Origin of the sequence: Nonomuraea sp. NPDC049400 (assembly GCF_044466425.1) — a bacterium.
Classification (GTDB): Bacteria; Actinomycetota; Actinomycetes; order Streptosporangiales; family Streptosporangiaceae; genus Nonomuraea.
This window is the reverse complement of record NZ_JBITMP010000008.1, coordinates 55,519-113,189: the sequence shown is the minus strand read 5'-3', so window position 1 is coordinate 113,189 and position 57,671 is coordinate 55,519. Positions and strand designations below refer to the sequence as shown.

General features: G+C 70.7%; 50 protein-coding genes (1 of these 50 running past the window's edge). 32 read left to right on the top strand and 18 right to left on the bottom strand.

Annotated elements, in window-relative coordinates:
- The first annotated feature begins 34 nt into the window (after positions 1-34).
- A complete protein-coding gene (locus tag ACIBVN_RS14170; RefSeq protein ID WP_397136183.1) occupies positions 35-1,519 on the top strand; it encodes a cobyric acid synthase in 1,485 nt (494 codons plus the stop codon).
- Here ACIBVN_RS14170 and ACIBVN_RS14165 read toward each other — a convergent pair.
- From ACIBVN_RS14165 to ACIBVN_RS14145, 5 genes are all read right to left on the bottom strand, one after another.
- Positions 1,464-2,522: a 1-acyl-sn-glycerol-3-phosphate acyltransferase gene (locus ACIBVN_RS14165; protein ID WP_397136181.1), complete on the bottom strand. Its 1,059-nt coding sequence runs from the start codon at positions 2,520-2,522 to the stop codon at positions 1,464-1,466. The two genes, ACIBVN_RS14170 and ACIBVN_RS14165, sit on opposite strands and share 56 nt — an antisense overlap.
- A 27-nt stretch (positions 2,523-2,549) precedes the next feature.
- Positions 2,550-3,362: a patatin-like phospholipase family protein gene (locus tag ACIBVN_RS14160; protein ID WP_397136179.1), complete on the bottom strand. Its 813-nt coding sequence runs from the start codon at positions 3,360-3,362 to the stop codon at positions 2,550-2,552.
- A gap of 105 nt (positions 3,363-3,467) precedes the next feature.
- Positions 3,468-4,082: a LysE family translocator gene (locus tag ACIBVN_RS14155; RefSeq protein ID WP_397136177.1), complete on the bottom strand. Its 615-nt coding sequence runs from the start codon at positions 4,080-4,082 to the stop codon at positions 3,468-3,470.
- Positions 4,083-4,086: 4 nt separating this feature from the next.
- Positions 4,087-5,034 carry a quinone oxidoreductase family protein gene (locus ACIBVN_RS14150; protein WP_397136616.1) on the bottom strand — a complete coding sequence of 316 codons (948 nt, stop codon included), beginning with the start codon at positions 5,032-5,034 and terminating at the stop codon, positions 4,087-4,089.
- Between the two features lie 73 nt (positions 5,035-5,107).
- Entirely contained in the window at positions 5,108-6,490 is a 1,383-nt protein-coding gene (locus tag ACIBVN_RS14145) for an ATP-binding cassette domain-containing protein (RefSeq protein ID WP_397136175.1), read from the bottom strand.
- 119 nt (positions 6,491-6,609) lie between these two features.
- Between ACIBVN_RS14145 and ACIBVN_RS14140 the strand changes: the two genes are divergently transcribed.
- Positions 6,610-7,197 (top strand): TetR/AcrR family transcriptional regulator, encoded by a 588-nt coding sequence (locus tag ACIBVN_RS14140; protein ID WP_397136173.1) that lies wholly within the window; start codon positions 6,610-6,612, stop codon positions 7,195-7,197.
- On the opposite strand, the gene ACIBVN_RS14135 is transcribed toward ACIBVN_RS14140, so the two are convergent.
- On the bottom strand, positions 7,194-8,819 hold the full coding sequence (locus ACIBVN_RS14135; RefSeq protein ID WP_397136171.1) for a serine/threonine-protein kinase: 1,626 nt from the start codon (positions 8,817-8,819) through the stop codon (positions 7,194-7,196). The two genes, ACIBVN_RS14140 and ACIBVN_RS14135, sit on opposite strands and share 4 nt — an antisense overlap.
- A 195-nt stretch (positions 8,820-9,014) precedes the next feature.
- Here ACIBVN_RS14135 and ACIBVN_RS14130 point away from each other — a divergent pair, with 195 nt between their 5' ends.
- Both ACIBVN_RS14130 and ACIBVN_RS14125 read left to right on the top strand, forming a co-directional pair.
- Complete coding sequence (locus tag ACIBVN_RS14130; protein WP_357617581.1) at positions 9,015-9,281, top strand: DUF6504 family protein; 267 nt, start codon at positions 9,015-9,017, stop codon at positions 9,279-9,281.
- Positions 9,281-12,922 carry a DNA polymerase III subunit alpha gene (locus tag ACIBVN_RS14125; RefSeq protein ID WP_397136614.1) on the top strand — a complete coding sequence of 1,214 codons (3,642 nt, stop codon included), beginning with the start codon at positions 9,281-9,283 and terminating at the stop codon, positions 12,920-12,922. The genes ACIBVN_RS14130 and ACIBVN_RS14125 overlap by 1 nt, the downstream gene beginning before the upstream one ends.
- A 40-nt stretch (positions 12,923-12,962) precedes the next feature.
- Here ACIBVN_RS14125 and ACIBVN_RS14120 read toward each other — a convergent pair whose 3' ends face one another.
- Both ACIBVN_RS14120 and ACIBVN_RS14115 read right to left on the bottom strand, forming a co-directional pair.
- Entirely contained in the window at positions 12,963-14,909 is a 1,947-nt protein-coding gene (locus ACIBVN_RS14120; RefSeq protein WP_397136168.1) for an FtsX-like permease family protein, read from the bottom strand.
- On the bottom strand, positions 14,906-15,586 hold the full coding sequence (locus ACIBVN_RS14115) for an ABC transporter ATP-binding protein (protein WP_397136166.1): 681 nt from the start codon (positions 15,584-15,586) through the stop codon (positions 14,906-14,908). Before ACIBVN_RS14115 ends, ACIBVN_RS14120 begins: the two co-directional genes overlap by 4 nt.
- 92 nt (positions 15,587-15,678) lie before the next feature.
- Here ACIBVN_RS14115 and ACIBVN_RS14110 point away from each other — a divergent pair, with 92 nt between their 5' ends.
- On the top strand, positions 15,679-16,326 hold the full coding sequence (locus ACIBVN_RS14110) for a response regulator (protein WP_397136164.1): 648 nt from the start codon (positions 15,679-15,681) through the stop codon (positions 16,324-16,326).
- 46 nt (positions 16,327-16,372) lie between these two features.
- Positions 16,373-17,098, top strand: a complete 726-nt coding sequence (locus ACIBVN_RS14105) for a DUF4328 domain-containing protein (protein ID WP_397136162.1) — start codon at positions 16,373-16,375, stop codon at positions 17,096-17,098.
- Between the two features lie 53 nt (positions 17,099-17,151).
- Here ACIBVN_RS14105 and ACIBVN_RS14100 read toward each other — a convergent pair whose 3' ends face one another.
- Entirely contained in the window at positions 17,152-18,153 is a 1,002-nt protein-coding gene (locus ACIBVN_RS14100) for an LLM class F420-dependent oxidoreductase (RefSeq protein ID WP_397136160.1), read from the bottom strand.
- An 82-nt stretch (positions 18,154-18,235) separates the two neighbouring features.
- Between ACIBVN_RS14100 and ACIBVN_RS14095 the strand changes: the two genes are divergently transcribed.
- Positions 18,236-19,669 (top strand): sulfatase, encoded by a 1,434-nt coding sequence (locus ACIBVN_RS14095; RefSeq protein WP_397136158.1) that lies wholly within the window; start codon positions 18,236-18,238, stop codon positions 19,667-19,669.
- On the opposite strand, the gene ACIBVN_RS14090 is transcribed toward ACIBVN_RS14095, so the two are convergent.
- Positions 19,663-20,364: a FadR/GntR family transcriptional regulator gene (locus tag ACIBVN_RS14090; RefSeq protein ID WP_397136156.1), complete on the bottom strand. Its 702-nt coding sequence runs from the start codon at positions 20,362-20,364 to the stop codon at positions 19,663-19,665. The genes ACIBVN_RS14095 and ACIBVN_RS14090 overlap by 7 nt on opposite strands.
- An 86-nt stretch (positions 20,365-20,450) precedes the next feature.
- Between ACIBVN_RS14090 and ACIBVN_RS14085 the strand changes: the two genes are divergently transcribed.
- The 3 genes from ACIBVN_RS14085 to ACIBVN_RS14075 are packed head-to-tail and all read left to right on the top strand — an operon-like array spanning position 20,451 to position 23,114.
- The gene (locus ACIBVN_RS14085; protein WP_397136154.1) at positions 20,451-21,182 is read left to right on the top strand and encodes a (Fe-S)-binding protein; all 732 of its coding nucleotides are present in this window, start codon (positions 20,451-20,453) and stop codon (positions 21,180-21,182) included.
- Positions 21,179-22,570, top strand: coding sequence for a lactate utilization protein B (locus ACIBVN_RS14080; RefSeq protein ID WP_397136152.1), 1,392 nt, complete (start codon positions 21,179-21,181; stop codon positions 22,568-22,570). The genes ACIBVN_RS14085 and ACIBVN_RS14080 overlap by 4 nt, the downstream gene beginning before the upstream one ends.
- Positions 22,557-23,114, top strand: a complete 558-nt coding sequence (locus ACIBVN_RS14075; RefSeq protein ID WP_397136150.1) for a lactate utilization protein C — start codon at positions 22,557-22,559, stop codon at positions 23,112-23,114. The genes ACIBVN_RS14080 and ACIBVN_RS14075 overlap by 14 nt, the downstream gene beginning before the upstream one ends.
- Here the strand turns inward: ACIBVN_RS14075 and ACIBVN_RS14070 are convergent.
- Together ACIBVN_RS14070 and ACIBVN_RS14065 are read right to left on the bottom strand one after the other, a co-directional pair.
- Positions 23,104-24,117, bottom strand: coding sequence for a Vms1/Ankzf1 family peptidyl-tRNA hydrolase (locus tag ACIBVN_RS14070; RefSeq protein WP_397136148.1), 1,014 nt, complete (start codon positions 24,115-24,117; stop codon positions 23,104-23,106). The two genes, ACIBVN_RS14075 and ACIBVN_RS14070, sit on opposite strands and share 11 nt — an antisense overlap.
- Positions 24,118-24,120: 3 nt before the next feature.
- A complete protein-coding gene (locus ACIBVN_RS14065; protein WP_397136146.1) occupies positions 24,121-24,531 on the bottom strand; it encodes a DUF2795 domain-containing protein in 411 nt (136 codons plus the stop codon).
- A gap of 77 nt (positions 24,532-24,608) precedes the next feature.
- Here ACIBVN_RS14065 and ACIBVN_RS14060 point away from each other — a divergent pair, with 77 nt between their 5' ends.
- From ACIBVN_RS14060 to ACIBVN_RS13985, 16 genes are all read left to right on the top strand, one after another.
- Positions 24,609-25,688 carry a GNAT family N-acetyltransferase gene (locus tag ACIBVN_RS14060; protein WP_397136144.1) on the top strand — a complete coding sequence of 360 codons (1,080 nt, stop codon included), beginning with the start codon at positions 24,609-24,611 and terminating at the stop codon, positions 25,686-25,688.
- Between the two features lie 80 nt (positions 25,689-25,768).
- Positions 25,769-26,944 (top strand): precorrin-6y C5,15-methyltransferase (decarboxylating) subunit CbiE, encoded by a 1,176-nt coding sequence (cbiE, locus tag ACIBVN_RS14055; protein ID WP_397136142.1) that lies wholly within the window; start codon positions 25,769-25,771, stop codon positions 26,942-26,944.
- 70 nt (positions 26,945-27,014) lie between these two features.
- Entirely contained in the window at positions 27,015-27,860 is an 846-nt protein-coding gene (locus tag ACIBVN_RS14050) for a sirohydrochlorin chelatase (RefSeq protein ID WP_397136140.1), read from the top strand.
- A gap of 13 nt (positions 27,861-27,873) precedes the next feature.
- On the top strand, positions 27,874-28,944 hold the full coding sequence (gene cobT, locus ACIBVN_RS14045; RefSeq protein ID WP_397136138.1) for a nicotinate-nucleotide--dimethylbenzimidazole phosphoribosyltransferase: 1,071 nt from the start codon (positions 27,874-27,876) through the stop codon (positions 28,942-28,944).
- An 11-nt stretch (positions 28,945-28,955) separates the two neighbouring features.
- A complete protein-coding gene (speB, locus tag ACIBVN_RS14040; RefSeq protein WP_397136136.1) occupies positions 28,956-29,969 on the top strand; it encodes an agmatinase in 1,014 nt (337 codons plus the stop codon).
- A gap of 80 nt (positions 29,970-30,049) precedes the next feature.
- Positions 30,050-31,282, top strand: coding sequence for a uroporphyrinogen-III C-methyltransferase (gene cobA / locus ACIBVN_RS14035; protein WP_397136134.1), 1,233 nt, complete (start codon positions 30,050-30,052; stop codon positions 31,280-31,282).
- Positions 31,279-33,888: a dynamin family protein gene (locus ACIBVN_RS14030; RefSeq protein WP_397136132.1), complete on the top strand. Its 2,610-nt coding sequence runs from the start codon at positions 31,279-31,281 to the stop codon at positions 33,886-33,888. Before cobA ends, ACIBVN_RS14030 begins: the two co-directional genes overlap by 4 nt.
- The gene (locus tag ACIBVN_RS14025; RefSeq protein ID WP_397136130.1) at positions 33,885-35,507 is read left to right on the top strand and encodes a GTP-binding protein; all 1,623 of its coding nucleotides are present in this window, start codon (positions 33,885-33,887) and stop codon (positions 35,505-35,507) included. Before ACIBVN_RS14030 ends, ACIBVN_RS14025 begins: the two co-directional genes overlap by 4 nt.
- A gap of 339 nt (positions 35,508-35,846) precedes the next feature.
- Positions 35,847-36,659 (top strand): single-stranded DNA-binding protein, encoded by an 813-nt coding sequence (locus ACIBVN_RS14020; RefSeq protein WP_397136128.1) that lies wholly within the window; start codon positions 35,847-35,849, stop codon positions 36,657-36,659.
- A gap of 631 nt (positions 36,660-37,290) precedes the next feature.
- Positions 37,291-37,719, top strand: coding sequence for a MarR family winged helix-turn-helix transcriptional regulator (locus ACIBVN_RS14015; RefSeq protein WP_397136126.1), 429 nt, complete (start codon positions 37,291-37,293; stop codon positions 37,717-37,719).
- A complete protein-coding gene (locus ACIBVN_RS14010) occupies positions 37,709-38,245 on the top strand; it encodes a hypothetical protein (protein ID WP_397136124.1) in 537 nt (178 codons plus the stop codon). The genes ACIBVN_RS14015 and ACIBVN_RS14010 overlap by 11 nt, the downstream gene beginning before the upstream one ends.
- 144 nt (positions 38,246-38,389) lie before the next feature.
- Positions 38,390-39,496, top strand: a complete 1,107-nt coding sequence (locus ACIBVN_RS14005) for a threonine aldolase family protein (RefSeq protein ID WP_397136122.1) — start codon at positions 38,390-38,392, stop codon at positions 39,494-39,496.
- 1,111 nt (positions 39,497-40,607) lie between these two features.
- Positions 40,608-41,903 (top strand): GGDEF domain-containing protein, encoded by a 1,296-nt coding sequence (locus tag ACIBVN_RS14000; RefSeq protein WP_397136119.1) that lies wholly within the window; start codon positions 40,608-40,610, stop codon positions 41,901-41,903.
- Between the two features lie 391 nt (positions 41,904-42,294).
- On the top strand, positions 42,295-43,959 hold the full coding sequence (ettA, locus tag ACIBVN_RS13995) for an energy-dependent translational throttle protein EttA (RefSeq protein WP_397136115.1): 1,665 nt from the start codon (positions 42,295-42,297) through the stop codon (positions 43,957-43,959).
- A 565-nt stretch (positions 43,960-44,524) separates the two neighbouring features.
- Positions 44,525-44,782 (top strand): MOSC N-terminal beta barrel domain-containing protein, encoded by a 258-nt coding sequence (locus tag ACIBVN_RS13990; RefSeq protein ID WP_397136113.1) that lies wholly within the window; start codon positions 44,525-44,527, stop codon positions 44,780-44,782.
- Between the two features lie 30 nt (positions 44,783-44,812).
- Positions 44,813-45,424, top strand: a complete 612-nt coding sequence (locus tag ACIBVN_RS13985) for a TetR/AcrR family transcriptional regulator (protein ID WP_397136111.1) — start codon at positions 44,813-44,815, stop codon at positions 45,422-45,424.
- 2 nt (positions 45,425-45,426) lie between these two features.
- Here the strand turns inward: ACIBVN_RS13985 and ACIBVN_RS13980 are convergent, their stop codons facing one another.
- On the bottom strand, positions 45,427-45,921 hold the full coding sequence (locus ACIBVN_RS13980; protein ID WP_397136109.1) for a MaoC/PaaZ C-terminal domain-containing protein: 495 nt from the start codon (positions 45,919-45,921) through the stop codon (positions 45,427-45,429).
- Positions 45,922-45,983: 62 nt separating this feature from the next.
- Here ACIBVN_RS13980 and ACIBVN_RS13975 point away from each other — a divergent pair, with 62 nt between their 5' ends.
- Positions 45,984-46,400 carry an acyl-CoA thioesterase gene (locus ACIBVN_RS13975; RefSeq protein WP_397136107.1) on the top strand — a complete coding sequence of 139 codons (417 nt, stop codon included), beginning with the start codon at positions 45,984-45,986 and terminating at the stop codon, positions 46,398-46,400.
- A complete protein-coding gene (locus tag ACIBVN_RS13970; RefSeq protein ID WP_397136105.1) occupies positions 46,397-47,560 on the top strand; it encodes an MFS transporter in 1,164 nt (387 codons plus the stop codon). Before ACIBVN_RS13975 ends, ACIBVN_RS13970 begins: the two co-directional genes overlap by 4 nt.
- Here ACIBVN_RS13970 and ACIBVN_RS13965 read toward each other — a convergent pair.
- From ACIBVN_RS13965 to ACIBVN_RS13950, 4 genes are all read right to left on the bottom strand, one after another.
- Positions 47,555-49,063 (bottom strand): glycoside hydrolase family 13 protein, encoded by a 1,509-nt coding sequence (locus ACIBVN_RS13965; protein WP_397136103.1) that lies wholly within the window; start codon positions 49,061-49,063, stop codon positions 47,555-47,557. The two genes, ACIBVN_RS13970 and ACIBVN_RS13965, sit on opposite strands and share 6 nt — an antisense overlap.
- A 17-nt stretch (positions 49,064-49,080) precedes the next feature.
- Positions 49,081-49,461: a globin gene (locus ACIBVN_RS13960; RefSeq protein WP_397136101.1), complete on the bottom strand. Its 381-nt coding sequence runs from the start codon at positions 49,459-49,461 to the stop codon at positions 49,081-49,083.
- A gap of 9 nt (positions 49,462-49,470) precedes the next feature.
- Positions 49,471-50,334, bottom strand: a complete 864-nt coding sequence (locus ACIBVN_RS13955; RefSeq protein ID WP_397136099.1) for a mechanosensitive ion channel family protein — start codon at positions 50,332-50,334, stop codon at positions 49,471-49,473.
- 550 nt (positions 50,335-50,884) lie between these two features.
- On the bottom strand, positions 50,885-51,169 hold the full coding sequence (locus ACIBVN_RS13950) for a hypothetical protein (protein WP_349452213.1): 285 nt from the start codon (positions 51,167-51,169) through the stop codon (positions 50,885-50,887).
- A 279-nt stretch (positions 51,170-51,448) separates the two neighbouring features.
- Between ACIBVN_RS13950 and ACIBVN_RS13945 the strand changes: the two genes are divergently transcribed.
- The 4 genes from ACIBVN_RS13945 (at position 51,449) to ACIBVN_RS13930 (ending at position 56,939) form a co-directional block, all read left to right on the top strand.
- Positions 51,449-53,008 (top strand): XRE family transcriptional regulator, encoded by a 1,560-nt coding sequence (locus tag ACIBVN_RS13945; RefSeq protein ID WP_397136096.1) that lies wholly within the window; start codon positions 51,449-51,451, stop codon positions 53,006-53,008.
- Complete coding sequence (locus tag ACIBVN_RS13940; protein ID WP_397136094.1) at positions 53,005-53,493, top strand: GNAT family N-acetyltransferase; 489 nt, start codon at positions 53,005-53,007, stop codon at positions 53,491-53,493. The genes ACIBVN_RS13945 and ACIBVN_RS13940 overlap by 4 nt, the downstream gene beginning before the upstream one ends.
- A gap of 280 nt (positions 53,494-53,773) precedes the next feature.
- The gene (locus ACIBVN_RS13935; protein ID WP_397136092.1) at positions 53,774-55,036 is read left to right on the top strand and encodes a DMT family transporter; all 1,263 of its coding nucleotides are present in this window, start codon (positions 53,774-53,776) and stop codon (positions 55,034-55,036) included.
- Positions 55,037-55,301: 265 nt separating this feature from the next.
- Positions 55,302-56,939 carry a tetratricopeptide repeat protein gene (locus ACIBVN_RS13930; protein WP_397136090.1) on the top strand — a complete coding sequence of 546 codons (1,638 nt, stop codon included), beginning with the start codon at positions 55,302-55,304 and terminating at the stop codon, positions 56,937-56,939.
- Positions 56,940-56,990: 51 nt separating this feature from the next.
- On the opposite strand, the gene ACIBVN_RS13925 is transcribed toward ACIBVN_RS13930, so the two are convergent.
- Positions 56,991-57,671, bottom strand: partial view of a zinc-binding dehydrogenase gene (locus ACIBVN_RS13925; protein ID WP_397136088.1) — the 3' portion only. 246 nt of this gene lie beyond the right edge of the window; only the last 681 of its 927 coding nucleotides appear in the window; its start codon lies off the right edge, out of view; it ends in the stop codon at positions 56,991-56,993.

Sequence of the window (57,671 nt, the reverse complement as noted above, 5' to 3'; positions counted from 1 at the left end):
CATATGACCTTGAGCGCTCCGATACGGTGATCGCATGGTCAGAGGCGGGTTGCTGGTGGCGGGGACCACGTCCGACGCGGGCAAGAGCGTAGTGACCGCCGGCATCTGCCGGTGGCTGGCCCGCACAGGCGTGCGCGTCGCGCCCTTCAAGGCGCAGAACATGTCGCTCAACTCGTACGTCACCGCGGAGGGCGCCGAGATCGGCCGGGCGCAGGTCATGCAGGCGCAGGCCGCGTACCTGGAGCCGGTGGCGGACATGAACCCCGTCCTGCTCAAGCCGGGCAGCGACCGCCGCAGCCAGGTCGTCCTCATGGGCAGACCGGTGGCGGACGTGGACGCGATGGAGTACGGCGAGCTCAAGGACCTCCTCCGCGCCACGGCCCTGGAGGCGCTGGAGAGGCTCAGGAAGCGGTACGACGTGGTGGTGTGCGAGGGCGCGGGCAGCCCCGCCGAGATCAACCTGCGCCGCGGCGACATCGCCAACATGGGCCTGGCCAGGGCCGCCGGCCTGCCGGTGATCGTGGTCGGCGACATCGACAGGGGAGGGGTGTTCGCCGCGTTCTACGGGACGGTGGGCCTGCTGGACGCCGACGACCAATCGCATATTTCCGGATTTGTCGTCAACAAGTTCCGCGGCGCCCGTGAGCTGCTGGAGCCCGGGCTCGACATGCTCAGGCAGCTGACGGGGCGTGCGGTGTACGGCGTCCTGCCCTGGCTCGACGGGCTCTGGCTGGACGTCGAGGACTCGCTCGCCCTGGACAGCCGCAGGGTCGCGGTGCGCGCGCCGTACGGCAGGCAGACCCTGCGGGTGGCGGTCGTGCGTCTGCCGAGGATCTCGAACTTCACCGACCTCGACGCCCTGGCCGCCGAGCCGGGGGTCGTGGTGCGCTTCATCACCGATCCGGTCGAGCTGGACGACGCCGACCTGGTGGTGCTGCCCGGGTCGCGGGCCACGGTCAGCGACCTGGCGTGGCTGCGCGAGCGGGGTCTGGCGACGGCGATCACCGACCGGGCGGGGCCCGTGCTGGGGATCTGCGGCGGGTTCCAGATGCTCGGCCAGGAGATCGTGGACGAGGTCGAGTCGGGGGAGGGGAAGGTCGAGGGGCTCGGCAGGCTGCCGGTGCGCGTCGAGTTCGCGAAGGAGAAGCGGCTCGGGCGGCCGGAAGGCACGGCGTACGGGCAGCCGGTGCGCGCGTACGAGATCCACCACGGGGTGGCCTCGGTGGACGGCGGCGAGCCGTTCCTCGACGGCTGCCGGGCGGGGAACGTCTGGGGCACCGCCTGGCACGGCGCCCTGGAGAACGACGGATTCCGCCGGGCGTTCCTGGCCGACGTGGCCGAACGGGCCGGGCGCGACTTCGTGCCGGCTCCTGACACGGACTTCGCGGGGCTCAGGGAGGAGCGGCTCGACGCGCTCGGCGACCTCGTGGAGCGGCACCTCGACACGGACGCGCTGCTCCGCCTCATCGAGCACGGCCCTCCGGACGTCCCGTTCCTGCCCCCTGGCGCACTGCGTTGACGGCGCGGGCCTGGCGTTGGGCGTCGATCCAGGCGTCGATCTGCTCCCAGTGGTCGTACAACCACCGGATCCGCTCCGCCCGCTCCCGCGGCACCTCGGCGGCCGGCACCCGCCACCACTTCGCGGTGATGTGAGCGCTGACGGGCAGCTTGCGCCAGACGTCTCCCAAGGTGATGAGGTCGTCGAGGCCGGTGTGTGCGACGAAGATGATGTCCGCCGACGGGCACGCCTCGAGAGCCGTGATGGCGCCCTTCGACCTGGGCGGCAGCAGGTGGTCCATGCCGCGCGCCCGCTCCGCCTCCTCGGCCAGCCCCTTCTCCTCCAGCCGCCTGATCGCCAGCCCGCGGCGGCGCGGGGTGAAGTTGCCGCCCTCGGGGAAGATCACCAGGGCGTCCTGATCGCCCATCGTCGCGGCGAGGCGGCGGATCTCCTCGATGATCCGCTCCTGTCCGGACTCGCGGGGGACGAACGCGTTCGGCAGCCGGTTGATCACCACGTCCAGCGAGGGGTCGTACTGGAGCGCGGCCTTCATGACGATGCGCGGCCGCCGTTCATATATCGCTAGAAGGTGATAAATCAGCAAAAAGGAGTCGCCGGGGCCCGCATGCCGCGCCAGCACGATGACCGGCCGGGTCAGCCGGGCGGCCCGCTCCTCGGCCGTCAGCTCGGGCTCCTCGATCTCCAGGGTCAGCCGGAAGATCGACACCGCGTTCGCGTACACCCTGGACAGGAACCACCTGATCAGCGCGTAGTGCCGCTCCTGGCGCCGGGCCCCGCCCGCCACCCACAGCCACAGGCAGGCGATCAGCACGGCCGACTCCAGGGCCAGCCATGCCGTGCCGAACCAGACGAACCTCGGCCCCCGGCGCTGCGGCGGCGGCAGGCGCAGCGAGGCCGCCGCAGTGACGACGAGCCAGAACGGCAGCGTCACCAGCATGAACACGGCCATGACGATGACCAGAGGAGCCAGCACGAGCCGGCGCAGGATACGTGGTGGGAGCACGGCGGCCTCCCTGGAACGGTCTACCTCTCATCCTCCTCTGTTCCGCAGATAGTGCGAAGAGGCGGTGTAGGCCCGCTCGATGCAGGCGGAGATCTGCGAGATGTCGCGGTAGCGCAGCGTGGAGAGCGGCCGGGTCACGCCCGCGGGCAGCACGTGCACCTCCACCCCTGGCGGCAGGCTGGCCATGTCCTCGGCGAAGCGGTGCCTGCGCGCGATCTCGAACGCCACCATGCCCACCTCCCAGAACCGCCTGGGCGGCGACAGCGGCCGTTCGATCCGCCCGACGTGCAGGACGAAGACGCGCTTGGCCCCGAGCCGCACGGCCCGGCTGATGGGGATGCTGTGCACCAGCCCCCCGTCGTAGAAGTGCTCGCCGCCGATCACGACGGGCGGCAGCAGCCCCGGCACCGCGCACGACGCCAGCACCGCGTCCACCAGCGGCCCTTCCGCGAACCAGTGCGCCGCGGCCCGCTCGACCGAGGCCGCCACGCACTGGAAGGGCACCTCCAGGTCCTCGATCTGAGAGATCGGCACGGTCTCGCTCAGAACATCGCGCAACGGCCCGATCGGGTGCAGATGGGTGCCGGTCCTGGCCAGCGTGGACAACCTGGCCACCCATGAGCCGGCGAACGCCGTACGCACGGCATCGGAGCGCCACAAGGACACCAGCCGGGCGACCGCCTCGGAAGGGGCGGCGGCGATGACCGCCCCGTTCAGCGCGCCCACGGACGTGCCCACGACGAGGTCGGGGCTGATGCCCGCCTCGTCGAGGGCCTGCAGCATGCCCACCTCGTGCGCGCCGAGCACACCCCCGCCGCCGAGCACGTACGCCGTCTCCACGCAACCCACCCTCTCGTTGCCGCGCCCCGGAAGCAAAGCCATCCGCACGCTGCCTGACCTGCCCGGTGACGGACGGGGGCGGCCGGCCGGCGTGGGTCGCCGGCCTCAGTCCGTGACGGCGAGGCGGATGCCGAAGCCGACGATGACCACGCCGGTCAGGCGGTCGAGGGCGCGCCGTACGGTGGGCGAGCGCAGGAAGCCGCTCATCAACGACGCGAACCCGATCAGCACCACGCTCCACAGCAGCGCCTCGGCCACGTGCACGCCGGCCAGCAGCAGCCCCATGAGCGCGTGCGGCGCCCCGTCCGGGATGAACTGCGGCAGCATGGCCACGTAGAACGCCCCGACCTTGGGGTTGAGCAGGTTCGTGACCAGGCCTCGCGTGAAGCCGCTCATGAACCGCACGGCCTGCTCCGGCTCGTCGTGCGCCGCCTGCCTGGCCAGGATCATGCGCAGGCCCATCCACACCAGATACGCCACCCCGGCCCAGCGCAGGATCTCGTAGCCGAGCCGGGAGGCGGACAGGAGCGCCGACAGCCCCGCCGCGGTGAGCACGCCCCAGATGAGCGTGCCGGCCTGGATGCCGAGCGTCACGCCCCAGGCCGGCCGCCTGCCCGCCAGCACCGACGTTCGCAGGATGAGGGCCGTGTCGAGGCCGGGGGTGAGCGTGAGAAGGGCTACTACGGCGGCGAACGACCAGACTGATCCTGCGATGTCCATGCGGTCAGGGTATGAGGAGAAGTTTCCCTGTCGTGCGGCGGGCCGCCAGGTCCTCGTGCGCCTGCCGCGCCTCGGCGAGCGGGTAGCGGTGCGAGACGTTGATGGTGAGTTGTCCCGCCGCGATCCACCCGAACAGGTCGGCGGCGCGCTGGAGCAGCTCGGCCCGCTCGGCTATGTAGTGGACGAGCGAGGGCCTGGTGAGGAAGAGCGAGCCGTGCTTGTTGAGTATCTGCGGATCGATCGGGGGGACGGGGCCGCTGGCGGCGCCGTACAGGGCCATGAGGCCGCGCGGACGCAGCACCTCCAGCCCGCCCTCGAACGTGGCCTTCCCGACACCGTCGTACACGACGTCGATCTTGCCGCGCAGCGCCGCCACGAAGTCGTCGTAGCGCAGCACCTCGTCGGCCCCCGCCTCCCGGGCCAGCTTCTCCTTCTCGGCGGTGGAGACGGTGGTGTGGACCCTGGCGCCCCTGAGTTTGGCGAGCTGGATGAGCAGCTGTCCCATGCCGCCGGCTCCGGCGTGGACGAGCACCTCGTCCCCTTCCCGCACCTCGTAGGTGGAGTGGGTGAGGTAGTGGGCCGTCATCCCCTGGAGCATCGCCGCCGCCGCCACGTCGGCAGGGACGCCGCCGGGCACGGGCACCGCCCGATCGGCCGGGATCACGGCCTTCTCGGCGTAGCTCCCCAGGACGTTGGCCCAGGCCACGGTGTCGCCCACGGCCACCCCCTGCACCCCTGGCCCGACGGCGGAGACGGTGCCCGCGCCCTCGGAGCCGATGGGGGTGGGCACGTTGAGCGGGTACGCGCCGGAGCGGTGGTAGATGTCGATGAAGTTGACACCGCTCGCGGCGACGTCGACCACGATTTCCCCCTCGCCGGGGACCGGGTCGGGCCGCTCGACGTATTCGAGAACCTCTGGACCGCCCTGGGCGGAGACGATGATGGCATGCATACCCATAGTCAACTCCGCGGCTGCCGGATCATTCCACCCGGGGCGGGGTCGATCGCCCTGCAGCCGCGGCCGGTCAGCCGATCCTGGCCAGGGCGCCCGCCTCCAGGGCCACCCAGATCGCCCCGTCGGGCCCGACCGTCAGCCCATGAGGCTCCGCCTGCCGCGTGGCGCCGTCACCGAGCTCGGCCGGCAGCGGGTGCTCCTCGACGGCGCCGTCGGTGGTGATGCGGCCAAGGCGGCCGACGGCCCATTCGGTGAACCACAGGGCGCCGTCGGGACCGGTGATGATCGCATGCGGCCGTGCGGCCCGGTCAGGAAGGGGGTATTCGGTGATTTTTCCGGAAGTGTCGATCCGGCCCACCTGACCCGCGCCGATCTCCACGAACCAGAGCGCCCCGTCCGGCCCCAGCGTGATGCCCACCGGGGCGGCGCCCTCCGTGGGGAGCGGGTGGACGCTCACCTCTCCCGTCAGCGACACGCGCCCGATGGCGTTGCCCTGGTTGATCGTGAACCAGAGGGCGTCGTCCGGCCCGGCGGTGATGAAGGCGGGCATGCCGCCCTCCACCGGCACCTCGAACTCCGCCCGCTCCCCACCGGGCCCGATGCGCCCGATCCTGCCGGTCTGCATCTGGGTGAACCACATGACCCCGTCCGGCCCCGCGGCGATCCCGTACGGCGAGTCCGCCTCGTAGGAGGTCACCTGCCCGTCGGCGGTGATCCGGGAGACCCGGCCGCCCTTCCCCTCCGTGAACCACATCGCCCCGTCGGCTCCCGGGGTGATCACGGTGGGCTGCCCGTCCGCCGGATCGAGCTGATGGATCACGGGCTGCCGGCCGGGCGACATCCTGCCGACGCGCCCCTCGTGGACGAGCGTGAACCAGAGCGCCCCGTCCGGTCCGGTGGCGACGCCGTACGGAGATCCTCCGTCGATCATGGTCAACATCTGCGGTCCTTCGCTGGTCGGTCTGGTGCGGCTCAAAGTATGCGTCCCCCTGCCATCGTGATCTCGGTCCCCCGGAAGCGCCGGACGATCGCGCGGTCGTGCGACACCATGACCAGCGCGCCGCGACAGCCGCCGGTCGCGGCCCACGTGGGACAGCCCCAGGCCGCGGAACGCCTTGTCCACCCGCGCGTCCGCCTCGTAACCGCCCCGCAGCTCGTACGCGGTCAGCTCGCCGTATTCGTCCATGACGTCGTCGGTCAGCGCCGACTCCAGCTCGCGCATCCGGCGCTCCATGGCGCGCAGACCCGCCAGGGCGGCGTCGACGGCCTGCTGGACCGTGTGCTCGAGCGTCTGGCCGAGGTAGCCGAGGTCGTCGGCCACCGCGATCTCGCCGTCGTCGGGTGGCTCGACCCCGGCCAGCAGCCGGAGCAGCGTCGACTTGCCCGAGCCGTTCTCGCCGACGATGCCCGCGCGCTCGCCGGGCCGCACGGACATGGACACGTCGGCGAGCACGGCCCGCTCGCCGTACGACTTGGAAACCTTTCGAAGGTGGATCAGGATGGAACTCCAATCGCAACTGTTGTAGCGTTAGTGTGCCATAAGGATAGGCGCTAACGCAACTGGAGTAGTTTTTGTCATCGACGAAGCGCCCGGGAGGGCGAAGCGCGCGGGTTCGCGACGCCGTACGCCAGGCCACGCTCGCCGAGCTGGCCGAGCACGGATACCGGGGTCTGACCATGGAGAACGTGGCCGAGCGGTCAGGCGTGCACAAGACGACCGTCTACCGGCGCTGGGGCAGCGTCGCGGGGCTGATCTCCGACGCGCTCGAGCTGGCCAGGGACGAGCCGTGGCCCGTGCCCGACACCGGCTCCATCGAGGGCGACCTGCGGGGCATCGTCCAGCTCGTGCGGAGCGGGTTCGACGATCCGGAGCTGGGTCCTGTCTCGTCGGCGTTCGTGGCTGCCGCCGTGCAGGATCCCGACGCGGCACGGGCGCTGCACGACTTCTTCGTGGCCCGGCACGACCAGTCGGCGGAGGTCGTACGGCGGGCGATCGGGCGCGGCGAGCTCCCTGACGTCGTGGATGTCAGGGAGGTGATCAGGGTCGCCGTCGCGCCCGTCTACTACCGGTTGTTCGTGGCGCACGAGCCCGTGACCGAGCAGGACGCCGACCGCGCCGCCGACGCGGCGCTGGCCGCCGCCCGCGCGGGGGTCCTCTAGGGTTCCTTCTGGCCGCGTAGCTCGAAGTCGTCGAACGTCGTCTTCAGCATCGACCTCTCGTCCTTCGGCGTACGGGCGAAGAGCCCCACATACCCGTTCCCGAGCCCGTTCGGGTCCTCCACCTGGTGGACCTGCTGGTCGTTCACCCACATCGTCAGCCGCACGGCCGATCCGACCTGCTCGCACGACGCCACCAGCCGGGCCTTGCCGGGCAGCCCGTCCACCTGCACCGGCTGGGCCAGCGTGCCGCCGGCGCCGTCCACGATGCGCCGGATCCTGGCCTTCCCCGTCGTGTCGAGGGCGAACTCGTAGTACGTGTCGTCATCATCCACGTTGTGGCAGTACACGCCGTACTCGCCGGTGCCGGTGTGCCTCTTGACCTCGGCGGTGACGGCGACGACGACGGACGACGGCAACATCGGCGTGGGCGTGGCCGAGGGGTTGGGCGTGCCGGTCGGCTTGGCGATGAGGAAGGGGATGGGGGCCTTCGCCCACCGCTCTTCCGATCCCTTCTCGACATCCAGCCCGTATGTTCCGTCCGTCCGGTATCCGTAGCTGGCCGAGGCGTCGGGGTCGTATGTGCCGGTCCAGCCGCCGGAGGTCTGCGTGAAGTCCTCGCGGTAGAGAACGCCCAGGTCGTCGGGCGGCCCGCTGGGGGCCAACACCGCCCACGCGGCCACGGACCCGGCCACGAGCACCGCCGTGGCCGCGGCGATCCCGGCGATCAGCTTGGCGCGGCCGCCCTTGGACGGCTGCTGGACGGACGTGTACGCCGTCGTGGCCTGCTGCCAGGCCACCTGCACGGTCTGCGCCGCCTGCTCCGGCGCGGCCGACCGCCCGACGAGGTGGTCGAGCAGCTGCTGCGCGGTGGGCCGCATGGCCGGGTCCTTGTGCAGCGCCGCCCTGACCAGCTCGCGCAGGGCGGGATCGACGTCGTCGAGGTTCGGCTCGGCGTTGAGCACCTGATAGACGATCGCGGGCAGCGTGTCGCCGCCGAACGGCGCCCTCCCGCTGGCGGCGAACGCGATCAGGCTCCCCCACGAGAACACGTCGCAGGCGGGGGACACCGGCTCGCCCCGCAGCACCTCGGGAGCCATGTAGCGGGGCGTGCCGACCAGCTCGCCGGTGCCCGTGACGCCGCCCAGCGTGTCGAGCGCCCGCGCGATGCCGAAGTCGATCACGCGTGGCCCGACGGGCGACAGCAGCACGTTCGATGGCTTGAGGTCCCTGTGCACCACCCCGGCGCCGTGGATGGCGGTCAGGGCGGTGGCCACGCTGACGGCCAGCGCGTCGAGGCTGGAGCCGCGCAGGGGGCCTGACTGGCCCACGGCCGCTTCGAGGTTAGGCCCCGGCACGTACTCGGTGACGACGTAGAGCTGGTCGCCGTCGAGAGCGGCCTCGAGCACCGCTGCCGTGCAGAACCTGCGCACTCTCCGGGCGGCGTCGGCCTCCCTGCGAAAGCGCATGCGGAACTGCTCGTGCTGGGTCAGCTCCGGGTTGATCACTTTGACGGCGACCCGCTGCCCGGCGGGGTCCTCGGCGAGATGGACCGTGCCCATGCCGCCCCGCCCCAGCACGCTAAGTAACCTGTAGCGCCCAATGTGGGAGGTTTCACCGCTCACGCCGCGCAAGCTTACCGATACGTCGCGAGCCTCGCAGGTGGACGTGTACGCCCTCGTGTGAGGGAAGGAGCCGGGGTGACGGACCCAGCACATGACTTGCGCTGGAAGCCGTAAGAACATATGTTCGACTTATAAGCGCACCCGTCTTCCCCCGGGTGGCTCAGCATACGACCAGAGCCGCGGGGAGAAAGCGTCTTGAGCAGACTCTATGGCGATCCGATAGAGGTGTGGACCAGGGACGGGGAGCCGACCCAGTTCGTCTGGCGCGACCGGCTCTATCTCGTCCGCCGGGTCCTCGACCACTGGGTGGTCGCGCGCGAGTGGTGGAAGACCGGCGACGGCGATCCGGGTGAGCGCAAGTTCTGGCGGGTGGAGGCCAGCCCCGGGCGCGAGGTGGGCTCGTACGAGCTGCGTTACGACACCGCCGGCAACGGCTGGCTGCTCCTGAGGGCGTGGGACTGATGGCGCCGCCGTTCCCGCACCTCAGCGTGTGCTCCGCGTACTCCATGCGCTTCGGCACGGCCTTCCCGCAGGCGCTGGTGAGCCGGGCGGTCGAGCACGGGATGGACATCCTCGCCCTGACCGACCGCGACGGGCTCTACGGCGCGATCAAGCACGCCCAGGCGTGCGCGGAGGCCGGGATCTCCGCGGTCTTCGGCGTTAACCTGGCGCTCGACGCCCTGCCCCCGCTGCCGGGGCTCGGGGTGCCCGGCCTTGACATGTCCGGGCGCCGCGCGCCGCGTCCCAAGACCGGGCCGGACGCCGAGGACCGCGTCACGGTGCTGGCCCGCGCCAAGGGCTGGTCCCGCCTGTGCCGCCTGGTCACGGCCGCGCACTACGCGGCCGAGCGCGGCACGCCCAGGGTGAGCCGCGAGCTGATCGGTGAGTGGGCGGGAGGCCCGGGCGGGGATCACGGGTTCGGCGCAGAGGACGGGCTCGTGGTGCTGCTCGGCCCCAGGTCCGACGTGGGCCGCGCGGTGGCCGAGCGGCGCGACGAGCACGCCAGGACGCTGCTCGGCCTCTGGCGCGCCGCGGTGCCCGGCGTGTTGATCGAGCTGGTCGACCAGTACGGCTTCCGCGACGCCACCACGGCCGTGCGCATGCTCGGCCTGGCCGAGTCCACGGGCGTCCCCGCCGTGCTGACCAACGCGGTGCGCTACCTCGACCCGGCCGACCACCAGGTCGGCGACGTGCTCGACGCGGCCCGCCAGCTCGTCCCGCTGCACCCGCGCCACCTGGACCGCATGACCTCCCACGCCTACCTCAAGAGCACCAAGGAGATGCGGCAGGTGGCGACCAAGGTCTGCGGCGCGGACCAGGAGCGGGTCGCGCGGCTGCTGTTCACCACCAGGCGGCTGGCCGAGGCGTGCTCGGTGAACCCGGACGGGCTGCTCGCGCTCCGGAGCGACCCGCCCGACCTGCACCTGCCCGAGATCGGCCGCGACCCGGTGCCGCTGCTGCGCCACCGGGTGGAGGACGGGCTGATCAGACGCGGCCTCGACCGCTCCGGCGACGCCAGGCGACGCCTCAGGGAGGAGATGGCCATCATCGAGCGCAAGCGCCTGTCCGGATATTTCATCGCCGTCGCCGGCATCACGGACATGATCCGCGGCATGGGCGTCCGCTGCGCCATCCGCGGCTCGGGCGCGGGCAGCCTGGTCAACTACCTCATCGGCATCGGCGAGGTGAACCCCCTCGACCACGGCCTGCTCATGGAGCGCTTCCTGTCGGAGGGCCGCGTCGGGCTGCCCGACATCGACGTGGACGTGGAGTCGGCCCGCCGCCTCGACTGCTACAAGGCCATCTTCGAGCAGTACGGCGAGGCCCGCGTCGCCTGTGTGTCCATGATGGAGACCTACCGGGCGCGCAGCGCCATCCGCGACGTCGCGGGGGCCATGGGCCTGCCGCCGCACGAGATCGACGCCATCGCGAAGGCGTTCCCGCACATCAGGGCCAGGCAGATCACCGCGTCCCTGCACGACCTGCCCGAGTTGCGCGACAGCCGGCTCGGCGAGGCGGGGCTCGACCGGGTGTTCCGGCTGGCGGAGAGGCTCGACGGGCTGCCCAGGCACATCGCGATGCACCCGTGCGGCGTGCTGATCGGCAACGGGGGCCTGCGGGACAGGACTCCGGTGGAGCGGAGCATGCTGGACTTCCCGATGTCGCAGTTCGACAAGGACGACGTGGAGGAGGCCGGGCTGCTCAAGCTCGACGTGCTGGGCGTGCGGATGCAGTCCGCGATGGCGTACGCGCTGAGCGAGATCAAGCGGGTGGACGACGTGGTGGTCGAGCTGGACACCCAGAGCGGGGACGACCTCGGGGTCCAGTACGTGCCGCACGACGACGAGGACACCTACGACATGATCTGCGCCAGCCGCACCCTCGGCTGCTTCCAGATCGAGTCGCCGGGGCAGCGCGAGCTGGTCGCCAAGCTGGAGCCGCGCAAGATGCACGACCTGATCGTGGACATCTCGCTGTTCAGGCCGGGGCCGGTCAACTCCGACATGGTCACCCCCTACCTGGAGGCCAGGCACGGGTGGCGCAAGCCGTACTACCCGCATGAGAGGCTGCGGGGCGCGCTGAAGGAGACGCACGGCGTCGTGGTCTTCCACGAGCAGGTGCTCAGGGTCATCGAGGTGATGACGGGGCGGGACCTGTCGTTCGCCGAGATGTTGCGGCGCACGCTGGCCACGCCGGAGGGGCGGGAGCTGGTGCGCAAGACGTTCGTGCCCATGGCCAGGGCCAACGGCTTCGACGACGCGGCCGTCGAGCGCGCCTGGCAGGTGCTGGACGCGTTCGGGGCCTTCGGCTTCTGCAAGGCGCACGCGGCGGCGTTCGCGCTGCCCACGTACCAGTCGGCCTGGCTCAAGCGGCACCACGCGGCGGCGTTCTTCGCCGGGGTGCTCACGCACGAGCCGGGCATGTACCCGCCGCGCGTCATCATCGACGAGGCCAGGCAGTGCGGGATCAAGATCCTGCCGCTCGACATCAACAAGTCGGGCAAGGACTGGCGGGTGGAGCGGCTCGGGCTGCGCGTGCGGCCCTCCTCGCTGGCGGGCGCCTCCTCCCCGGTGCGCAGGGAGTTCAAGATCGGGGAGATCGGCAAGGGGTACGCGTTGCGGGTGCCGTTCTCGGCGGTCAAGGGGGTGAGCGAGGCCGAGGTCGAACGCATGATCGCGGGGCAGCCGTACACGTCGCTGGCCGACTTCTGGGACCGTGCCCGGCCCTCCCGGCCGACCATCGAGCGGATCGTCCAGGTCGGCGGGCTGGACGCGCTCCACGACCTGCACCCTGGCGGGCCCCGCTGGCGTCCGGGCGAGCTGACCCGCCGCGACCTGATCGCCCAGGTGGGCACGCTCGAACGGGGCTCGCCGATCGCCGTGCGGCCGGGCGCGTACGCCTCCAGGCGCTACACCTCGCGGCCTTCCAGCGTGGAGGAGCCGTCGGTGCAGCTCCCGCTGGGCTTCACCGAGCACCTGCCGCCGGGGGAGCTGCCCGAGATGACGGAGACGGAGATGGTCGAGGCCGAGCTGGAGATCCTGGGCATCGACATCAGCCGCCACGTCATCAGCTTCTACGACGAGCTGCTCGACGGGCTCGGAGTGGTACGTTCCAGGGATCTGCTGAAGCAGCGCAACGGAGCGTGGGTGCTGGTCGCGGGGGTCAAGGTGGCCACGCAGACGCCTGCCGTGCGCTCGGGGCAGCGGGTCATCTTCACCACGCTCGACGACTCGACGGGGCCGGTCGACCTGACGTTCTTCGAGTCGGTGCAGGGGCGGTGCGCGGCGACGGTGTTCGGCTCCTGGCTCATGGTGGCCAAGGGGGTGGTCAGGCGCACGGGGACGCGGGCGGTGTCGCTGCGGGCGGTGGACTGCTGGAGCCTGTCGGACCTGGCCACGCTCTGGCGGTCGGAGGGCATCGAGGCGGTCCGCTACCTGCTCGCCCAGCCGCCGGCCAAGGCCGCGGGGGTGACGGGCCGCAAGATCGAGTACGCCAACGGCTTCCGCCTCTCGCCCTACTCCGACCTCGGCCCCGCCATCACCACCCCGCCCGGGCGGCTCTGGCACGCCAGCCCGGGCAGCTCCGGCCCCACAGCGGCCTGACGCGCCGCCTCGCAGGCGGTCCGCAGGCGCGTCCGGGCGGTCAGTCCGGGCGCGGGGCCGGGTCGGCGGTCACCGAGCGGAGCAGGGGCCGGCTCAGCGCCCCTGCGGCGATCACGCCGGCGAAGCCCACGACGACGCAGCCCACCAGCGTGAGCACGCCCACCGCGTTGATCCCGCCGATCATGAACGGCACCGCGCAGAACACCCCCACCAGGATCGCCCCGCCCCCCATGACCGTCAGCGGAATGAGCGTCTCCGCCCGCCGGGCCCGGTCGAGCACCTCCAGCGGCGTGCCGGCCAGCCGCAGCAGCCCGTACGTCTGCCGCCGGTCCAGCACGGACGACGCGGCCGTGATCCCCGAGCTCGCGATGGCCACCAGGAACGACACCGACAGCACCACGACCGTGCCCACCCGGACGTCGGAAAGGAGCTGGTTGCCGAACCGCTGGTCGTCCGCCCCCGTCGTCGGAGTACGTCCGGGGACGAGCCCGGCGAGCGCGGTGCGTGCCCGGTCGACCGTGGCCGGGTCGGCGTGGCTGCCCAGGGCGGCGACCACGACGCGTTCGGAGGAGCGTCCGGTGACCTTCACCGTCGCGGTGACCCCCGCGGCCCGCAGCCGGTCGCGGGCCTGGTCCGCGACGGCCGTCGCCTGCGCGGCGGGCGCGGAGACCCGCAGCTGGGCAGGCTCCTGGTCGCCGTCGAACGCGGCCGGGCTGAGCAGGCCGAGGAAGCCCGCGACGAAGCCGGTCAGAGCGACGCCGCTCACCGTGCGCCAGGCGGAGCGCGGATCGTCGACCAGCCGGCGGCCGGCCAGCAGCCGCGCGGGCGCCCGGGCACTGCGGGCGGTGATCCGGCCGATCATGCCGATCACCCACGGACCGGCCAGATTGATGCACAGGAACGCCAGCCCGAGCGCCACCGACACGATCGCGACGCTGGTCCCCCTGGTCAGCATCGGGAACACCGCCAGCACGGCCACGAGCGCGAGGACCCGTACGAACCGCATGCCGGGCGGCGTCTCACGCTTGGCCACCCCGAGCGGGCTCACCACGACCCGCCGCAGCCCCACCACGGCGGACAGGCCCACCAGCAGCGGCACCGCCACCAGCACCGCGGCCAGGATCAGCGGGGAGGGGAACAGGTCGGAGACGAACCACCCACCGCCCCCGATCGCGATGCGGGCCAGCAGCGGCGCGGCGAGCGCGTAGCCGACGGTGCCGAGCAGCGCGCCCGCCAGCGCGACGATCACCGCCTCGGTCACGGTCATGCCGACGACCTGCCCCGGCGTCGCGCCCACCAGCCGGAGAGTCGCCAGCCGCTGGTCGCGCCTGGCGACCGTGAGCCGGGCCGCCGCGCCGCCGAACACCAGCAGCGGCACCACCATGAGCACGCTCGCGACGAGCGTGAGCGCGCGGTACGCCTCGGAGTCCTCCGACGGGGCGCCCGCGAGACTGGCCACCCGCGCCGGCCCCTTGCCGATGATCCAGTCGTCGCTGCGCGCGGCCGTCATCTCGGGCGCGTCCGGCTTGTGGCCGACGACCGCGACCAGCTCGCCCGGGTAGACCAGCGCCTCATCGCCCAGTACGCCCTTGGGAGCGGGGTAGCGCTTGGCGAGCTGGTCGGCCGGGAGCTGCCTGGCCAGCTCGGCCAGCGCCGGGGACAGCCACACCTCGCCAGGAGCGGGGAAGCGGGGCAGCCCGGGCGGCGGGGGCGCCCCGGCCTCGAGCGCGGCCAGGTCGACGACCGTGATCGCCTGCTCGCCGACGAAGTCGAAACGGGCCGCCTCGATCGCGACCGCGCCCTCCTTGGCAGGTACGGGGTTGCGCCAGGCGCCGCGCTCGCCCCTGGCCTCGAAGGCGTAGTTCGCGGCCACGGCGAACAGCAGCAGCGCCGTGGCCACGGCGACGGCGCCCAGCGTGAGCCAGGTGCCCAGCATTCCCTTGCGTCCGCCGCCCTTGAGCAGCCGCCAGGTCAGGTCGAGGTTCACGCGCGTGCCCCGCTCACCGCGAGGAGGTTGCCGTCGCGGACCTCGACCGTGCGGTCGCACCAGGCGGCCACGTTCGGGTCGTGGGTGACGACGATCAGGGACGCGCCGTTGTGCTTGGTCGCCTCCACGAGCAGGCGCATCGTGTCCTGCCCGGTCTGCTGGTCGAGCGCGCCCGTGGGCTCGTCGGCGAACACCACGGCGGGCTTGCTGACCAGCGCCCGCGCGATGGCCACCCGCTGGGCCTGCCCGCCGGACAGCTCGCCCGGCCGCCTGGCCTCCATGGAGTGCAGGCCGAGGGGCGCGAACCACTCGCGCGCCTCGTGTACCGCCTGGGCCCTCGGCACCCCGCCCAGCATGAGCGGGAGCGCCACGTTCTCCTCCGCGGGCAGCTCGGGCAGGAGCTGGCCGAACTGGAAGACGAAGCCGAAGCGGGTGCGGCGCAGCGCGCTGCGCTTGCGCTCACCCATCGCGTCGATGCGCTGCCCGAGCAGGTGCACCTCGCCCGCGTCCGGCTTCATGATCCCGGCCAGGCAGTGCAGCAGGGTCGACTTGCCGGAACCGCTCGGCCCCATGATCGCCACGGCTTCGCCGGCCCGTACCGTGATGTCCACGCCGCCCAGGGCGACCGTCTGCCCGAACCTCTTGGTCAGGGCCCTTCCAACAAGCACATCGTTCATGCCGTACAGACTTCCGGCCGGGCAGGGGGCGGCGGATCGGCCGTGCGACCATTTCCGCCTCGGCCGAACGGCTGATCCTTAAAGTAAGAGCCGTGACTATTCGGGTTCTCATCGCCGACGATCAGCAACTGGTACGAACCGGCTTCCAGATGATTTTGGACGCTCAACCGGACATGGAGGTCGTCGCCGCGGTGGCCGACGGCGCGGAGGCGGTGTCCGAGGCCAGGCGGCTCAGGCCGGACGTATGCCTGCTCGACATCAGGATGCCCAAGCTCGACGGGCTGGAGGTGACCCGGGCGCTGGCCGGTCCCGGGGTGGAGAACCCGCTGCGGGTGGTCATCGTCACCACGTTCGACCTGGACGAGTACGTGTACGGAGCCCTGCGCTCCGGCGCGACCGGCTTCCTGCTCAAGGACAGCGGGCCCACGCTGCTGATCGAGGCGGTCAGGGCAGCCGCGGCGGGCGACGCCCTGGTGTCGCCCTCGGTGACGGTACGGCTGCTGCAGCACCTGGCTCAGCCCAAGCGGGCCGCGCCTTCCATGAACGACCCGCTGACCGACCGCGAGCTGGACGTCGTGCGCCTGATAGCCAGGGGCCGCACCAACCAGGAGGTGGCCGCGGAGCTGTTCGTGTCGCTTTCCACCGTGAAGACGCACTTGGGGAGCATCTTCGCCAAGCTCGGTGTCCGCAATCGAGTTGAAATCGCAGCTTGGGCGTGGGAATCCGGCGTCGTGAGCTGATTAACAACGGGGCTCCCGGGATACAAGTGAATCAGAACCTCAGCGCATGGCCCGGGGGGAGAACAACGTGCGCTACGCCCAGGTACCACCGACGAGAGCCGCCTCTGCCGTATATGTGACGCTTGCCGCCCAGGTCCTCTCCCTCGGTGCCCTCGTGATCTTCGAACACACCCGCGGCCGTCACCTCGCCGCCCAGCTCGCCGCCTTCGGGGGCCGCCCGCAGGGGGCCGAAGCGGAGGCCGTGGTGGGGGCGGTGACGGTGTTCGCGGTGCTCCTGATGCTGGTGGCGGGCACCTCGATAGCGGCGGCCGCCGCCTACGTGACCTGGCTCGTGCGGGCCAGGCAGGCCAACGACCGCTCGGCCACCTCCGGTCCCGTGGCCGCCGCCTGGCTGATCCCCGGTGTCAACCTGCTGGCGCCCGTGGTGCTGGTGGACGAGCTGTGGCACGGCATCAGACCGCCCGCGGGACGCCGGGGGCGGTGGGTGGCGCTGCTGGCGGCGTGGTGGCTGAGCTGGCTCGGCACGCTCGCGCTGGTCACGATCCGGGTCCCGCTCGCCTCGTCCGGCGGCGGCCTGACGGGGGTGGGGGTTCTGGAACTGGCCTGCCTGTCGCTGGCCGCCCTGCTGTGCGCGGCCACGGTACGCGAGCTGACGCGGCTGCAGTGCACCGCCCGCGCTCCCCGGGCCGCCGAGCCCGGCACCGTGCACACCTTCTCGCCCCAGCAGCCCCACCCGGCGCCGGGCTCCACCCCGATCGGCCGCACCGGCTAGACCGGCGCCGAAGAGCGACCGCCTCCCCCTGGCGCGGGCCGGACTCGCGGGGCTCAGCCGAGGACCAGGTCGCGGATGAGCCTCAGCGAGGGCTCGTCGCGCGGGCCCATGACCAGGAGGCTCGTGACGGGGCTCTTGTGCCAGAGCTCAAGACGTTCCTTGATCCGCCCCGGCGGGCCGACCAGCGAGATGCCGTCGGCCAACTCGTCCGGGATCGCCCGGAACGCCTCGTCCTTCCGGCCGGAAAGGTACAACGATTGGATGTGTTCCGCGGCCTCGGCGTAGCCCATCCGGCCGATGATGTCGGCATGGAAGTTGCGGTGCCTGGCCCCCATGCCACCGATGTACAGCGTGAGCATCATCTTCACGCCGTCCAGCGCGGCCCGCACGTCGTCGGAGATCACCACCATCACCATGGCCGCCACGTCGAAGCCCTCGGGAGCGTCCGCGAGCGCCTCGCCGTACATCTCCTCGATCTTGGAGGGGAACGCGAACAGCGGCAGCCAGCCCTGTGCCAGCTCGGCGGCCAGGGCGACGTTCTTGGGCCCTTCCGCGCCGAGATAGAGAGGGATGTCCGGGCGGAGCGGATGCGTGATGAGCTTGAGTGGTTTGCCCAGGCCGCCCGCGAGCGGGAGCGGGTAGTGCGGGCCGTCGCTGGTGACCGGCTCTTCGCGGCGCCAGACCTTGCGCATGATCTCGATGTACTCGCGGGTCCTGGCCAGGGGCTTGGCGAACGGCTGGCCGTACCAGCCCTCCACGACCTGCGGGCCCGAGGCGCCCACGCCGAGCAGCAGGCGGCCGCCCGTGAGGTGGTCGAGGGTCATCGCGGTCATCGCCGTCGTGACGGGCGGTCTGGCCGACATCTGGGCGATCGAGGTGCCCAGCTTGATCCGGCTCGTACGCGCTCCGTACCAGGCCAGGGGTGTGAACACGTCGCTGCCGTACGCCTCGGCCGTCCACACCGAGTCGTAGCCGAGCCGCTCCGCCGCCAGCACCGACTCGGTCGCGTCGTCAGCGTGGCGCTGCCAGTAGCCAAGGTTCAGGCCGAGTTTCATGTGACACCTCCGGAATTAAGTTCTATTACCGCTGCGGCAGCTCAACGTGTCAATGGTTGATCTTCCGGGGAAGTGACAGTCTGTGATCAAAGGTCTGTGTCGTCTCGCCTGCCTTCTGCTCCTCCTCCAGCTGGCAGCCGGGACCACGACGGCCGAGGGCAAGCCCCGGCCGAACATCGTGCTTGTGCTGGCCGACGACCTCGAAGCGGGGACTCTGCCGTACTTCCCGAACATCACCGAGCACCTCGTACGCGAGGGCGCCTCGTTCGACCGGTTCTTCGTGACGAACTCCTGGTGCTGCCCGTCCAGGTCGTCGATCCTGCGCTCCCAGTACGTCCACAGCCATGGCGTTCTGACCAACACCGCGCCAGAAGGGGGCTTTGATCGCTTTCACGAGCTTGGTCTGGAACGTTCCACCGTTGGGGCTTGGATGCAGCAGGCCGGATATCGCACGGCGCTGATGGGCAAATACCTCAATCACTACCCCGGGGCGACGGCCGAGGAGGCTTTCGTGCCGCCCGGGTGGGACGAATGGGACGTGCCGGTCCGTGACCTCTACGAGGAGTACGGCTACCGGCTCAACGAGAACGGGGCCCTGTTCGACTACGGCTGGACCGAGCAGGACTACCTGTCGGACGTGCTGGCCCGCAAGGCCGCCGACTTCATCGCGGGCTCGACGGGGGAGCCGTTCTTCCTGTACCTGGCGCCGATCGGCCCGCACAACCCGGCCAACCCCGCCGTCCGGCACGCGAACGCGTTCGCCGGGGCCACGGCACCGCGGACGCCCTCGTTCAACCAGGCGGACGTGAGCGCCGAGCCGCTCTGGTTGCGCGAGAGGCCCGCGATCCCGCAGGAGGGCATCGACGAGATCGACGAGCGCTACCGCGCCAGGATGCGGGCCATGCTCGGCGTGGACGACCTCGTCGGCGCCGTGGTGTCGGCGCTCCAGCGGGCCGGCCAGCTGGACAACACCTACATCTTCTTCACCTCGGACAACGGCTTCCATCTCGGTACGCATCGGCTCAGGCAGGGCAAGACCACCCCGTTCGAGGAGGCGATCAGGATCCCGCTGGTCGTCCGCGGACCCGGCATCAAGGCGAACTCCATGATCAGCCGGCTGGGCTCGACCGTGGACCTGGCGACGACCTTCGCCGAGCTGGGCGGGGCCACCGCGCCGCCGTTCGCGGAGGGGCGGTCGCTGGTGCCCCTGCTGATGGGCCGGCCGCCGTCGGAGTGGCGCAGGAACGTGCTGGTCGAGTTCACCAGGCCGGCCAACCAGGCCTCGGCCGCCCAGACCCCGGTGCCCAACTATCAGGCATTGCGTACGGATCAGTACGCCTATGTTCGGTACGAGACGGGCGAGAAGCAGCTCTACGACCTGCATGCCGATCCGGACGAGCTGCACAATCTGGCCGCGAGCGCCGATCCCGCCCTCCTGGCCAACCTCGAGGGGCGGCTGACCGCGATGACGACCTGCTCGGGCGCCGCCTGCCGGCAGGCCGACATGCGTCAGTGATCGAACAGCGAGGGGTAGGCGTGTGCCAGGTGCTCGGAGACCGCCTCGGCGGCCTCGTCCGCCTCGCCGCGGTCGATGGCCTCGAGGATGCGTACGTGGTCGGCGCGCAGGATCGACGTGTCGCCCAGGCGCTGCACCGCTTCGACCGAGTATCTCCGCATCGAGTCCCGGAGCGAGCGCATGATGGCGGCGATGAGCCGGTTGCCCGACGCGTCCGCTATCGCGCAGTGAAAGGCCGTGTCGTGCTCCACGAACTCCTCCGCGGACTTCGCCGCGTCCATCCCGGAAAGAGCGGCGGCGAGCGCGGATGTGTCGGCTTGTGCGGAGGCGGCGTGGGCGGCGGCCCACTGCTCGATCATGTGGCGGGTGTCGATGACCTCGCGCATCTCCAGGCTGGCCAGGCCGAGGTGCAGCCTGAGCAGGTCCGACAGTGCCGTGTCGGGGCGCGAGGTGAGCACGGCTCCCGCGTCAGGCCCCCTCCCCACCTGCGAGGACACCACGCCGAGGGTCTCCAGCACGCGCATGGCCTCGCGGACCGACGAGCGGCTGACGCCGAGCTGCTCGGCGAGCTGGCGTTCGGCGGGCAGCCGGTCGCCCACCGTGAGGCCGTCCTCGGTGATGCGCCGCTCGATCTGTGAGAGGACGTCCTCGAACGTCCGCGTTCGCTTGACCGGACGCCAGCCGCTGTCGTCCAACAGAGCCCCCTCATGGTGGCCGGGAAGGATGTGGTTCGGTATGGTCTGACCATACTGTGGTCGGACCATAGAGTGGAAGGAGAGCCGTGCGAGTCGCCCTGTTCATCACGTGCGTGAACGACACGCTCTTCCCCGGCACCGGCAAGGCCGTCGTGTCGCTCCTGCGCAGGCTCGGTTGCGACGTGGACTTCCCCGCCGCCCAGACGTGCTGTGGCCAGATGCACGTCAACACCGGTTACCGGGAGGAGGGCGTGCGGCTGGCCCGCCACTTCACCGAGGTGTTCGCCGGGCATGACGCCGTCGTGGCGCCGTCGGGGTCGTGCGCGGCCATGGTTCGCGAGCAGTATCCGAAGCTGGCCAAGCCGGGCAGCAGGGGAGCGGCGGCCATCGCGGAGGTCGCGCCGAAGGTGTACGAGCTGTCGGAGTTCCTGATCGACGTGCTGAAGGTCGACGACGTAGGCGCATATTTCCCGCACCGGGTGACATATCACCCGACGTGCCACTCACTCCGCGGCCTCCACCTCGGCGACCGGCCCACCAGGCTGCTGAAGAACGTGCGTGGCCTGGAGCTCGTCCCGCTGCCTGGAGCCGAGGAGTGCTGCGGATTCGGCGGCACGTTCGCGGTCAAGAACCCCGCTGTCTCCGCGGCCATGGGCGCCGACAAGACCCGCAACATCCTGGACACCGGTGCCGAGGTGCTCTGCGCGGCCGACAACTCGTGCCTGATGCACATCGGCGGCACGCTGAGCCGCCAGAAGACCGGCGTCAGGACGATGCACCTGGCCGAGATCCTCGCATCCACGGAGGAGGCCCAATGAGCGCGACTTTCCTCGGCATGCCCGGAAATTTCCCGAAGAACGCCGCTGAAGCCGTACAGAACTCGCAGCTTCGCTACAACCTCCGCAAAGCCACTCACACCATCCGCGGCAAGCGAGCGAGCGTCGTCGGCGAGCTGCCTGACTGGCAGGAGCTCCGCGCGGCCGGCAAGGCGATCAAGGACCACACCCTCCGCAACCTCGACCGCTACCTGATCCAGCTCGAGGAGGCGGTGACCAGGGCAGGCGGGACCGTCCACTGGGCCAGGGACGCCGCCGAGGCCAACGCCATCGTCGCGGGCCTGGTCAAGGCCACCGGCGAGACGGAGGTGGTCAAGGTCAAGTCGATGGCCACCCAGGAGATCGAGCTCAACCAGGCGCTGGCCGAGCAGGGGATCACCGCGTACGAGACGGACCTGGCCGAGCTGATCGTCCAGCTCGGCGACGACTTCCCCAGCCACATCCTGGTCCCGGCGATCCACCGCAACCGGTCGGAGATCCGCGAGATCTTCCTGAACAAGATGCCCAAGGTCCCCCCGCACTTGACCGACGACCCGCCGGCCCTGGCCGAGGCCGCCCGGCTCCACCTGCGCGAACGCTTCCTCAAGAGCAAGGTCGCGATCTCCGGGGCCAACTTCATGGTCGCGGAGACGGGCACGCTGGTCGTGCTGGAGTCGGAGGGCAACGGCCGCATGTGCCTGACCCTCCCTGAGACGCTCATCAGCGTCGTCGGGATCGAGAAGCTCCTGCCCTCGTGGCGGGATCTGGAGGTGTTCCTCCAGCTCCTGCCGAGAAGCTCCACGGGCGAGCGGATGAACCCCTATACGAGCATGTGGACGGGCGCCGTCGAGGGCCAGGACTTCCACCTGGTGCTCCTGGACAACGGCCGCACGGACGTGCTCGCCGACGAGGTGGGCCGCCAGGCGTTGCGCTGCATCCGCTGCTCGGCCTGCCTGAACGTGTGCCCGGTGTACGAGCGCGCGGGCGGCCACGCGTACGGCTCGGTCTACCCGGGGCCGATCGGCGCGATCCTCACCCCGCAGCTCAGAGGCATGTCGTCGGACCTGGACGCTTCGCTGCCGTTCGCCTCCAGTCTGTGCGGCGCCTGCTATGAGGCCTGCCCGGTCGCCATCGACATCCCCGAGGTCCTGGTGGACCTGCGGGCCAAGGCCCCGCACGCGGCGGCCGAGCGGGCCGGCATGAAGGTGGCGGGCTGGATTCTCAACGACCACGAACGGCTCGCCAAGGCCCAGCGCGCGGCGTCCCGCCTGCGCGGGCTCGTACCGAAACGTCTGCCAGGGCCGCTGTCGGCGTGGACGGACACCAGGGACTTGCCGGAAATTCCGGAAGAATCCTTCAGAGACTGGTGGGAGCGGAATGAGCGCGCGTGAGGAGATCCTCGCCAGGATCGGCAAGGCCGTCGCCGGGGCCGAGGACGTCGAGATTCCCCGGAACTATCGGACGGCGCAGCAGGGGGCGGACCTCGTGGGCCTGTTCGCCGAGCGGGTGGACGACTACCGGGCCATCGTGCACGTGCTCCCCGCCGCCGAGGTGCCCGCCAAGATCGACGAAAGCGTCGCGGACCGCCGCATGATCGTGCCCGACGGCTTCGATCGCGAGGGCGGCTGGACCGACCTGAGCACGGCAGACGGAGTGATCACGTACTGTGCCGTGGCCATCGCGGAGACCGGCACGATCGTGCTCGACCACGGCCCCGGCCAGGGCACGCGGGCGCAGACGCTGGTGCCCGACTACCACCTGTGCGTGGTGCGGGCCGACCAGATCGTGGCCGGGGTGCCGGAGGCCGTCGCCCGGCTCGACCCGGCGCGCCCGCTCACCTGGATCAGCGGCCCGTCGGCCACCAGCGACATCGAGCTGAACCGGGTCGAGGGCGTGCACGGCCCCCGTACCCTCGAGGTGATCATCAGTACCTGAGCACGGCCGCCACGTCCTTGACGGCGTCGGAGAACCACAGCTCCGCGTCCGTCATCGCGGCGGCCCTGGCCAGGGCCGCGTCCGCGCGCTCCTTGACCGGCTCGTCCACGCCCCAGCGCTGCAGCTCGTTCGGGTCGGTGGAGAGCTGGGTGCCGCCCTCGCCGATCCAGATGGGATTCGGCAGCTCGCCGGGCGTGAGCACCGCGTGCACCCGGCCCTCGCGCAGCGCCTGCGCGACGCGGGACATCCCGACGGGCCCGGACATCTCCTGGTGCCGCTCCAGCAGCTCGGCGCGCCTGCGGTCGAGCCACTGGTCGAGCGCGCGCTCCACGTCCTCCTCGAACTGCCCGTGGTTGTTGCGGCTGCCGTGCTCGACCATCATGACGCGGTCGGCGGACTTGGTCCCGAGGTGGTGCAGCAGGTACGAGCGGGACTTCGGCTCGCCCGCGACCAGGACGAGCTCCGCGCCGATGCGGCGGACCTGCTCGTCGATCTCGCGGGCGACGGCCACGGCGTTCTTCTCCCAGGCCTCGTCCACCGCCCGCTCGTACCGCTTCTGCGACCAGCCGCCCTGCGCGGTCTTCTGCAGCGGCCAGTCAGCCGCTTCCACGACGGCCCTGCGCGGCGACCCGCCGCCGAACACCGTCAGCTCGGCCCCGGCGTGGTCCACGATCACCCGCAGGTGCGGGACGTTCTCGCCGCGCATCATGAGCATGGGCGTGACGTGCGGCAACGGCGAGCATCTGGCCAGTTCGTACGGCGCCCGGGGGAGCGCCTCGGACAGCACCACGTCGCCGTGCGTGCCGAACATCGCCCGCCCGGGGGCGGGCCGCTGGGACTCCTCCTCCAGCGCCTCCAGGGTGGCCTTGTCGGCCTCGTCCTCGAGCGGGTCGCGCACGCCGCGCCAGTGGGCCTCCCGTTCCGTCCCCGTGTACGCGCCGAAGTAGACGGACGCGTACGGACCGGGCCGCTCGTACAGCGGTCGGATGAAGTCGAGCCGCACCACTCACCACCTCCGCTTCTCTACGCCGAGACCGAGGGCCTTGGCCACTTCGGCCACGTTCGCGTACCGGCGGTCGGGAAGGGATTGCACCATGTCCGCCACCTGGTCCGGTGCGCCCGCGTTCTCCGCGTGCTCCACCAGATCGTCCTTGGACGCGGGCCAATGAGCGTCGCTCAGCCATTTCGCGAGGTCGCTGCGGATGTCGACGCCCCGTTGCGTGATGCCTGACGGGGTGCCGGGCTCGTGCCCCGGCGGGTACGACTGCTTCGGCTCCTCGCCGGACGCAGGCATGGCCTCGGGCTCCTTCCACTCCTCGGCGTGCGTGGTGCCCCCGCCGCGAACCATGCCCTCGGTCTCGTGCTTCTGCTGGTCGTCCAGGCGTGGACCGTGCTTGTCGCTCCGACGTTGCTCCATAGTCCCCTCACTCCTCTCAATTGCGCCCCTACCCCCGCTTTCGTGGGCAAACATCGCGACTGTGTACCCTGCCGAGCGTGTTCGACCCCGACGTGAGCATCGCCACCGAACGGCTTACGCTCCGGCCGTTCGGCCCGCAGGACACCGCCAGGATCCGGTCCATCGTGCGGTCCGGCGCCCGTTTCCTCCCGCCCGGCGCGCCCGTCAAGCCGTCCGGCGTCGACCAGTGGCTGTCGAGCGGCGTGCACGAGCTGCGCCGCTCCGGACAGGGCCTGCACCTCGCCATGGCCGACGCGGATGGGCTCGTCGTGGGCGCGATCAGCCTGTTCAAGACCTCGTGGAGCGCGGGCACGACCGAGGTCGGGTACGGAGTGCACCCCCTCTACCGGAGCCGCGGCTTCGCCACGGAGGCCGTGCGCGGGCTGGTGAGCTGGGTGTTCGCGGCCACCCGGCTGCGCAGGATCGACCTGACCGCCAATCTGGACAACCTCGCCTCACTCCGCGTGGCGCTGAAAGCCGGCTTCACCTGGGAGGGCGTGCTGCGCGACGCGGTGCTGGACGAGGACGGGACGCACGACCTGGTCGTCTTCGGCCTGCTGCGCCAGGACAGCCGCGTGCCCTCCGTCGCCCTGCCCAAGGCGGAGCTGCGTACTGCGAGACTGCTCTTGCGGGCGCCGTCCCTCGCCGACGTGCCGGACCTGGCGGCCACCGCCGCCGACCCTCTCACGCAGGCCAGGACCGGCGTGCCGCGCGACTACACGCAGGAGCACGCGCGGGCGTTCATCGACTTCTCCGAACGGATGCGGATGAAGGGCGCGGGGATCGGCTGGACGGTCGAAGAGCTGGAGACCGGCCGTTTCGCCGTCAACGTGGACCTCAGAGACCTCGACTGGAGCAACCGGACTGCCGAGGTCGGCTACATGACGGCGCCGTGGGCCCGCGGCAAGGGGTATGCGGGCGAGGCCGTGGTGGCGATCGCGCGCTGGCTGTTCGAGCGGCACGGCTTCTGCCGGCTCCAGCTCCGCGTGGCCGTGACCAACGCGGTCTCACAGCGGGTGGCGGAGAAGGCGGGCTTCGTCCGCGAGGGGATCGCGCGCTCCTCACTGGGCGGCGAAGACCTGATCGTTTACAGTCTCATCCCGTCCGACCTGGCCTGAGGGCACACCGGACTGACCCTCGTACCCTTTGTGAAACCTCTCCGCACCCGTCACCCTTGTGGTGAGGACGGTGAGGCGCAATGATCACGGTGGTCGGTTGGGACGGGCACGAGTTCTCGGCCAAGGCGGTGGAGAAGCTGCACGAGGCGAGTCTGGTCGTGGGCCCCGACGCCGTTCTCGGCCGGCTCAAGGTCACCGCGCCGGCCGTGGCCGACGACTCCCTGCTGGAGGTCCTCGACGACCATCTCGAGCACGGCGAGGGCCCGGCGGTCGTGGTCGCGGAGGGCGATCCCGGCTTCTTCGGCGTGGTCCGCACACTCCGGGCGCACGGCATCAAACCGGAGGTGCTCCCGGCGATCTCGCTCGTCTCCCGCGCCTTCGCGCGTGCCGGCCTCAACTGGGAGGACGCGCTCGTCGTCGCCCCGTCGGGGCCGGGCGGGCTCGACCGGGTCGTGAACGCCTGCCGCGCCCACCCCAAGGTCGCGCTGCTGGTCGCGCCGGGCGTCGGCCCCGGGGAGATCGCCAGGGAGCTGGCGCCGACCACGCCGCGCGCGCTGATCGTCTGCGAGGACCTCGGCGGTCCCGACGAGCGGGTCACGCACAGCCGCATGGGGGAGGCGACCACCAGGCCGTGGAAGGACCCCGACGTGGTCCTCGTCATCGACCCGCTGCACCAGCCCAAGGAGCCGAGCTGGGTGGCGGGCGCCCGGCCGGGCCCCGCCGAGTGGGCGCTGCCGTTCGAGAGCGCGCTCCCGGCCGAGGTGCGGGCGTTCATCCTGGCCAAGCTGGGTCCCCGGCTCGGCGACCTGGTCTGGGACGTGGGCGCGGCCGCGGGTGAGATCGCCGTCGAGTGCGCCAGGATGGGCGCGGCCGTCGTGGCCGTCGAGCGCGACGAGGAGTCGTGCGCCAGGCTGCGCGCCAACGTGCTGAAGCACGGCGTCAAAGTGGCTCTGACCAGGGGCCAGGCGCCGCCGGCGCTGGAGCCGCTGCCCGACCCCGACGCCGTCTACGTGGGCGGCGGCGGCATCGACGTCGTGGTCGCCTGCGCCGCGCGCGGCCCACGCACGCTGGTGTGCGCGCTCAGGAAGGTCGAGCAGGTCTCCGCCGTGCTCGACCGGCTGCGCGAGCACGGCTACCGCGGCGAGGGCACCCAGATCCTGGCCTCCAAGCTGACGGTCGACCCCGACGGCTCGCACCGTCTGACCGCATTTGACCCGGTATTCGTGGTGCACGCGACACCCGCGCACACAGCGTGACCTGTCCCCTACCGGGGCGCATCGGTTATCCTCGCGTGTCTTTGTCTACCGGACCGGAGATTCCCTCACGATGAAGCCGCCGCTCCTGCTGATCGGGCAGGGCTCACAGGACGACGCCTACGCCGCGGAGTTCGGCAGGTTCGTACACCGGCTCCGCTGCCGGCTCGACCAGACGGGCGCCGACGTCTCCGGCGGTTATCTGGAACGTGCCTCGCCCCGGCTGAGCGACTCCGTGGCCTCCCTCGTCGCCAAGGGTTATCACCGGCTCGTGGCGCTCCCGCTGAGCCTCAGCAGGCTGGGCGAGGAGTTCCCCGCCGCGATGGAGCTGGAGCAGAAGCGGCACCCGACGCTGATGTACGACTACGGCCGCCCGCTGGGCCCCGACCCCCGGGTCCTGTCGCTGCTGGCCGAGCGGCTCAACGAGGCGGCCACCGAGATCTCCAAGCCGCGCTCGCTGGAGCTCGTGGGCGCCAGACCCCGGCTCCGCGCGGTCGACGCGCCCCCTGCCGACGACCCCCTCATGCAGGTCGAGCCGGGTGAGACGGCGATCGTTCTGGTCGGCGAGGGCTCCACGGACGCGGCGGCCAACGCCGAGATCCACCGCGTCTCCCGGCTGTTCTGGGAGACGCACGCCTACGACTTCATGACCGTTGAGACCGCGTTCGTGTCGGTCACCCCGCCCGGAGTGCCCGGCGGGCTCGAGCGCTGCCGCCGCCTGGGGGCCAAGCGCGTGATCGTGGTGCCGTACCTGCTGTTCGCGGGCGGCATGCTCGAGCGCGTGTGGGCCCAGGCGCTGGCGTACGGCGCCGGGCACCCCGATCTCGACATTCGCTGCGCCGAGGTGATCGGCGACTGCGAGACCCTCGCCGACGTCGTGATCGACCGATACGAGGAAGCGCTCCAACTCGTTCCGTAAGTGGAGGTTTGCCGTGCTCGCTGAGACGCTCGCCGCGATCCGCCCCGCCGATCCTCGCGCCATCGCCGAGGCTCGGGCGTACCAGGACCGCCTTACCAAGCCCCGCGGTTCACTGGGCGCGCTGGAGGAGATCGCGGTACGCCTCGCCGGCGCGGCCGGCGTGACGCCGCCGCCGATGCCCGAGCCCGCCGCGCTGGCCATCTTCGCCGGCGACCACGGCGTGCACGCCCGCGGCGTCACCCCGTGGCCGCAGGAGGTCACGGTGCAGATGGTGGCGAACTTCCTGGCCGGCGGCGCGGTCGCCAACGCCTTCGCCGCCCAGGCCGGCGTGTCGGTCACGGTGGTGGACGTGGGCGTCGCCGCCAACCTGCCTGACGCGCCCGGCCTGGTCAAGCGCAAGATCGGGTACGGCACCGAGGACATGTCGAAGGGCCCCGCCATGAGCGTCGACCAGGCGGTCAGGGCGCTGGAGGCGGGGATCGCCGTGGCCCGCGACCTGGTGGCGTCCGGCGCCCGCTGCCTGATCACCGGCGACATGGGCATCGCGAACACCACGGCCTCCGCCGCCCTGATCGCCGTGTTCGCCGGCCGCGACCCGGCCGAGGTGACCGGCAGGGGCACCGGGATCGACGACGAGACGTACGAGCACAAGGTGGACGTCGTCCGCGACGCCCTGCGCACGAACGGCCTGTCGGGAGCCCTGATCTCGCCCAGCGAGGCGCTGCGGGCGCTGGCCGCGGTCGGCGGGTTCGAGCACGCGGCCATCGCGGGCTTCATCCTGGGCGGCGCCGCGGCCCGCGTTCCGGTGATCCTCGACGGCGTCATCGCCGGCGCCGCCGCCCTCGTGGCCGCCGCGCTCGACCCCGCCGCGCTCGACCACTGCGTGGCGGGCCACCGTTCGGCCGAGCCCGGTCACACCGCCGCGCTCGCCCACCTCGGGTTGCGCCCGCTGGTGGACCTCGAGCTGCGGCTGGGCGAGGGCTCGGGCGGCCTGCTCGCGCATCCGATGCTCTGCGCGGCCGTACGGGTCATGCACGACGTGGCCACGTTCGACTCCGCGGGAGTGACGGAAAAGCCCGTGTGAGGAGTTGATCATTGTCCCGTTACGGCCCCATGTACGGCCCCGACATCACGTTCCTCGGCGTGGACCGTTGCGACCTCGACGATCCGGCGTCGTACGAGGGCGCGGACGTGGTGATCGTGGGCGCCCCATTCGACGGCGGCACCAGCAACCGCCCCGGCGCCAGGTTCGGCCCGATGGCGCTGCGCCAGGCCTGCTACCTGCCGCACGACGGCTCCAGGCCCAGCCTGGCGCTGCGCGTGGACGCCCTGCGCGACCTGCGCGTGCTCGACGCGGGTGACGTCGAGTGCTATTCGGGCGACGTCGAGGGCTCGCTGGCCGCGATCGAGGAGGCCGTGCACCGCGTGGCCGCCTCCGGGGCGATCCCGCTGGTGCTCGGGGGTGACCACACGGTCGCGCTGCCCGACGCGCGCGGCACCGCCAGGGCGTACGCGGACGGCCGTACCTCGATGATCCACTTCGACGCGCACGCCGACACCGGGAACATCGAGTTCGGCCACCTCTACGGCCATGGGCAGCCGATGCGGCGGCTCATCGAGTCCGGCGCCATCCGCGGCGACAGGTTCCTGCAGATCGGGCTGCGCGGCTACTGGCCGGAGCCGGAGACGCTGAGCTGGATGGCCTCTCAAAACATGCGTTCGTACGAAATGACGGAGATCGTGGCCCGCGGGCTGGAGGAGTGCCTGACGGAGTCGTTCGCGATCGCGCTCGACGAGTGCGACCAGATCTTCCTGTCCGTGGACATCGACGTCTGCGACCCCGGTCACGCGCCCGGCACCGGGACGCCCGAGCCCGGAGGGTTGACCGCCAGGCAGCTGCTCGACGCCGTTCGCCGGATCTGCTACGAACTGCCCGTGGCCGGCATGGAAGTGGTCGAGGTGGCGCCGCCGTACGACCACGCGGACATCACCGCGTACCTCGGGAACCGGGTTATCCTTGAGGCGCTGTCAGCGATGGCCAGACGCCGTAAGGACGAGCAGGGCGGGCCTCGCTGGGATCCGCGGCAGCCCCTTCTCGACGGTCGTTAACCCGTGCGCAGCAAACGACGCGGTCAGAGCCGGTAGGTTTACGTCCTAACACAAACCTTCGCGAACGGGAGATTCCCCCCATGGGCCCCTACCTCCTCGGCCTGCGGCTTTCCGGCCGCCGGGTTCTCGTCGTGGGCGGCGGGCGCGTCGCGCAACGGCGGGTGCCCGCGCTGCTAGAGGCCGGTGCGGAGGTCACGGTCGTGTCGCCGAGCGTGACGCCGGCGCTCGACGACCTGATCGCCGCCGGCAGGGTCACCTGGCACGCCCGGCCCTACGAGGTCGGCGACTGCGACGGGGCCTGGCTCGTGCAGGCCTGCACCGACGACAGGTCCGTCAACACCGCGGTCGCCGCCGAGGCGGAGGCCAAGCGCGTGTGGTGCGTGCGGGCCGACGACAAGGACGCCTCCGCCGCCTGGACGCCCGCCACGGGGCGGGTCGACGAGATCAGCGTGGCGGTCACCGCGGGCGGCGACCCGCGCAGGGCCGCCGGCATCAGGGACGCGGTCGTGGGCGCGCTCCGCGACGGCACGGTCGACGCCCGGCGAAACCGCACCAAACCGGTGGGTGTGGCCCTCGTCGGCGGCGGTCCCGGCGACCCCGGCCTGATCACGGTGCGCGGGCGGCAGCTGCTCGCGCAGGCCGACGTGGTGGTCGCCGACCGGCTCGCGCCCCGGGCCCTGCTCGACGAGCTGGCCCCCGACGTCGAGCTGATCGACGCCGCCAAGGTCCCCTACGGCCGGTCGTTGTCCCAGGAGACCATCAACGAGCTGCTGATCGACCGCGCCAGACAGGGCAAGTTCGTGGTCAGGCTCAAGGGCGGCGACCCGTTCGTGTTCGGGCGCGGCGGCGAGGAGATGATCGCCTGCGCCCGCTCCGGCATCCCCGTGCTGGTGGTGCCCGGCATCACGAGCGCCGTGGCGGTGCCCGCGGCCGCCGGGGTCCCTGTGACGCACCGGGGGGTCAGCCAGGAGTTCCACGTGATCTCCGTGCACGTGGCGCCCGACGACCCCAAGTCCACCGTCGACTGGCCCGCGCTGGCCCGTTCCCAGGGCACTCTGGTGCTGCTGATGGCCGTCGAACGGCTGCCGAAGGTGGCCGAGGCGCTCCTTCGGGACGGACGTTCCCCGGAGACTCCCGCAATGGTGGTACAGGACGGTACCCTTCCGACCCAGCGGGCGGTCATCGCTTCGCTTTCCACCGTGGCCGACCGCGTGTCCGCGGCTGGGATCCGGCCGCCGGCGATCGTCATCGTCGGCGACGTCGTGAGGGTCGGCCAGGAGGTCGAGATGGTTCGAGCGGAGCGCTTGCCGTGAACACGGCCATGGATGATGGGCGGCAGGAGGCGCCGGGGGAGCAGACGTTGAGCTTCCACCCGGTGAGTGACGAGGACCTGGCCGAGGGCCGGGACGACGACGGCTTCGACGCGTTCGGCACCAAGGGCGCACGGAGGGCTTCCGGCGCCGCGGGCGGCCGGGGCGCTTCCGAGGAGTCTTCGCCTTCCGCGGACACCGGGGCGTCGGCTGCCGCTTCTTCGGAGGAGGCCGAGGACACCGCGCCTTCCGCGGAGCCAGGGGCTTCTGAGCAACCACCGGCTGCTGCGGAAGCCGCTGAGCCGACCGACGCCGAGCCGTCCGTCGAACGGGATCCGGCAGCGCCCGCCGAGCCGGATCCGGCAGCGCCCGCCGAGTCCACTGCCGCGGCGGGCGAGCCCACTGACCCGGTGGATCCGGGCGAGTCCGGCGAGCGCGCCGACCCGGCGGATCAGCCCACGCAGGAGCCCGTCGCCGCGGCCGATGACGCCGGGTCCGAGGATCCCGCCGACGACGTGGCCGACTCGGAGCCGCCGTCCCTCTTCGTGAAGCCGGCGGCGCTGGGCGGCCCGGGAGCCCGCAAGACGACTTTCGCCGTACACGATGCGCCTCCCGCCAGCGAAGCGCCTGGCGTACAGGACGAGCCTGGTGCACGGGATGAGGCAGAGGACGCGAGCACCGAGCAGGCTCAGGACGGCGAGCAGCCTCAAGCCACGGCGACGGACGACGAGCAACCGCAGGCCGCGGACGCGCAAGACGCTGACGTGAGCGACGCGCAGGACGCGGATGCGGGTGCCGCGCAGGACGCTGACGTGAGTGACGAGCAGCCCCAGACGGAACAACCGCAAGGCGAGCAGGCTCAGGACGGCGAGCAGCCGGGCGCGGAAGCCCAGGACGAGCGGCAGCCGGGCGGCGGCGAAGGGCCCGCGGAAGACGAGCCCCAGGCAGGGGCACAGCGCGTGGAGGAGTTGCCCGCCGAGGCCGTCGAGGCGCTGACGTCGGCGCTCGACACGCTCAGGGAGACCGTCGCGCAGCTGCACTTCGGCCTGGATCTGCCCGGCGTCGACGAGGCCAAGCAGGCGCAGGCCGACCTGCTGGCCCAGCTCGAGGGCTACGTGCTGCCCCGGGTAAAGACCAGCACCGCCCCTGCCCTCATCGTGATCGCGGGCTCCACCGGCGCGGGCAAGTCCACGCTGGTCAACACGCTGGCCGAGAAGAACGTCTCGCGCACCGGCGTACGCCGCCCCACGACCGGCATCCCCGTGCTGGTCTGCCACCCGGACGACCGGGAGTGGTTCGCGGAGGGAGAGCTGCTCGGCGGCCTCGAACGCCTCGACCGGCTGTCCCCCGAGGCCGGGAGGCGCAGCGTGGTCGTCGTCGCGACCGAGAAGCTCCCGCAGGGCGTCGCGCTGCTCGACACCCCCGACATCGACTCGGTCGTCGAGGAGCACCACGAGGTCGCGCACCGCATGCTCGACGCCGCCGACCTGTGGATCTTCGTGACCACGGCGGCCCGCTACGCCGACGCCCCCGCCTGGAACCTGCTGAAGCTGGCCAAGGAGCGCGGCGCCCGGCTCGCGATCGTGTTGTCGCGAGTGCAGCCCAGGGCGTCCGAGGTCGTGCAGAAGCATTTCGTACGGATGCTCACCGAATACGGCCTGGGCGAGATCGACAGGTTCGTCATCAGCGAGTCGCAGGTCACCGACGGCAAGCTGCCCGACAGCGAGGTCACCGACCTGCGGCTCTGGCTGGCCGAGCTGTCGGTGGACGAGGAGCGCAGGGCCCAGGCGGTGCGCGAGACGCTCAACGGCGTGCTCAACAGCTTCCGCACCCGCGTACCCGCGCTGGCCAGGCACCTTGAGGGGCAGGTCGCGTTCAGGACGGAGCTGCGCAGCGACGTGGAGGCGGCCTTCCAGAGCGCGCTCAGCCAGATCGACAAGGCGTCCAAGAACGGCTCGCTGCTGCACGGCGAGGTGCTGGCCCGCTGGCAGGACTTCGCCGGCTCCGGCGACCTCATGCGCTCGCTGCAGCTGCGCAAGCGCGGTCGGACGGCCAAGCAGGCGCCGGAGCGGGTGCTGGCGTTCAAGGCGGCGATCCGCGCCGGACTCGAGTCGGTGATCGTCGCCGCCGCCAACCGCGCCTGCGAGGAGGTGGTCGCGCGCTGGCGGCACCGCTCCGAGCTGGGCGCCACGCTCGCGGAGGGCCTCGACAGGCCGTCCGACAATCTCGTACGTCACACCGGCCGCGCCATCGCGTCCTGGCAGGAGCACCTGAACGAGCTGGTCCGCACCGACGGTGTGGCCAAGCGGTCGGTGTCGAAGCTGGTGTCGTTCGACCCCGACTCGCTCGCGTTGATCTTCACCGTGGCGATGTTCAGCGGGAGCAACGGCGAAGGGGTGCCGCACCGGCTGGTCAACGCCCTGCTCGGTGCGGAGTCGCTGCGTGGCATCGGCGCCAAGGCGCTCAGCGATTTGCGGGCCAGGATCGGCATGCTGTTCGACGAGGAATCCATGCGTTACGTGCAAGCGCTCGACTCCGCGGGCATCCCGGACGAGTCCGCGGCGACCCGCCTCTACCAGGCGACGTACAACCTCGAGGTCGTCCGATGACGATCATGACCACCAGGTCCGGGCTGGCATCGCGGCTGTCCGCGCTCACCAAGATGGTGGAGCACGGTCCGGGACGGCTGGACAGGAAGCTGCTCAACGAGGCCAACGCGCTGCTGCAGCAGGCGGGAGACCGGCTCAAGCTCTCGTCCGAGCACACCGTCGTCGCTCTGGCGGGCGGCACGGGCAGCGGCAAGTCGTCGTTGTTCAACGCCATCTCGGGGCTCGAGCTGTCGCCCACCGGCGTACGCCGTCCGACCACCGCCCGGACGCACGCCTGCGTGTGGGGGCTGGAGGGCGCGGGGCCGCTGCTCGACTGGCTGCAGATCCAGTGGCGGCACCGCTTCTCCCGCGCCAGCGCGCTCGACAAGGGCGACAGCCAGCTCCACGGGCTGATCCTGCTCGACCTGCCCGACCACGACTCGATCAGGGCGCTCACCGACACCGAGGCCGACCGCCTCATCGGCCTGGCGGACCTGGTGGTGTGGGTGCTGGACCCGCAGAAGTACGCCGACGCGTCCACGCACCGCCGCTACGTGACGGAGCTGGCCGGGCACGAGGCCGTGACCGTGTTCGCGCTCAACCAGGCCGACCGGCTCACCAAGGAAGAGCTGGCCGAGCTGGTCATCGACCTCAACGACCTGCTGCGCCGCGAGGGCGTCGAGCATCCCAGCGTGGTCCCCACCTCGGCGGTCACGGGCCGGGGCATCGAGAGCCTCAGGAGCGTCATCGCGACGGCGGTCGCCCGGCGGCGTGCCGCCATCCAGAAGCTGGAGGCCGACCTGCAGCGGCTGGAGCAGCGTCTCAGCAAGGCGATGCCGCTGGGCGAGGCACTGTCGGCGCCGTCCGCGGTGGACGAGGCCCGCCGCATGGGGCTGACGGACGCCCTGTGTGACGCGGTGGGCGTGCCGGCCGTGGGCGAGGCCATGGAGAACGTCTACGCGGAGCGGTCGAACCAGTGGGTGGGCTGGCCGTACCCGCGGTGGTTCTCGAAGTTCCGCTCGGACCCGCTGAAGAGCCTGCGTCTGCAGGACGTGGGGGAGGAGATCCGCGGCATCACGGCCGGTTCGGTGAGCGCGCAGTCGGCCGAGGTCGCCAACGCCGTGCAGGCGCTCGCCGACGGGCTGTCCGTGGGGATGCACCCCGTGTGGCGGACCGGAGTGCACCAGGCGGCGAGGTCCCGCGCCGGGCAGCTCCCGCAGGCGCTGACCGAGGACCTCACGGAGGTGGCGCCGCAGCTGGACCGGGTGCCCGCGTGGTGGCGGGTGCTCAAGGTGTGGCAGTACGCCCTGGTGGTGGCGTTCGTGGCGGGACTTGCCTGGCTGACGGTCGGCCTGCTGATGCCCGGCCAGTTGCCTCCGGCGCTGGAACTGCTGGGCGACAGCGCGGCCTTGCCGTGGGTGGGGCTCATGATGGCCTCGGTGCTGGGGCTCGGAGCGCTGTCGGGGATCGCCTCCCGCAACTTCGTCGAGCTGGGGGCCTCTCGGGAGCGGGAGCGGTTGGAGCGCGAGATGAGGCGCCGGGTGGCCGCTGTGTCGGCGACGATGGTCGTGGAGCCGGTGGAGCGGGAGCTCGCTCGGCACCACGCGTTCTACACGGCCCTGAGAGACCTGTCGGTCTGACGCCTCCCCGGCTTTGCCGCAGCCGGGGGAGGTGTTGCCTGGGCCGCCGCGTTCGCCACGGCGGGGCGGCAACCCTTCCCCCGCCCTTCGCCGCTGTGGGTGGCAGTTTGCACCTTCAGCTTCGCCACTCTGGGGGGCAGCCCCATCCCTGAGCTCCACCACGGCGGGGGCGGCTCCAATCCCGAGCTCCGCCACGGCGGGTGGCGGCTTTATCCCCAGCCCCGGTCACCACCAACGCCTCCATCCACAGAACCGCGTTCCAGAGCCCGGGAGCCGACCCTTCCCCGGCACCCTTTCCTCAGATCGCGGGCAGCCGGCCCGCCGCATGGGAGGCACGGGATGAACGACATCTACATCACGCTCACGGGCAACGTCGCGGCAGAGCCGAGGCAGTACAGCTTCGAGGACGGCAGCAGGGTCACCTCGCTGAAGGTGTTTTCTTCACACCGCTACTTCGACAAGAAGACGGGCCAGTGGTTGGACGGCGACAGGGTGTGCTTCACGGTCCGCTGCTGGCGCACGTTGGGAGACAACGTCGCCTCCTCCATCCGAGCAGGACACCCCGTGGTGGTCTCAGGCAAGCTGCGCATCCGCGAGTTCGGCCCGGAGGGTGATCGCCGTTTCGTTCCCGAGATAGAGGCCAACGCCGTGGGGCACGACCTGCGCTGGGGCACCGGCATGTTCACCAAGCCAGACCGTTCGGGCACCGCGTCGATGAGCAAGGAGATACGCGACCGCCTGGACGAGGAGACCCGAGACTGGGCCATGGGCAGCACCCGCAGCGTCCGAAGCCTCGCCCGCTCAGGATCCATGACGGAGGCCAACCCGTTCCACGCCCTGGAAACCGACCGCTCCCTGGGGACGGACTACGACGCGGTACGCACTCCGGCAGCGGACGGCGTCACCCCGCCCACGTTGGGAGACGAGGGCAGCACTGCAGCCTCCGTCAGTGGAGAGGGCAGCACTACGCGCTCCGTTGGGGACGAGAACCGCACCCTGCGAAGCCTCGGAGCGGAGGGCGGCACAGTGCGCATCCTGGGCGCCGAGGCCGATGAGCTGGACGCCGAGGCTGACGGGACGACATCCATGGTGGACGGCGACGAAGATGGCGACGCCGAGCAACTGACGATGGAGGAGCGAGTAGCGGCATAGGCGCACGTGCAGGGGCACCGACCGCCCACCCGGTGCCCCCGCACATCACGGCCCTCCACTCGGGTCGCTGCGACCGGACGCAACGTAGCTCTGCGTAATTCTTGTGAGCCTGCGTGTTCTTAGAAATGGGGAGTTCTGCAAGGAGTGACCAACACCCCGCAGGCTGTCCGGCTTGTCCACCCATCTTCCTTCCTCAGAATGACCGAGCTCGCCGACCCGGCCACCGCCGTCGAAGCCTTTGACTGCCCGACGTGTGAGGCGCCGATGGGCAGCGCCTGCCGGACCCGAGGCCGCAAGGTGATCAGCACCCGGATCAAGGTGCGGCCGGAGTTCGCCAAGGCGATGGCCTGCGCCCGTACCGCTGCGAAAGCCGGGAACGAGCGACGTGCTGACGTAGCCGTTCGTACCGATCGGCCGGAACTCCAGCGGCCGCAGCGGCTGGCATGCCGTCCCGGCAGGGCTGGAGCAAGGAGGCGAACGTCGCGCACCGCCGCCTCCCTCGTGCCCAGGTCAGGGGGATACAGGGGACCGCGCTCCAGGCCTTGGCGGATTCTCCGGACCGCCACGTCCTTGACAGCCGGTCCGCGCCATCTAGTTGTGTCATGCAACAAGATGGTTGTAGGGTCGAACCATGGCGGATGAGCGTGAGCTTCAGGATGCCGTGGCCCGGTTCGTACGCGCCTTCGGCCTGCATCAGCCTGACCAGACTCCCTGCGGGCGGCCGATCCCGGTGTCGGAGGCGCACGCGCTGGGCGAGCTGGCCAGGGACGGCGCGCTGCGGCAAAGCGAGCTGGCGCAGCGGCTGCGCCTGGAGAAAAGCACCACCAGCCGCCTGGTCACCCAGCTCATCAACCGGGGCTGGGCCGAGCGCACCCCGGCCCCGGACGACGGGCGCGGTGTGCTGGTCCAGCTCACCCCCGCCGGCGGGAACGCCGCCGAGCAGCTGGCCAAGGCCAGAGCGGCGCGCTTTTCCTCGATCTTGGACCGCGTCCCAGAAGGGGAACGCGACGGCGTCCTGCACGCCCTGGAAATCCTCACGGAGGCAATAGATGGACCTTGAGAAGCGACGTAAGAATCGGCGCATCCCGCTGCTGCTGGCCGGGCTGGCGGTGATCGCCGCCGCCTCGGCCGGGTACGCGCTGGGCGGCCAGAGCGGTCAGAGTGAGGCTCAGGCGCTGGCGGCCCGCCAGGCGGAGGTGGCGGCCAAGAGCCGCCAGGTGATGCCGTTCGACCTGGAGCGCACCGTGCACCGCTTCGCCAAGGTCGGCACCGGGGGCCTGCAGATCGTCACCGCGAAGGACCCCGCCGACGCCCGGCAGATCAAGCTCATCCGCGAGCACCTGACCGAGGAGGTCGCGCGCTTCAGCAAGGGCGACTTCGGCGATCCGGCGTCCATCCATGGCGGCGAGATGCCCGGGCTGCGCGAGCTTGAGGCCGGCCATGACCGGGTGGAAGTCCGCTACGCGGAGGCGTCCACCGGAGCCCAGATCACCTACACCACCTCCGATCCGACCCTCATCAAGGCGCTGCACGCCTGGTTCGACGCCCAGGTCACCGACCACGGACAGCACGCCCAACACGGATAACCTCGCCACCCCAGTAGCCGGGATCTCCCCGGAATCCGCCGCCCAACTCCTGACGAAGCCGGCGGATCGGCAGACATATACCCAACCCCCGTAAGGTCCCTCTATGGTTGTTGCATAATTGTCGCAATAACGAAGGAGGCTTTCATGCCCGACACCAGCCCGGCGGTGCGGCGGTCGTTGTTCCTGCACGCGCCGATCCGGCGCACGCCACGCGTGATGCTGGAGCAGATGCTGGCCCTGGTGGATGACGACACCCCGGCCGACGGCCCCGACGGCCCTGTCGCGGTGTTGGAGCGGCGGCTGGCCGAGTTGCTCGGTAAGGAAAGCGCGCTGTTCTTCCCCAGCGGCACGATGGCCCAGCAGTCGGCGTTGCGCGTGCACGCCGACCGGCTCGGGCGTCGCACGTTCGCCGCTCATCCGCAGTCGCATCTGGATACCTGGGAGGAGCAGGGTTACAACGCCGTCCACGGCCTGCGGATGCGCCGTACCGGCGACCTGCACGAGCTGATGACGGCCGCAGACTTGGCAGCGATCGGCGAGCCCCTCGCCGCGGTCGTCTGGGAGTTGCCGCAGCGCGACATCGGCGGGCTGCTGCCCGACTGGGACGAGCTGTGCGAGCAGGTCGCGCTCGTGCGCGCCACCGGCGCCGCCGCGCACCTGGACGGCGCCCGGCTGTGGGAGGCCCAGACCTACTACCGGCGGCCGTTCGACGAGATCGCCGCCCTGTTCGACACCGTCTACGTTTCGCTCTACAAGAGCCTGCAGGGCGTGCGCGGCGCCGTGCTCGCCTCTGATGCGGCCACCGTGGAGGTGGCAAGGGTGTGGCGGCAACGGCTCGGCGGCGGCATCCGCGACGCCTGGCCGCTCGCCCTGGCCGCGCTGGTCCACCTCGACACCCTGGCCGAGAAGATGCCCGCCTATCGCGAGCACGCCACCGCCATCGCCGCCGCAATCAATGCGGACGGTGCCGCCCGCGCCTACCCCGCCCCACCGCAGACCCCGCTGTTCCACATCCACCTGCCCGCCGACCGGCGCGCCGTCGAGCAGGCCGGCGCGGACATCCTCGCCGAGCGCGGCATCCAACTCTGGGGCCGCGTACGCTCCGCGTCCGAGCCCGGCCGATGCGCCTTTGAGGTGAGCGTCGGCGAGAACGCCATGGAGTTCACCCCCGACGAGGTGGTCGGCCTCATTCACGACGTGCTCGACCGCGCCGCCTCCCTCGAGGCCCTGCCGGTGCCGGCCCATACCTGACCCCGTACGATTAAGCGCGCCGGGTGCCGGGCTCGGGCAGTTGTCCCGATGCCGGCCCCGGACGGCGCAGCGCCGCCGCAGGAAGGCGCGGCTCTTGTCGTCATCCGCGATCTCCGTCGGCACCGGTCTCGGCCCGGTGATCGGCGCCCCGCTGCTGCTGCCCAACCTCCGCGATCCCGCCGTCTGACGCATCGATCTGTTCAGCGTGGCGCTGTCGCTGGCCACCCTGCCGCCGATCGTCTACGGCAGCAAAGAACTGGCCAAACCCGACTCCCTGATCCCGGCCGTGGCCGCCCATCGCCGCCGGGCCGCCCATCGCCGCCGGGCCGGCGTTCGGCGCCGGTTCGTCGTCCGCCAGCTGCGCCGGCCGAGCCGCTGCTGGATGTGCGATTGTTCGCCAACCTCACCGTCGCCAACGCGTTGTCCTCGTTGGCGACCGTCGGTTCACGGAACCCGTAGAACTCCCGGATCTGCGAGCGATGGTTTGGCCTGAGATGACATGGCTACCCAGCGCGGTACTGCCAAGCCGTGACCGACACCTACCGATCCAGAGATGTAACTCTCAGCTACCTTTCGGGTGGTCGCAGCGGCCCGAGTGGAGGGCCAGCACGCACGGTCGCTTGGGAGGGAGTCACGACGCAAAGGCGCTTGGCGAGCGGCGACGCCGACGGCTTGGATGGAGTCGCGATGAAAGCGGCCTGGGGGAACCATGCGGCCTGGAGGGGGTCGCGACGTACGGGACCTGACGTACGGGACCTGGGGGGAGCCGCGAGCAAGAGGCGCTGGCGGGAGCAGCGCAGGCGTGCAGAAACGCAGACGGAGATTGGGATGGAGGGGTGGAGGGGGGAGGAGGGGGCACCGGCCGTGGTTTCCCATGACTAACTCCCCGAGGGCGGCCGATGATGTGTTTCCCACGGCAGATGGCTTGGGCATCTGTCAGGTCCAGATCACGCCCCGCACCATGGTTGCTCCTTTCCAGCGCGGCTGTCCAACACGGCCTGCCCTTGGCATGAGCAGGTGTGTGTAGTCATTGCCAACGTATCCGTTCCCATCGCACATCGCACACTCCGCAATTATTGTGTTACACATCGTTAGTCAGGGAGGAGACGAGATGGCGGCGACCAGTCACGCCTCGATCAGGTCTGGCGACGGTGTGTCAACTCTGGCCGGCCGCTGGCCGTTGCTGGGCCAACGCCGCCCGCTCGTGGTCTACCTGTGCGCGATTGTCGCTCTGGACCTGGCCGCAATCATGGTGTGCGCCGTGACCACTGTCTTCCAGTGGCGCGACCTGCTCACGTTCGGCGCTCTCATGGCGTGCGGCGCGGTCTGCATCGAGGCCACCCGGAGGCTGGGCATGCCCGCCGGGGTCTCGCGGGACCTGTTGTCGGCCTGGTGGCTACCGGTGGCGCTGCTTCTGCCGCCGCTATATGCCATTTTCGCGCCGATCGTGCTGCAGGTCCTGCTGCAGGTACGGGTGCGGGCGACCGTTCTCTACCGCCGGGTGTTCACCTCGGCCGCCATCGGGCTTGCCGGGTGTACGGCCTCCGTCGCGTTCCACTGGTTCGTCGATGACCCGTGGGTGCTGTCGCAGGGGAGCGGCCCGCCGATCCTCTACGCGGTGGCCGCGGCTGTGCTGTTCTCCCTGCTCAACATCGCCCTCATTGCGATCGCCGCGCACACCGCCGACCCGGACATCACGTGGCGGGAGGTCCTGTGGGACCGGGAGAGCATGATCCTGGACATCGTCGAGCTCTGCCTGGGCGTCACGGTCGCGATCGGCTGCGGCCTGAACCTGGCTCTGCTGATCCTGGCGCTGCCGCCGGTGGTGCTGCTGCAGCGCAGCCTGCTCCACGCTCAACTCCAGGCCGCCGCCCGTACCGATGCCAAGACGGGCCTGCTGAACGCCGCCGCCTGGCAGCGCGAGGCCGACACCGAGATCGTCCGAGCGCGCCGGACGGGCGGCACCCTGGCGGTCCTGATCATCGACATCGACCACTTCAAACGGGTCAACGACGCCTACGGCCACCTGGTCGGCGATCAGGTGCTGGTGGGCGTGGCGTCCATGTTGCGCACCCAGCTACGGGAATATGACGTGGTGGGCCGGTTCGGGGGCGAGGAGTTCGTGGTCCTGCTGCCGGGCGCCGACGGCCGCGAGGCCCGCCAGGTCGCCGAACGCCTCCGCACCCGCATCGGCCACATGGCGATCCCCGCCGACGACAACCTCATCAGGGTGACCATCTCGGCCGGGGTGGCTCTGATGAGCGTCCATGGAGACGACCTGATCGACCTGCTGGCCGCTGCCGATCTGGCGCTATACCGGGCGAAGGAGCTGGGGCGCGACCGCGTCTGCATCCCCGTCGTGCAATCACCGCCCCCAAGCTCCCTCCCCAACGACACCACCTCCTGATCCTCGCCGACGAGAGCACTTCTGGGTCCGTCGTCGCCTACGAGACCGCCTCCTGGCTCCGTCCCCCAGGGATGCCGGCTCCCGACTTCGCCCCGCCCCCAAGAGCACCGACTCTGACGGTGACGCCTGGTCTTCAACGAGAGGCCGGCGTGAGGCAGGGAGCGGCGCGCCGTCGGACCGCCCGACTCGGACGGGCATTGGCCTGCGCCGCTATACGCAAAGACGCTCCATCCCGCCGTTGGGGGACATGGCGCTCAGTCGTGGGGGCGGCGCTCATGGGGCCGTGGTACGTGGGACCGGCGCCGTAGCCGTAGGGGGCGGTGTCCCGTCTTTCGGGGCGTTGCGGGAGGAGCGGCGGAAGCCCAGGCTCGGAGCCCCTAAGCTAGAGGACATGCCGGAGTACATCTACACGCTGCAGCGCGTGCGCAAGGCGCACGGCGACAAGGTTGTCCTTGACGACGTCACGCTGTCGTTCCTGCCCGGAGCCAAGATCGGCGTCCTCGGCCCGAACGGCACCGGAAAGTCGACGCTGCTCCGGATGATGGCCGGCCTGGAGCAGCCGTCCAACGGGGAGGCCAGGCTCATGCCGGGCTTCACGGTGGGCATGCTCCAGCAGGAGCCGCCGCTCAACGAGGAGAAGACCGTCCTCGGCAACGTGCAGGAGGGCGTCGCCGAGACGATGGCGATGCTCCAGCGCTACAACGAGATCGCCGAGCAGATGGCCACCGACTACAGCGACGAGCTGCTGGAAGAGATGGGCAAGCTGCAGGACCAGCTCGAGCACCGCAACGCGTGGGACCTCGACAGCCAGCTCGAGCAGGCCATGGACGCGCTGCGCTGCCCGCCGCCCGACGCCGACGTGACGAAGCTGTCCGGTGGTGAGCGTCGCCGGGTCGCGCTGTGCAAGCTGCTCCTCGAGGCCCCCGACCTGCTGCTGCTGGACGAGCCGACCAACCACCTCGACGCCGAGAGCGTGCAGTGGCTGGAGCAGCACCTGGAGAAGTACGCCGGCACGGTGCTGGCCGTCACCCACGACCGCTACTTCCTCGACAACGTCGCGGGCTGGATCCTTGAGCTCGACCGCGGCCGCGCGTTCGCGTACGAGGGCAATTACTCCACCTACCTGGAGGCCAAGGCGCAGCGCCTCAAGGTCGAGGGCCAGAAGGACGTAAAGCGGAAGAAGCGCCTGGAAGACGAGCTCGAGTGGGTCCGGTCCAACCCGAAGGCCCGCCAGACCAAGAGCAAGGCCCGTCTCCAGCGGTACGAGGAGATGGCCGCAGAGGCGGACAAGTACCGCAAGCTTGACTTCGAAGAGATCCAGATCCCGCCGGGCCCGCGTCTGGGCACCACGGTGATCAAGTCCGACACTCTGACCAAGGGGTTCGGCGACCGGCTGCTGATGGAGGACCTGACGTTCGACCTGCCGCGCAACGGCATCGTCGGGGTCATCGGTCCCAACGGCGTCGGCAAGACCACGCTGTTCCGCATGATCACCGGTAGCGAGACGCCCGACACCGGCTCGATCACGGTCGGCGATACGGTCAAGATCTCCTACGCGGACCAGAGCCGCGGCGGCATCGACCCGAACAAGAACGTCTGGGAGGTCGTCTCCGACGGGCTCGACCACATCAAGGTCGGCAACGTGGAGATGCCGTCGAGGGCGTACATCGCGGCGTTCGGGTTCAAGGGTCCCGACCAGCAGAAGAAGGCGGGGGTGCTCTCGGGTGGCGAGCGCAACCGGCTCAACCTCGCGCTCACCCTCAAGCAGGGCGGCAACGTGCTCCTGCTCGACGAGCCCACCAACGACCTCGACACGGAGACGCTGTCGTCGCTGGAGAACGCCCTGCTCGACTTCCCGGGCTGCGCGGTGATCACCTCGCACGACCGCTGGTTCCTCGACCGCATCGCCACGCACATCCTGGCGTGGGAGGAAGGGTCGAACTGGTTCTGGTTCGAGGGCAACTTCGCCGACTACGAGAAGAACAAGATCGAGCGCCTCGGCGCCGACGCCGCCCGCCCGCACCGTGTCACGTACCGGAAGCTCCACCGCGACTGAGCACCGTCCTAAGAGCACAACCCCCCATCTCGTACGGCACGTCACGGGCGGCACCATCCGCCGCCCGTGGCTGAAGGCCTCGCGGTCACCTGCTGATTTTTACGCCGCGATCGGGCCATCTTCGGCCTGTGGGCCCGCTGCCGGCCGTGAGATGTGTCTTCGCTGATCATGGCCAACGGCCGGAACGGTTTGCCGTGCTGGGGTCGCTTCGGTCTTCGCGTTGGCGGTGTCCTCGGACCTGCCGATCCAGTGGACGAACGCGGTCATCAGCGTGCGGCGTGGGCCTGGTCCACGCCGGCCAGATGGCCGTACGGACGCCTGGCGACGGGAGAAGCGTGCTCAGCGTCGCCAAGAGCCACTTTGACCACCGGCCAGGCTGCCTAGCTGGGGAATTCAGTGGCCGGCGGCTGGGTCATGCTGGCCGCCTGCTGGTTGAGTCTCTGACTGTCCACCCTGGTGGCCCCAGCCGGTACGACCCTGCTCGCTCGTCTGCATCGGACGCTGGCGAAGTTCCAGGTGCCGACTCAGGAAGAGAAGGAACTCGTCGCCATCGTCGAGAGCACGCGTGAAGCCATTGTCGTGGTTCCTCCGCTGCGACCAGGGCCACCGAACCCGTAGCATCGTTTCCCTCTGGCGGTATCCCGTCAAGTCCATGATGGGGGAGAAACTGAACGCCGCCGAGGTCGGTGAACATGGAGTGCTGGGAGATCGCGTCTACGCTGTGCTGGACGGCGCGGACGGCAAGGTGGCCAGCGCGAAGAGCCCGCGGAAGTGGCCGCAGATGTTCGAATGCGGCGGGCGCGCGGAACCGCCACGAACCTAATTCTAGAATTCCCGGGCCTATACTCGGCGCGTGGCACGTAAGACCTCGTGGGAGTGGAGCCGTACCGCCCAGACCCGCAAAAGCATGCTGCAGGCGGCTCGCGAGGTCTTCGGCGAGCACGGCTTCGCCGAGGCCAACGTCTCCGAGGTGGTCGCCCGCGCCGGGTCCAGCGTCGGGAGCCTCTACCACCACTTCGGCGGCAAGGCCGAGCTGTTCCTGGCCCTGTACGAGGACCACCAGGCGGCGCACGAGGAGGCGTCGGCCGCCAGCGTGGCCAAGGCCAAGCAGGAGGGCGTGGACGACCCCGTCGAGCTCCTGATCGCCGGGGCGCGCGCGTATCTCGCCGGAGCGTGGGAGCGGCGTGACCTGGTCAGGCTGTTCATCGAGGGGGACGGGCCGCCGGGGTTCGAGCTGATCCGCCGCACGCGGGGCCGGGAGTGGGTACGCCAGAACGCGGTGCTGCTGAGGGCCGGCGGCGAGCCGCTCGACCGGTTCATGGTGGCCGTGCTGACCGGCATCATCGGGGAGGCCGCGCGTGAGGTCGCCGCCTCGGATACGGAGGAGGACGCGCGGGAGGTCGTCGAGGCGGCGATGAAGCTGATCCGCCGCCTTGACCCGCTCAAGGTCCTGGAGGAGGGCTGACCTCAGGGCGGGAGGATGGTGGCGCGCCCCCGGTCGAGCACCACGGTCCCGTCGTCCTTGGCCGTCCTGAACAGCACCTCCCCCCCGTCCACCCAGATCGACACCGTGAGCGACTCCCCGGGGAACACGGGGCTGGTGAACCGCCCCGACATGGCCTGGAACCGGGCGGGGTCCGACCCCGCCACCAGGTGGGGTAGCGTCCGTCCCGTCACCGCGTACGTGCACAGCCCGTGCAGGATCGGCCGGTCGAACCCGGCCCTGGCCGCCTGCTCCGCGTGGACCAGCAGGGCCGGGTCGAAGTCGCCCAGCGGCGGCCTCGGAGCCTGCGCCGCCAGCACCGCGAACGTCGGCAGCACCCGCTGTCCCTTCTCCGTGGTGAACTCCAGCCCTGAAGTCCCCGCCCCGGCGCCGAGCGCGTACAGCATGGTGTCCTTGGGGGTCCATGTGCGCTCGTGAGCGGGACCCTCGACACCGACCACCGTGTGGTCGAGCACCATGTCAGTCCTCCATCCTCAGCCTGACGCAAGGCCACATGTCCCGGGCGGGTACGGTTGCGGACGTGGTTGAACGTTCCCAGCCCCAGCGACACGTCTACCCCCGGACGGTGAGATTCGCCGACATCGACTCCCAGGGCCACGTGAACAACGTACGTTTCCTCGACTACCTGGAGGACGCCCGCTTCGGCATGTTCCACATCGATCCGTACAACGCGGGCGAGGAGCCGTTCAAGGGCCTGGTGGTGACCCGCCACGAAATCGATTACCGGCGCCCGCTCGGCTTCCGCGCCGACCCGGTGCTGGTCGAGACGTGGGTGACCGAGATCAGGGCGGTGCGGTTCGCGCTCCAGTACGAGATCCGCGACGACCGCGAGGTGTTCGTCACCGCCAAGTCGGTCCTCGCGGCCTACGACGTGGAGCGGGCGGCCCCGCGCAGGCTCAGTGAGGGCGAACTGGCCTACCTCAAACGCTTCTCGTGAAGCGCTGGCTGATGCTGGCGCTGGGCGTCAACGCGCACACCAGCGTCACCTTAGGACTCGGCGGCCTGCCCCTCATCCTGCCCGAAATACAGCGACATTTCGGTGTTTCGTTGCCGGTGGCGGGGATCATCGCGAACTCCCCGGGCATCGGCATCCTGTTCGCCCTGGTCGCCTGGGGCGCGTTGGCCGACCGGCACGGCGAGCGGCTGGTCCTGGGAACGGGCGTGGGCCTGGCGGCCGTGCTGTTCGCCGCGGTCGCGTTCGTCGAGCGGACGTGGGCAGTGATCGCGCTGCTGGCCGTGGCCGGCGCGGCAGGCTCGGCCGCGCTGGTCGGCGGCGGACGGATCGTGCTGCGCTGGTTCGAGCCGCCGGAGCGAGGCGTCGCGATGGGCCTGCGCCAGGTCTCCTTCACTCTCGGCATGGCCATCGGCGCCTTCGTCCTCCCGCCGGTCGCGCGGGCGCACGGCCTGCCCGGCGTGCTCACCGTCTGCGCCGCCGTCAGCCTGCTGGCCGCCGTGCTGGCCGCGCTCTTCCTGGCCGAGCCGCCGCACACGATCTCCGGGTCCGGCACCGCGCCGGTGGGCACGCCGTACCGGCAGCCCGCTCTGTGGCGGGTGCACGCCACCAGCGCCCTGCACGTCGTGCCGCAGATCGTGGTCAGCACGTACGGCGTGACCTGCCTGGTGCGCCTGTACGGCTGGGACAGCGTGGCGGCCGGGCAGCTGTTCGGGGTGGCGGCGATCGGCGGGGCGGCGGTGCGCATCGCGGCCGGGCGCTGGTCCGACAGGACCGGTCTGCGCATGCGACCGCTGCTGCTGATCACCATCGGCAGCCTCTGCGTGCTGGCGCTGCTGGTCGCCGGCACGCTCACCGGCGGCTCGCTCGGACCCGCCATGCTCGCCCTGGGCGCGGTGATGACCGTGGCCGGCAACGGGCTCGCCTACCTGGCGGCCGGCGAGCTGGCCGGACCCGCCTGGGCCGGCAGGGTGCTCGGCACCCACAACACCATCCAGAACACCGTCTCGCTCGCCGTGACGCCGCTCGCCGGCGTGCTGATCGAGCACGCCGGATTCTGGGCTGGTTTCGCGGCGGGCCTGGCGTGCGCGCTGCTGTCGCTGCCCGTCATCCCTGTCCGCGGCGAGCGCTCGCGCGGGCTATGAGTCTCGCCGCAGCCACACCGCGGTGTCGGGCGGCAGCAGGCCCCGCTTGAGCGGTCCGCTCGACAGCAGCACGGCGTCGTGCTCCGGCAGGTGTACGGGCCCGAGGCCACAGTTGATGGCGCAGGTCAGCGGGCCGCGGGTAAAGAAAAGCGCACCCTCGGGAGAATCCAGCCACTCCAAGGTGTAAGGAATCGATCGTGCCAGGTCACGGCGGTGGGCGAGGGCCCGGCGGTAGAACTCCAGCGTCGAGCCGGCGTCCCCTTCCTGCTTCTCGACGCTCAGCTCCGCGAACATGGCGGGCTGCGGCAGCCACGGCTCGACCCCGCCCGGCGAGAACCCGTACGAGGGGGTGTCCACCGTCCACGGGATCGGCACCCGGCACCCGTCGCGCCCGGGCAGCTCGCCCTTCGACTGGAAGAAGACCGGGTCCTGCCTGGCCTCGTCGGGCAGGTCGGTCACTTCGGGCAGCCCCAGCTCCTCGCCCTGGTAGAGGTAGGCGGAGCCGGGCAGCGCCAGCATCGTCAGCAGCGCCGCTTTGGCCCGCGCGAGGCCCGTGCCGGGGTCGGCGGCGTCGTAGCGGGTGCGGTGGCGTACGACGTCGTGGTTGGACAGCACCCACGTCGCGAACGGCACGGCGGCCAGGGTGTCCTCGATGACCTTCTTGAACGCCGTCGGCGACCAGGGCGCCTGCAGCCAGGCGAAGTTGAAGCTCTGGTGCAGCTCGTCGGGGCGCACGTAGAGGGCGAGGTCCTCGGAGCTGTCCGTCCACACCTCGCCCACGGCCATCCGCTCGCCCGGATAGCCGTCCAGCAGCCTGCGCCAGTCGCGGTAGACGTCGTGCACCTCGGGCTGCCCCCACACCGGCGAGACCGACTTGAACGACTGGTCGCCCACGTCGGGCAGCCCTTCGGCCTTGTAGAGCCCCATCGCCACGTCGATGCGGAATCCGTCGACGCCCCGGTCCAGCCAGAACCGCAGGATGTCCAGGAACTCGGCGTGCACCTCGGGATTGCGCCAGTTGAAGTCGGGCTGCCCGGGAGCGAACAGATGCAGGTAGTACTGCCCGTCCGCCACCTTCGTCCAGGCCGGCCCGCCGAACGTGGACTGCCAGTTGTTGATGGTGTCGCGGAAGATGTACCGGTCGCGCCGCTCGCCCCGCAGCGCCGCCTGGAACCAGGGGTGCTCGGACGAGCTGTGGTTGGGCACGACGTCGACCAGCACCCGCAGCCCGTGGTCGTGCGCGTCGGCGACCAGCGACTCGAAGTCGGCCAGCGTGCCGAACAGCGGATCGACGCCGCGGTAGTCGGCCACGTCATAGCCGCCGTCGGCCATGGGGGAGGGGTAGAACGGCGTCAGCCAGATGGCGTCGACCCCCAGCCGCTGGAGGTACGGCAGGCGCTCGCGCACCCCGGTCAGGTCGCCGACGCCGTCTCCTGAGGCGTCGGCGAAGCTTCGAACGTAGATCTCGTAGACGACGGCGTCACGCCACCAGGGGATATCCATGTGGCGTGTCATGCCCGCTATGTAGGTGAGTTCACCAGGCTGTGGGCCGCGTAGACCAGATAGTCCCAGAGCCTGGTCTCTTGCTCCTCCGGCAGGTCGAGCGAGTCGACCGCGTCACGCATGTGCCGCAGCCACGCGTCCCGCTCGGGCTCGCCGATCACGAACGGCATGTGCCGCATGCGCAGCCTCGGGTGACCGCGCTGCTGGCTGTAGGTGTTGGGCCCGCCCCAGTATTGGATCAGGAAGCCCCGCAGCCGCTCTTCGGCGGCCGTCAGATCGGGCTCCGGGTAGAGCGGCCGCAGCAGGGGGTCGTCCGCCACTCCCTCGTAGAAGCGGTGCACGAGGCGCCGGAAGGTTTCCTCGCCGCCAACGGCGTCATAGAAGGAGGTCTCGCTCACGCTCATAGACTATGCGGTGGCGACCAAGGCGATGCCGGCGGTGTCGAGCGCCGCCTTGACCCTGATCCTGAGCTCTCTCGACACCTCCGCCTGCGCCGTGGGCAGTGTCTTGGCGGTGATGCGGAAGACCAGCGAGCTGTCGGACAGCTGCTCGACGCCGAACACCTGGGGCTCTTCCACGATCTTGCTCTCGCGCAGCTCGGCGTCGGCCCAGATCTCCTCAGCCACGTGCTCGAGCAGCGCCCGCACCTTCGTGAGGTCGGTGTCGTAGGCCACGGGGACGTCGACGTAGGCCCGTGACCAGCCCTGCGACTCGTTGCCGACCCTGGTGATGGTGCCGTTGCGGACATACCAGACGCGGCCGTCGGCGTCGCGCAGCCTGGTGACGCGCAGGGTGACCGCCTCCACGGTGCCGACCGCGGCACCCGCGTCGATGACGTCGCCCACGCCGTACTGGTCCTCGAGCAGCATGAACATGCCCGCGATGAAGTCCTTGACCAGCTCCTGCGCGCCGAAGCCGATGGCCACGCCGAGGATGCCGACGCTGGTCAGCAGGGGTGCGATCGGGATCGTCAGCCGGTCGAGCACGGTCAGGATCGCGGTGCCGAGGATGACGATGGAGGCGACGTGCTTGAGCACCGACCCCATGGTCTCGGCCCGCTGCTTGCGCCGCTCGTGCAGCAGTGCGTCGATGCCGTCAGGAGCCGCGTTCTTACGGAACCTGCTGGCGATCGACCCACCCGTCGCCGCGCGGTCGACCACTTTCGTGATGATCCTGTGCGCGATGTTGCGGATCACGAACGCGAACACGAGGATCAGGACAATGGTGATCGCAGTCGCCGCCACTGTCGCCCAGGTCTCATTGTCGAGCATCCCGGCTAGCGTAGAGCAGAGCGGGTCGTTTTTGCACGTCACGCTCACTGCCTGGGCCATACTTCCCAAATCGGGCAGGCTCGATGGGGAAGCGGGTGGTGGCGACGGTGTCACCAGCAGTAACACTGGGTAGATCCCCCTCCGGAAGCGGTTCGGTCGGCTCATTGGACCGTTTCGATCCAAAAATACCGCCGACCGGACCGCCCGCCGTCACATCACGCCGGGGAAGACGGGGTCGCCTGCTCTCTGGGCCGCGGAGGGAGAGAGCGGACGCTCCGATGACGGACGGCTCGGGACGGGACACGCACCCGGAAGCATGTCCCGTGCCGGTTCCGGGAGGGATCCCCCGAACACCTGCCCGGCGGACCAGGCAGGCGGCTCTTACGCAGGCGCGGCACGACGTCCGGCCGCGCCTGGGGCCGGAACCGGCGGGGCGACCAGGGCTCCGGCATACGGGAACCCTCCGCACCGGCCACCCCGCCGGCTCCGTTGACGCCGTCGTGGGTGCGGTGAGCCGTGGTGGCTGCGCTCCACCCGGGTCACCGCGTCGTCACTCCCCCACGGCGGCCAGCACGCGTGCGACCTTGGTGGCCGCCCCAGCCGGATCGTCGGCCTTGTGCATCCGCTCGCCCCAGGACCAGCAGTACCACCAGTCCTGCATGTCGGACGTGCTCGTGGACCGACAGGTGACGTTCTCCGACAGGCTCGTCGCGTTCGGGTTGATGACCCGTGCGAACGTACGCCCGCCCTGTGTCTGGACCACCCGTGCGAGCAGTCCGTGAGCGCCGAGCTCTGACACGAGACGGTTCAGATGCTCGAAGTTGTCGTCCCCCACCGTTAGTCCCCTCCCTCTTTGGGAATCTGGCTGGTGCGCCAAAGATGGCTCATGTCAACGGTGTGCGCAACGGTGGTCCCCCGCTCACAGGGAGTTGCTTCTACCTCATGGGTTGTAAGAAACAGTCCCTCGGAGGACGATCCTTATCCGTAGGCTTGGAGGCGGGCGTTTCCATCCTGCCGACATTGGTTCACACTCTTGGGTAGGCGCACAGCGACGTGGACGCTACGCTGAGTCACCAGTTGTGGACCGGTCGAGACACGCGCGAGAGGGGCCGGGATGGCCGGCAGACAGCACAGGGAGACGGAGATCGCCCGGCGGATCAGGGCCAAGGGCCTGGCCGCCGGGCGGACTTCGGCCCAGATAGCTGACGAGATCCATGAGCAGTGCACGTCCCAGTTCGGCACCAGCCGCATCAAGGCACACCGCCTGTCGTACGGCATCGCGTTGGCAGACGTCGTCGAGCAGATCAGAGCCCTGTTCGAGCGCGACGACAAGTCGATGCCCGGCATCGGCGAGACGTTGCTGTCCGCCTACGAGAGCGGGCTCAAGCGCCCAGGGCCCGAATACATGCACTACCTGTGCACCGTCTATCGCGTCGAGCCGCATGAGCTCGGCTACGACGGGCCGTGCATCTGTGGCCGCGGGCACCGCCTGCAGGCAGTCCCCAGTGTCGTCGCGGAGGCCAAGCAGCGGCCGTTATTGCCGACGGAGCGGGAGTTGCTGCTCACGCCGATGGTCACCGAGTCGGAGGCTGAGGAGGACGAGAACATCCTCCGCCGCACGCTGCTCAACCTGCTCAACCCTGAGACCCGCTTGGTCACAACGCTCGACGGGCCCATTCTCGGCGCGTGCGAGGGCATCAGACGCCGGATGGACGAGACACTCGTGTCGGCCACCGTGTCCGCCGCGATGCTCGACCAGTGGGAGGAGGCCACGCTCAGCTTCGGCCGTCAATACACGACGACGGCCCCGCTGCGGCTCCTGTGCGACGTGCTGCTCGAAATGAGCGCCGTGCGTACGGCGATGTCCCGCCGCCAGCCCATCGACCTGCAGGACCGCCTTCTGCGGATGGCGGCGCAGCTGTCGGGGCTGAGCGGCATGATCATGATCAATCTCGGTGACCACCGGCTGGCCCGCTCCTTCTTCAGGACCGGGCGCACCGCGGCCGACGAGACGGGCGACCGCGCGCTGCGCGCGTGGATCACCGCCCGCGAGTCGCTCGTCCCCCTCTACTTCGGGGACGCCCGCGAGGCGCTCAACCTGGCGAAGAAGAGCCGCGACCTGGCCGGCTCCACGCCCTGCCCCGCGCAGGCCATGGCGCCGGTCGTCGAGGCCAGGGCGCTGGCCATGCTCTCCGGGTCAGAAAGCAAGAAAGAGGTCGTCGACCAGGCCAAACGCGCACTGGCCAGGGCCCGCAGCGCCTTCTCCCACATGAAGAGCGAAGACCAGGAGGACATGGCCTTCGGCTACACGGAGAAGCAGCTCTACTTCTACCAGGGCGACGTGCTCACCAAGCTCGGCCAGACGCTGGAGGCCGAGGTGGTGCTCGACCAGGCGCTGGAGAAGTACGAGGACCACATCCTCGACCAGACGCTGATCCGGCTCGACCAGGCCCAGTGCCGCCTGATCGCCGGCGAGGTCGACTCCGCGCTGGAGATCGGCACCAAGGCGTTGCGGATGGTCAGTGACGAGTATCTGACCGACTTCATCATGCGTCCCGCCCTGGCGCTCGAACAGGCGATCATGGCGCGCGAGGCCAACCATGCCAAACTCGAGGAGTTCAGGGCCGAGCTGCGCCGGCCCAGGACGGCCCAGCTGAAGGGGGGCGGTGCATGAAGTTGGAGATCCGGCGCTATCGCTGGTCCGACCTCGACACCATCCTCGTCCTCCACCGGATCTGCCTCGCCGAGGTGGGGCTGATGCCGGGCGACGGCGTCTACTACGACGACGACTTCCCGCGCATCCAGGAGATCTACGTGGCCTGCGGCGGCGATTTCCTGGTCGGCGAGCTCGGCTCGCGGGTGGTCTCCATGGGCGGGCTGAAACCCGTCGACACGTGCACGGCCGAGATCTGCCGGCTGCGCGTGCACCCCGAGTACCAACGGCGCGGCTTCGGCGCGGCCATGCTGCACGCGCTGGAACAACGCGCGGTGGAGCTCGGCTTCGAGCGCGTCAGAGGCGACACCACGCTCAACCAGCAGGCCGCGCTGTCGCTGTACGAGCGCCAGGGATGGCGGGAGCTCTCGAGACACCGGGTCGGTGACCTGACCGTCGTCTACGGAGAGAAACGGCTGATCCCTCCCGTGGTCGTCGAACTCTAGAAGCCCTTCTCGCGCGGGCCCCACCTCACCCCTCCGGGGCCGTGCATCCGCTTTCCCCGGTGATCTTTCCCGGGCCCTCCCGGCGTGCCCCTTCCGCCGGCGTCCCTTCCGTCACCCGCCGAATCGCGCAGCGACTGCCGTCCTGAAACGGTCACTCTCTCTGCCGCGGATATGGATGTACGAACCCGCGGGTGAGGCTCTTAACACCGAGTTGTAGAGGAACCTCACCGGCTGCTCCCTGTACATCTGCGGCTGCGAATAGTAGTGAGATGCTTTTGCCATGGCAGTCGTACCCGCTCCCCGCCCCCTCCTGGGAGCTGTGCTTCTGTTGTTCGTCAGCGCCGCATGGGGGTCGGCGTTTCCGCTGATGAAGGATCTCATCCACCGGTTAGCAGTCGAGGATCTGCTCGCCGAGCGCTACCTGATCGCCGCGCTCACGCTCCTCCTCATCCGGCCGGGCTGCCTACGGGGGCTGCCACGCAAGACGTGGATCAACGGGGTCGTTCTCGGGGTGATGTTCGGGGTCGGTCAGGCCGGCCAGGCCATCGCGCTGCACAGCCTGCCGTCCTCCCTGTCCGGCTTCGCGGTCGGCTGCAGCGTGGTGATCACGCCCATCCTGGCGCTCATCGTGTTCAAGGCGAAGGTCCAGCGGCGGATCTGGGCGGGGGTCGTGCTCGCGCTGGCCGGCATGGCCGTGTTCACGCTGCTGCGCGGGATGGAGGATCACGACGTCTCCGTGCTGGCGCTCGGGGTCACGCTGGCCGCGGCCGCCCTCTACTCCGGCCACACGCTGCTGCTCGCGCAGTTGTCCAAGCGGGGGGAGCCCTTCCACGCGTACGCGCTGACCGTGATCCAGCTCTTCACCATCGGCCTGCTCACCGGGGTCGTGGCCGTGCGTGACGGGATCTCCTTGCCGTCGAACGGCCCCGACTGGCTGATACTCGGGCATCTTGCCGTGGTGTCGTGCGCGCTGGGATTCCTGGCCCGCTCGTACGGTCAGGCGCACGTGCCTGCCGTGCCGAGCGCGATCCTGATGTCGTCGCAGCCCCTCTGGGTGGCCGCGATCTCGGTGATCTGGTTCCAGGAGAAGGTGGACTGCAGCATGATCGTCGGCGGCGGTCTGATGGCCGGCGCCATGCTGCTCGCCCTCCCCTCCAGGACCACCGCCCTGGGTAAGGAGCACTCCCACGGCAGGCGGGATCTGCTCGCCGTCACGGCGCGGGCGGCCAAGGCGCTGGCCGATCTGAGGATCAAACGTGAGGATCAGTTGCGCCTCGACGGCGGTCCCCCTGCGTACATCGACAAAAGTGCCTGCGTGAACACCGGGTCCTGCCCCTGGCACACCCGTTCGCTCAAGGGCGGCGGGGAGCCCAGCCTCGAGCGGCTGATCGAGCGGGCCACGATCATCGTGCGGGCTCGAAATCTGCCGGGGGTGGGGTGCTGCCAGTCGCTCACGTTGCTCGGGCGGTGCCTGTGTGACTTGATGGAGGAAGCCGAGCAGGCCCGGACGAAGGCATTGCCTCGCTGGTTTCGTTCCCAATAGGTTAGAAGTGTCAATCAAAAGGGCAGCGCTTTTTATCCTTTGACCTCCCACTTATTCACCATAAATCTTGATATTCGGCGAGGTGCACTAATAATGGTGAATTAACCCCAATGGAGAGGTACGTCATGAAGCGCATCATTGTCCGCAAGCCAGGCACCGCGCGACTCGCGGGGACCTCCAGTGTCATTCACAAGGGGTGACTGAGGCGAGGTCCCATCTCAGAGTCCAGGGCGAACCATCCGCTCAAGACAGGGCCGCGCGGCTGATGACGCCGTTGATCGACGGGCATCGCCGGCCGCGCGGCCCTTACACTGTCGCCGCCGCCCTGCTGCGTCACCTGGTGCCGCGGGCTCTGGAACGGGACGGTGACCTGGTGGCGGCCCATGACATAGAGATCCGGGCGGCGGCGCCGGAGCTGGCGGATCTCGTGCCGGCCAGGCGGGTCACGATCGACGCCGATCTGTCCGACGACGAGCGCATCCTCGTGCCCGCGCCCCGCCGTACGCTGCGGCTGGCCAACGGGCTCGCGGAGTTCTTCCGCGACGCCGTACGCCCTGGGCAGGCGATCGCGGTGTGCAACGGCGCCGAGGCCGACCCGACGGACACCGAGCTGCTCGACGTCATGATGCGGCGCATCCCTCCGGAAACGCTCGCGATCACGTTGTACTCCGGCGGTCCCGAGCCTCCGCCCGACACCCGTGGCACGGACGAGCTGTGGGCCCTGGTGGACCGGTGCATGCGCGACGGCTTCCTGCATGCCGCCGCCGAGCTGGGGGAGCGCGGCATGTCGCGGACCGAGCCGGGCGGCGAGCGCTGGTGGCGCTTCGCCCAGCGCACCGCGACCGCGCTCGGCGGTCTCGGCCGCACCGATGACGCCCGGACGGTGTGGGACCGGGTGCGCTCGGCCAGTCAGGATCCGGCCATGCACGCCGCCGGTGCGTACGGCACCGCCATGCTCGACGCCCGCGACCCCGACCCCGCCCGCCGCGACCTGGGCCGGGCCAGGCGCTGGATCAACGAGGCCATCGCCATCTCCAGCCTGCTGCCCGACCCTGCGGAACGGGCCTTCAAGCTGGGCTTCGACCGCAACGGCCTGGCACTGATCGAGCTGCGGCTCGGCAGGCTGGGTGCGGCCCTGTCGCTGGTCGAGTCGGCCATCGACCTGGCGGGCGAGCTGGGTGACCGGCATCCGCTGCACAGGATGGTGCTGCTGGCCAACCGGGCGCAGCTCCTGGCCGCGCTCGGGCACGTCAAGGAGGCGCTGGAGGACTACACGGCGGCGATCGCGCTGGACCCGGCCTTCCCCGACTACTACCTGGAACGGGGGAACCTGCTGTTCAAGCTCGGCCGGCACGAGGAGGCGCTGGCCGACTTCGAGCGGGCCATCCGGGCCGGGCCGCCGCTGCCCGAGGCGTACTACAACCGGGCGGAGCTGCGTACCGTGCGGGGCGACATCGAGGAGGCGCTGGCCGACCTGGGCCGGGTGATCGAGCTCGACCCCGCCTACCTGGACGCGTACATCAACCGGGCCGGGCTGCTGGCCGCCGCGGACCGGGACGAGGAGGCCAGGGCCGACGTCGCGGCCGGGCTTGTCCTGGCGCCCGGCAACCCGCACCTGCTCACGGTGCTGGGGCAGCTGGAGACGGCGGCGGGGCGGCTCGGGGAGGCGCGGGAGGCGCTGGACCTGGCGGTTGAGCGCGCGCCCGGCCTCGCGGCCGCCTGGGGGAACCGGGGGGTGCTGCGGTACGCGGCCGGGGACCTGGAGGGGGCGGTGGACGACCTGTCCCGGGCCACCGAACTCCAGCCCGAGCCCGACCTCTACACCAACCGCGCCGTCGCCCTGCGCGCCCTCGGCCGCGACGCCGAGGCCGAGGCGGACGAGCGCCGGGCCGGCCTCTCGTGACGCCCCGGGGCGCGGCGCCCTCTCGGACGTCCCGTCGCCAGCCTTGTGGATCTAGATCGTGAGCAGGCTCTTGCCGGTGACCGTGCGGGCCTCGATGGCGGCGTGCGCCTCGGCGGCGGACGCCAGAGGATAGGTGGCGCCGATGGCCGGGCGCAGGCGTCCGGCGGCGGCCTGCGCCAGCGCCTCCCTGGCCAGCTCGCGCATGTCCACCTGGGGCCAGGCGACCGCCGTCACGCGCGGGTCCGGCGTGGTCATCGGACCGCCCGCCATCCCGTACGCGCTCAACCGGCCCCCGTCCTTGAGCAGGCCCTGCGCGGCCGCGCCGATCTCGCCGCCCACCCCGTCGAAGACCAGGTCCAGGCCGCCGGTCGCGTCCCGTACCTGCCGCGTCCAGGCAGGGTCGGTGTAGTCGACCGTCAGCTCCGCGCCCAGGCCCGCCGCGAGCTCCCGCTTGGCGGCGCTGCTCGCCGCGGCCACCACACGGGCCCCAGCGGCGACGGCGAGCTGCACCAGCAGGCTCCCCACGCCGCCGCCCGCCGCCTCGACCAGCACCCACTCGCCGGGCTTCGGGGCGGCGGCCCGCGCGAGGCCCACGGCGGTGCGGCCGTCGGCGAGCAGCGCCACCGCGACCTCGGGCGACAGGCCGTCGGGGATCGGGATCAGGTCGGCGGCGCCGGCCACCGCCAGCTCCGCGTAGCCGCCGTAACCGCCCAGCGTGCTGACCACCCGCGC

Excerpts from the sequence above, each read along its gene's own strand:
- ACIBVN_RS14080 (WP_397136152.1), top strand. The coding sequence starts at position 21,179 with ATGAGCGCGACTTTCCTCGGCATGCCCGGAAATTTCCCGAAGAACGCC.
- ACIBVN_RS14020 (WP_397136128.1), top strand. The coding sequence starts at position 35,847 with ATGAACGACATCTACATCACGCTCACGGGCAACGTCGCGGCAGAGCCG.
- ACIBVN_RS13945 (WP_397136096.1), top strand. The coding sequence starts at position 51,449 with ATGGCCGGCAGACAGCACAGGGAGACGGAGATCGCCCGGCGGATCAGG.
- ACIBVN_RS13955 (WP_397136099.1), bottom strand. The coding sequence starts at position 50,334 with ATGCTCGACAATGAGACCTGGGCGACAGTGGCGGCGACTGCGATCACC.
- cbiE (WP_397136142.1), top strand. The coding sequence starts at position 25,769 with ATGATCACGGTGGTCGGTTGGGACGGGCACGAGTTCTCGGCCAAGGCG.
- ACIBVN_RS14170 (WP_397136183.1), top strand. The coding sequence starts at position 35 with ATGGTCAGAGGCGGGTTGCTGGTGGCGGGGACCACGTCCGACGCGGGC.
- ACIBVN_RS14050 (WP_397136140.1), top strand. The coding sequence starts at position 27,015 with ATGAAGCCGCCGCTCCTGCTGATCGGGCAGGGCTCACAGGACGACGCC.
- ACIBVN_RS13965 (WP_397136103.1), bottom strand. The coding sequence starts at position 49,063 with ATGGATATCCCCTGGTGGCGTGACGCCGTCGTCTACGAGATCTACGTT.
- ACIBVN_RS13980 (WP_397136109.1), bottom strand. The coding sequence starts at position 45,921 with ATGGTGCTCGACCACACGGTGGTCGGTGTCGAGGGTCCCGCTCACGAG.
- ACIBVN_RS14005 (WP_397136122.1), top strand. The coding sequence starts at position 38,390 with ATGCCCGACACCAGCCCGGCGGTGCGGCGGTCGTTGTTCCTGCACGCG.
- ACIBVN_RS13935 (WP_397136092.1), top strand. The coding sequence starts at position 53,774 with ATGGCAGTCGTACCCGCTCCCCGCCCCCTCCTGGGAGCTGTGCTTCTG.
- ACIBVN_RS14150 (WP_397136616.1), bottom strand. The coding sequence starts at position 5,034 with ATGCATGCCATCATCGTCTCCGCCCAGGGCGGTCCAGAGGTTCTCGAA.
- ACIBVN_RS14025 (WP_397136130.1), top strand. The coding sequence starts at position 33,885 with ATGACGATCATGACCACCAGGTCCGGGCTGGCATCGCGGCTGTCCGCG.
- ettA (WP_397136115.1), top strand. The coding sequence starts at position 42,295 with ATGCCGGAGTACATCTACACGCTGCAGCGCGTGCGCAAGGCGCACGGC.
- ACIBVN_RS14010 (WP_397136124.1), top strand. The coding sequence starts at position 37,709 with ATGGACCTTGAGAAGCGACGTAAGAATCGGCGCATCCCGCTGCTGCTG.
- ACIBVN_RS13940 (WP_397136094.1), top strand. The coding sequence starts at position 53,005 with ATGAAGTTGGAGATCCGGCGCTATCGCTGGTCCGACCTCGACACCATC.
- ACIBVN_RS14115 (WP_397136166.1), bottom strand. The coding sequence starts at position 15,586 with ATGAACGATGTGCTTGTTGGAAGGGCCCTGACCAAGAGGTTCGGGCAG.
- ACIBVN_RS14015 (WP_397136126.1), top strand. The coding sequence starts at position 37,291 with ATGGCGGATGAGCGTGAGCTTCAGGATGCCGTGGCCCGGTTCGTACGC.
- ACIBVN_RS14000 (WP_397136119.1), top strand. The coding sequence starts at position 40,608 with ATGGCGGCGACCAGTCACGCCTCGATCAGGTCTGGCGACGGTGTGTCA.
- ACIBVN_RS14155 (WP_397136177.1), bottom strand. The coding sequence starts at position 4,082 with ATGGACATCGCAGGATCAGTCTGGTCGTTCGCCGCCGTAGTAGCCCTT.
- ACIBVN_RS14065 (WP_397136146.1), bottom strand. The coding sequence starts at position 24,531 with ATGGAGCAACGTCGGAGCGACAAGCACGGTCCACGCCTGGACGACCAG.
- cobA (WP_397136134.1), top strand. The coding sequence starts at position 30,050 with ATGGGCCCCTACCTCCTCGGCCTGCGGCTTTCCGGCCGCCGGGTTCTC.
- ACIBVN_RS14075 (WP_397136150.1), top strand. The coding sequence starts at position 22,557 with ATGAGCGCGCGTGAGGAGATCCTCGCCAGGATCGGCAAGGCCGTCGCC.
- ACIBVN_RS14105 (WP_397136162.1), top strand. The coding sequence starts at position 16,373 with ATGGCCCGGGGGGAGAACAACGTGCGCTACGCCCAGGTACCACCGACG.
- ACIBVN_RS13930 (WP_397136090.1), top strand. The coding sequence starts at position 55,302 with ATGACGCCGTTGATCGACGGGCATCGCCGGCCGCGCGGCCCTTACACT.
- ACIBVN_RS14125 (WP_397136614.1), top strand. The coding sequence starts at position 9,281 with ATGGCGCCGCCGTTCCCGCACCTCAGCGTGTGCTCCGCGTACTCCATG.
- ACIBVN_RS14100 (WP_397136160.1), bottom strand. The coding sequence starts at position 18,153 with ATGAAACTCGGCCTGAACCTTGGCTACTGGCAGCGCCACGCTGACGAC.